This is a genomic window from Lacisediminimonas sp., assembly GCF_030645335.1.
In the GTDB taxonomy this organism is placed as follows: Bacteria; Pseudomonadota; Gammaproteobacteria; order Burkholderiales; family Burkholderiaceae_D; genus Lacisediminimonas.
Map to the genome: position 1 here is coordinate 1 of NZ_JAUSNH010000064.1, position 48,955 is coordinate 48,955.

Here is a 48,955-nt window from a genome sequence, read left to right on the forward strand (position 1 = left end):
TGGCAACTCGGCGACCCCGGCAGTACGATGATTGGATTGGCGCTCGGGCGCGCATGATTGCCAGCGGCAAGCGCCCCCATCAAGCCGGCCACAGCCACACACCAGGACAAGACAAGGAGACGACATGGCCACCACAGTAGCGTTGTTGAATGCATGGAAACAGTTGCTGACGCTGTGCAAGCTGAACGATCGCGAAAGCGTCGTGATACTGCTGGGCGACGAATCGCATCCCGATCACGTGGCGTCGGCAAAGCTGGCGCTCACCATGCTGGGCGCGCGCAGCATGACCCTGCAATTGGGCGAAACTTCGCTGGTGCGCATCGCCGGCGAAAGCACCGCCTACTATGCGCCCACCGGACTGACCGGCAACCTGCCTGCGCTGGAAGCGATGAAGCGCTGCGACCTGGTGATCGACCTGATGGGCATGTACCGCGGCTCGGAACAGGAAGAGATACTGGCCGCCGGCACCCGCATCATCCTGGTCAAGGAGCCGCCCGAAGTATTCCTGCGGCTGATGCCATCCGCCAGCGACCGCGAGCGGGTGCTGGCGGCCAGCGCCGTGCTGTCCAAAGCATCGACCATGCATGTGACTTCCGCTGCCGGCAGCGACCTGACGGTGCGCTTTGGCCAGTACAGCACGCTGGTGCAATACGGCTTTGCCGACGAGCCCGGACGCTGGGACCATTGCCCGAGCGCCTTCACCGCGCGCTGGCCGGATGAACGCTCGGCCAACGGCACCATCGTGCTGTCGCCCGGCGACACCATCCTGCCGTTCAAGTCGTATGTGCAGACACCGATCACGCTGAGCATCAAGGATGGCGCAATTTACGACATCGCCGGCGCACTGGACGCGCGCTACCTGCGCGACTACATGGCCACCTTTAACGATCCGGACGGCTATGCCGTGTCCCACCTTGGCTGGGGCCTGCACCGCAAGGCGAGCTGGACGGCGCTGGGCATGTATGACAAGCGCCAGACCAATGCGATGGATGCACGCTCGTTCTACGGCTCATTCATGTTCTCGACCGGCCCCAACGCCGAAGGCGGCGGCACCCGTCATACGCCCTGCCACCTCGACATACCGATGCTGGACTGCTCGGTCTGGGTCGACGGCGTGCAGATGGTCGACCAGGGCGACCTGGTGGCGGCGGACCAGCGCGGGTGAGCCTGGCCCGGCCATCGGTCCGGATTCCGGATGCGGCTGTGCGCCGCGCCCGCACTACGCTCTACTCGCTGCTGATCATTGCCTTCGTGCTGTTGCGGGTGTTCGGCCTGAAGGCAGCCGCACCGGCGCTGTCGGTGCTGACGATTGCCTCCATCCTGGTGTCGCTGCCGGCGCTGTCGCGCATTGCGCTGGGCTTGTCGCTGCTGTTCCTGGTCAGCGGCACTGCGATGTTGTGGTCGACCGGCATCACATTCACCGGCTACGTCGGCGCTTACGGCCAGATGGCGCACCTGGTTGCGCTGTTCTGCCTGGTGCCGATACTGGCCATTCCGGTCCGGCTGGGCGGCTATGGCGACGCCATTTCCACCGTATTGCGCGGCCGCGTGGGCAGCCTGTCGCGGCTGAACATGCTGATCACCAGCCTGGCCTATGTGTGCGGCTCGTTCATGACGATGGCGGCCATACCGATCATGATTTCCAGCTTGCGGCCAGTGGTGGAGCGCTACCCGCTGCGCGACCGCGTGCACTTCATTGCCACCAGCACGACTTGCGGCCACCTGATGTCCTTGCTGTGGTCGCCCGTGTCGGGCGTGCTGGCCGCCATCCTGACCGGCTTGCGGGTCAGCTGGTTCGACGTGGTGCCGGTGATGGTGCCACTGAGCATCGTGATCCTGGTCGTCAACTGGCTGCTGTTCCGCTTGCTTGAAAAAGGCAGTGGCGAGCCTTTGCCGCCAGTGGCGGACGCGCCCACGCCAATCCAGCTGGTGCAGGCCAGGAACCGCCTGTTGCAGCTCGGCCTGGTGATCGTGATGCTGGTGTTCGTGATGGTCGGGCTGGAGCAGCTGCTGCACCTGGGCCTGGTGACGGTGGTGGTGATTGCCTGTATCCCGTTCACCTTGGCCTGGAGCCTGCTGATTGGCCAGGCCCGTCCGTTCGTGCGCACGACGCTGCACGACATGAGCGTACGCATGCCGCGCATGGCGGAAATGTTTGCGATCTTCCTGTGTGGCGGATTTTTCGCCAGCGCACTGAACCTGTCGGGCTACGTGCATGAAGCCAATGTGGGCTTGCTGGCGCTGCGTGAAATGCTGGGCCCGCGTCCCTTCCTGATGGCGCTGCCGCTGGTGGCGCTGATGGGCTCGATGGTCGGCCTGCATCCGCTGGTGGCAATGGCGATCCTGGCTGAGGCGCTGAAACCGGAGGTGCTGGGCATTGCCCCGCACCACCTTGCCATCGCGCTCACCGGCGGTGCGCTGCTGACCTACATGCTCGGCCCCTTCGGCGGCACGCTGGGACTGGTCAGCACCTTCACCAATATGTCGACCTGGCGACTGTCGTGGTGGAACCTGCCCTATGGCATCAGCTATCTGCTGTTGCTGATGGGCGCGCTGTGGCTGATGTAATCATGCCCTGTAATGCGGCGGCAAACTTGCCGCGCAATGCACGCAGCGCCAGCGCCTGAACCGAGCGCAGCAAGTCGTCGCATCAGGCCGGATGCGACGACTGTATTCGCTTCTATAATGCTGCCACACCACCACCAATCCAGGAGCATCCATGCCACTTGCACGCTATAAAGCGCACCAGATGGGCAGTGCGACCATCGAACCAAAGGGCGCATTTGAAGCCGGCAGTTTTGAAAGCTTTACCCTGGTCTACACCGCCGGTTACTTTGGCATCGACGACACCGGTTCGATCAAGGTCGTACACCGCTTCGCCAGCGACATGGGCAAGCCACAGTTCACCGATCCGAAGGGATGGAACTACACCACCGTCGAGGCCAGCAATGGCGCGATCCTGCAAGTCGAGTACGACGGCAAGCGCAACATCCGGCCCTGGGACAAGACCCTGTTCGTGCGCGTGGTGCGTGGCTTCCTGCGCGAGGGCGACCAGCTGATCGTGCGCTTCGGCGACCGCCGCCAGGGCTCGCCGGGCATGCGGGTGCAGACATTTTCCGAGCCGACCTTTGAGTACAAGGTGCTGGTCGACGCTTTCGCCGCTTACGAATACACCGAGATCCTGGATTCGCCCACGATCGCCGTGGTGGCTGGCCCACCAGTGGCCTACAAGGCAGTACTGCCGACCTTGCGCCAGGTGGGCGAGCCGTTTCGTTTCGGCTTCAAGGGCGAGGACAAATGGGGCAATCCGAGCGAGCGCGTCAGTGGCCGCATCACGCTGCGCGCCAGCATTCCCGTACGCGGCCTGCCCCAAGCCATCGACCTGCAGCCCGGACAGCCGGCGCTGGTGCTCGAGAACCTGGTGGTCGACAAGCCCGGCGACCTCCGTATTGATGTGCTCCGCGATGGCGCAATCCTGGCCTCGTCCAACCCATGCCGGTTCACGCAGGACGCTGGCGTGCGCCACTATTGGGCTGATTTGCATGGCCAGTCGGAAGAAACGATAGGCACGAATTCTGCTCAGGACTTGATCGAGTTCGGGCGCAATGTCGCCTTTCTCGACGCCATGTCACACCAGGGCAACGACTTCCAGATCACGACCCCGTTCTGGCATGAACTGAACCGGCTGACCGCACAATATAACGAGGATGGACGCTTCATCATCTTCCCCGGCTATGAATGGTCGGGCAACACAGGACTAGGCGGTGACCGCAACGTGATGTACCTGAATGAAGGCCGGCCCATCCATCGCTCATCGCACGCGCTGGTCGAAGACCTGTCCGACGCCGACAGCGACGCCAACAGCGCCGACGACCTGTTCCAGGCGCTGCGCGATGAAGACGTGATCGTGTTCGCCCACGTCGGCGGACGCTACGCCGACATCGCCATTTCGCATGATGCCCGCATCGAACGCTCGGTCGAAGTGCATTCCGACTGGGGCACCTTTGAATGGTTGCTGGAGGACGCGCTGGACAAGGGCTACCGGGTCGGCATCCTGGCCAACAGCGACGGCCACAAGGGCCGGCATGGCGCCAGCTATCCCGGCGCATCCCTGTTTGGCGCCTATGGCGGGCTGAGTTGCCTGGTCGCGCCTGCGCTCACGCGCGCCGCACTGGCGGAAAGCCTGCGCAAGCGCCGGCATTACGCCACCACCGGCTGCCGCGCCGTGCTCGACCTGAAAGTGCAATTCACCGAAGACGCCACGATTTTTTCCGACGATCCCAAGCTCGGCCGTGCCGTCACCAGCCACAGCGCGCGCGAAGCCGAAATGGGCGACGTCGTGCAGTACGGCGGCAATGAAGCCTGGATCGAATTCGAGCTGCTGACAGAAGGCGCGATCGAATCGATCGAAATCCGCAACCGCATGGAGGTCGTCGAATGCCTGCGGCCTTACACCAAGTCTGATCTCGGCAGCCGCATCCGGATTGTCTGGGAGGGTTCGGAATATCGCGGCCGCGGCCGCCAGACGGTCTGGGACGGCAGCGCCACGCTGGACGGCAATGCCTTCATCGATCCCCGGCCGATCAACTTCCTGAACCTCGACAAGGAATTGCGGCAATCGGCGCCCGGCGTGCTGGACTGGGAATCGCTGACCACGGGCGGCTTTTCCGGCATCGACACCCGCCTGGCCGATCCGAAGCAGGGTACGCTGCACATCAATACGCCCTTGATCCAGGCCAGCCTGCAAGTGGCCGATATCGGGCTGCTGCCGACCCTGTTCGAAGCGGGCGGCATCAAGCGCCAGATGCAGGTTTACCGGCTACCGGACCAGAACCAGTGCCGCCACTACCGGGCCCGCATCAAGGTGCCGCTGCACCAGGGCAGCGACAACGCGGTGTACCTGCGCGCCACCACCGAAGACGGCTTTTTCATTTACTCCAGCCCGGTGTATGTTACGCGGGATGCAGGCAACAACTGAAGCGCTGCCGCCAGTGCGGCAGCGAAGGCAAGTGTGAATTTGTAGTCCCTGAACTTTGCAATGCGTGCGGTCCGGCCCCATCGGACCGTGCTTACGACACTATTCCTCACCTTGGGAGATTCACATGAAATCGCTGTTGAAGCTGGCCGTAGTCGCTTTCTCCGCACTCGTCACGGCAGGCGCTGCCGCGCAAGCCTTCCCCAACAAGCCGATCACGCTGGTGGTGCCCTTCGCCCCGGGCGGCGGACATGACGCTACCGCGCGCCTGCTGTCGATCCGCCTGTCCGAAAAAATGGGCCAGCAGGTGCTGGTGGTCAACAAGCCCGGCGCCAATGCAATGATCGGCGCGCAGTTCGTCGCGCAATCGGCGCCCGATGGTTATACGGTCCTGATCGGCTCGCCGGCGGAAACCGTCATCGCCCATCACATCTACAAGAACATGCAGTACGCGCCGCGCACCGACCTGGCGCCGGTGACGCTGGCGGCCACCACGCCGATCGCCTTCGTCGCCCATCCGTCGCTGGGCGTATCGACCCTGCCGGAACTGATCGCACTGGCAAAGCGCAGCCCCGGCAAGCTCAGCTACGGCTCGCCGGGCAATGGCAGCGTGCATCACCTGGTGGTCGAGATGCTGAAGATGCAGACCAAGATCGACTTGCTGCACGTGCCTTACAAGGGCGCCGGTCCGGCCACCAATGATGTGCTGGCCGGACAGATCCCGCTGGCCAGCGTCGGCATGGCGCCGGTCACGCCGCATATCGCTGCCGGCAAACTCAAGGCCTTGAACGCCTTCGATGAAAAGCGCCTGCCGTGGGATAAATCGCTGCCGATGGCAGCCGAAGTGTCGGGCCTGAAAGATGTCATCGGTGCGCAGTGGATGGGCATATTCGTGCGCGCCGGCACGCCGGCGGCAATCATCGAACGCCTCAACAGCGAATTCGCCGCTGTGCTGAAAACACCGGCCATGGCCGAGTCCTTGTTGAAGATTGGCGTACAGGCCGTCGGCAACAGCCCGCGCGAGTTCCTCGACTTTCTCGATGCGGAAGAAAAGAAATATTCCGCGGTCGTCCGGCTCACCGGCGTGACCGCAAACTAGGAGACACGGATGAACCAGCAGGACCCTTTTTCCTTCATTGCCTTGCCCGCCGGCCGTTCCATCGCCAAGCCGCGCAGCACCGGCATGACCATGATGATCGACGACGGCATGCCGCTGGCCAAGACGCGCGACGTGATCGAACTGGCCGGGGGCTATATCGACCTGGCCAAGATCAAGACCGGCACTGCGCGCCTGTATCCGCGCGCACTGTTGAAGGAAAAGCTCAGCCTGTACAAGGCCGCGCAGATCCGGCCTTTCATCGGCGGCCAGTTCCATGAATATGTATTCGCCATGCAGGGCGAGGCCGGGCTGGCGCCGTTCTATGCGGAAGCGCTGGAACTCGGCTTCGAGGCGATCGAGATTTCCGACAATGTGGTGCCCCTGACGGACGTGCAGCGACGCACCCAGATCCGCAATGCGGTGGCCGCCGGCCTGATCGTATTCGGCGAAGTCGGATCGAAGGAAACGCTCAGCAATCCCTCCTTGCTGATCGGCCAGGCCGAGCTGTGCCTGGAAGCCGGCGCGTCACTGGTGCTGGTGGAAGCGGCAGAACTGGTGGAGGGCGGCAAGCTGCGCCAGCATGTGATCGACCTGCTGGCCGGCGCGCTCGACATGTCGAAGGTAATGATCGAATTGCCGGGGCCGTGGATCGACGGCGTGCACCTGTGCGACATAGAACGGATGAAGCGCGAGCTGTTCGGTGCTCTGGGCGTCGGACTCAATATTGCCAACGTCGCGGCCGATACGCTGATCGATACCGAGGCAACCCGCCTGGGCCTGGGTACGGCCGGGCCACCCAAGAATAGCTAGAACACCAGGTCATCGGGTGCGGCAGCGCTGGCCTTGCCACGCCGGCAGTCCGGCTTAATTCCCCAACAGCAATGCAGCGCCCTTCTCGGCAATCATGATGGTCGGCGCATTGGTATTGGCCGAACTCACTTGCGGCATGGCTGACGCATCGATCACCCGCAAGGAGCGCATGCCGCGCACCCGCAATTGCGGATCGAGCGGCGCGTCGCCATCGCCCATGCGGCAGGTGCAGGACGGATGGAATACGGTGCCGCCCTTGGCGCGCGCGAATTGCTCGATTTCCTGGTCGCTGCCGGCAACCCCGCCAGGAAAGTACTCGTCTGCCACCAGGTCGCGGAACGCCGGCTGCGCATAAATCTCGCGCAATATCTTCAGTCCGGCGACCAGCACCTTGATGTCGTGCGGCGCGGTCAGGTAATTGGTGACGATGCGCGGCGGCTGCAACGGGTCCGACGAGCGCAAGCCAACCCGTCCGTTCGAGTCCGGCCGGCATTGCGCGGCCGAGGCAGAAAATCCGGAGAAGCGGTGCAAGGGATCGCCCGGCCGGTCGACCGACAGCGGCATCACGTTGAACAGCACATCGGCGCGCTGGTCGCGCGCGTGTTCGGTGCGCACCAATCCACCGACCTGGCCGGCGCCCACCGTAAGCGGCCCGCGCTGGCCGAACAGCCATTGCGCGCCCATCTGCGCCAGCTTGAACGGATTGCGGATGTCGTCGTTCAGGGACATGCGCTCCTTGAGCCGCACGATCACGCGCGCCTGGTAGTGGTCCTGCAAGTTGCCGCCGACCTCGGGCGCATGCAGGCGCACCGGCACGCCGGCCTGCTTCAATTCATTTTCCGGGCCGATGCCCGATAGCTGCAGTATTTGCGGCGTCTGCAAGGCGCCGGCGGCGACGATCACTTCACCATCGCAGGCCGCGCTTTTTACCTGGCTATCCTGCAGCCATTCGACACCGCTGGCGCGATCGCCGTCGAACAGCAGCCTTGTCACATGCGCACCGGTCACCACCGTCAGGTTCGCGCGCTGCAGGATCGGGAACAGGAAAGCGTCCGCCGCCGAACTGCGCCAATGTCCCTTGAGTGTTAACTGGTAGGGGCCCACGCCATCGTCCTTCGCACCATTGAAGTCGGGATTGCCGGCATAGCCCAGTTGCTGCGCCGCCTGTAGCCATTTGGCGCAATACGGATGGTCGTTGCGCAAATCCGACACGCCCAGCTCACCGTCCTTGCCGTGATAGTCACTGTCGGCACCGCTATAGCGCTCCGAGCGCTTGAAGTAGGGCAGCACGCTGTCGTAATCCCAGCCCTGCGCGCCCAGGCGCACCCAGTCGCCGTAGTCCTCGCGCTGGCCGCGGATGTAAATCAGGCCATTGATCGCGCTTGATCCGCCCAGGATGCGGCCGCGCGGCCAGACGATGCGCCGGTTCGCCGTTTCCGGCTGCGGCTCGGTCTCGAATTGCCAGGAAAAGCGGGGATCGACAATGCTGCGGAAATAACCCACCGGCAAGCGCAACCAGAAATGCCGGCTGCGCCCGCCCGCTTCAATCAGCAATACCCGCGTGCGAGAATCGGCGCTCAAGCGATTGGCCAGCAGGCAACCGGCAGAGCCGGCGCCAACGATGATGTAGTCGTATCCCGCTGATGTCATGGCCGGCCGCTGTTGTTGTTAGGTAAGTGGTTCTATGGTACTGTTGACTAGACCTTTGGTCAATTTCCCTCTCATGTTCAACGCCTCGCCCATTCCGCGCTATGTCCAGCTCTCGGACCTGTTCCGCCAGCGTGTTGCGCGCGGCACCTGGCCGATCGGCACCCGCATACCCACGCTGGAACAGATCGTCGCGGAATTCGGCGTATCGCGCATGACGGCGCGCCAGGCGGTCGACGTGCTTTCGCGCGAGGGGCTGCTCACGCCCGAGCGCGGACGCGGCACCTTTGTCAGCGGCGCACCGCCCGACACGCCGTGGCTGAAGATGGAAACCAGCCTGGCCAAACTGGCCGAGGTCTATCGCGACACGCTGCCGACCATCCTCAATATCGAGCCGGTCAGTTCGCCGCCGCCGCTGACGCCGGCCGACGGCACGCCGGCGGCTGCCTACATGCAAATGCGACGGGTGCACACCAAGGACGAGCGCGCCTACAACGTCATTTCGATTTTCCTTGCGCGCGACCTGTTCGACCTCGCGCCCGAACGTTTTCGCAATGAAACCGTGGTCTCGGTGCTGCAGGACCTGGCCGCCGTGCACGCCGTCAAAATCGCCCGCGCCTGGCAGACCCTGACCATCTCGACGGCTGACGTCGACGTCGCTGCCCATCTGAACATTCCGATCAATAGCCCTGTGGCCGATGTGCGGCGCGTATTTTGCGACGACAGCGGCCGGGTGATCTACCTGAGCCTGATCACTTACCGCGGCGATTTCATCCGGCTGGAAATGGATCTCAAGCCATGACACAAGAACACGACCACGCCGCACCCGCCAGCCCGGTGCCGGTTCCTGCCGCGCCGGCATTGCCCGACGCCGCCAGCACCATGTGCATTGCCAACGTGGAAGCCTTCGTGTTCCGCGCGCCCTGCGCCATGCCGGTACGCACTGCATTTGGCGTGATGCACGATCGCCCAGCCGTGCTGGTGCGCGTGCGCGATACGGACGGCGTCGAAGGCTGGGGCGAAGTGTGGTGCAACTTCCCGGGCGTGGGGGCGGAACACCGGGCGCGGCTGCTGGCCAGCGTGCTGGCGCCGATGCTGCAGGGTGCGCAGATTGCGCAGCCGGCGCAAGCCACGGCCGAGCTTGAACGACGCACGGCCATCCTCGCCATCCAGTGCGGCGAGCCCGGTCCGCTGGCGCAAGTGCTGGCCGGCGTCGACCAGGCGCTGTGGGACCTGGCGGCGCGGCGCGCCAGGCTGCCATTGTGGCGGCTGCTGGGCGGCAGCAGCCCGACCATTGGCGCCTATGCCAGCGGCCTGGGGCCGGCCGGCGCCACCCAGGCCGCGCTGGCGCACCAGGCCATGGGTTACCGCGCCTTCAAGCTCAAGGTCGGCTTCAATCCGCAAGACGACAGCGACAACCTGCGCGCCCTGCGCCTGGCGCTGGGCGACGATGCGCGGCTGATGGTCGACGCCAACCAGGGCTGGAGCCGCGAGCAGGCGCTGCAGGCTTGCCCGCGCCTGGCCGAGTCCGGCCTGGACTGGATAGAAGAGCCATTGCGCGCGGATGCGCCGCAGGCACACTGGCGCGAAGTGGCGACGTCCACCACGGTCGCGCTGGCGGCAGGCGAAAACATCATGGGAATCGACCACTTCGGGCAAGCGATTGCGTCGGGCCAGCTCGGTGTGCTGCAACCGGACGTCGCCAAGTGGGGCGGCATCAGCCACTGCCTGCCGGTGGCGCAGATGGCGTTGGCGGCCGGCTTGCGCTATTGCCCGCACTACCTGGGCGCCGGCGTCGGCCTGGCGATGTCGGCCCACCTGCTGGCTGCGGCTGGCGGCGACGGAATGCTGGAGGTCGACAGCAATCCCAATCCGCTGCGCGAGATGCTGTGGCCGACGCTGGCCGGACTGCGCGACGGCCGCATCAGCCTGGGCGAGGAAGCCGGGATCGGCGCGCCGCCGGAACTGGGCGCACTGGAAGAGTTCGCAGTACCGTTTGGCTACTGAATTGCACTGGCACGACCGGTGCATGGCGACGCAAGCCGCGATCAACAGGCAGGCAAAAGCTGGCCTGGGTAATTTGGAAAGCCCGGACAAAAAAGACGGTTACCACTAAAAGCTAAAAAGTCGGAGACAAGCAAGATGAGCACTGCAATCAAGCCGGACGCGCCAGCACCGGCGCGCCCTTCAGGCACACGGCAAGCCTTGCGCCGCATCACGACCATGGTGGTGCCGTGGGCGACGCTGATCGGCATCTGGTACCTGATCAAGTTTTCCGGCCTGGTCGAGTCGCAATTGTTGCCGACCCCGGCGGCGGTGCTGAGCCAGTTCTGGGTCTCGCTGACGACCGAGAGATTATGGGTCGACATGATGCTGTCGACGCGCCGGGTTGCGCTGGGCCTGCTGTTTGGCATGATGCTGGCGGTGCCGGTCGGTTTCCTGGTCGGCTGGTACCGGCCGGTACGGCGCTTCGTCGATCCGCTGATCAATTTCTTCCGCGCGCTGCCGCCGATTGCGTTGATCCCGCTGGTGATCGTGTATCTCGGAATCGGCGAAGTGGCACGGGTCTCGATCCTGTTCTATGCCTCATTCTTTGCGGCCGTGATCGTGATGTATGAAGGGATGGCGCAGATCAGCCCGGTCTACATCCGCGTGTCACGCACGCTGGGCGCGACCGACGCTGAAATATTCTTCAATGTGATGGTGCCGCTGACGGTGCCGCACATGCTAACGGCATTGCGCGTCGCGCTCGGCGTGTCGTGGGCCACGCTGGTCGCATCCGAACTGGTGGCCGCACAGAACGGGCTGGGTGCACGCATACAGACTGCATCCAACTTCTTCAACCTGGAAGTGATCTACATGGGCATCATCTGCATCGGAGCAATTGCGCTATTGATGGACATGCTGCTGCGCGCAGTGTCGCGCCGCATGCTGGCATGGCAGGACCGCCTGAACGAAGGAGCCGAAGCATGAGCGCCAACATCCAGCCCGACAACGGCGCCACGCCGCGCCTGGTGTTCGACAATGTGTCGATGAGCTTCAATACCCCCAAGGGACTGATGCGCGTGGTCGACCAGGTCAGCTTTGCCGTGAACCAGGGCGAATTCGTGGCCCTGGTCGGACCATCCGGTTGCGGCAAGACCACGCTGCTCAACATGGCGGCCGGCTTCCTGAAGCCAACCGAGGGTCAGGTGCTGCTGGACGGCAAACCGATCAGCGGCCCGGGACCGGACCGCGGCGTGATTTTCCAGGAATACGGCGTATTTCCCTGGCTGACGGTGGCGCAGAACGTCGCATTCGGCCTGCGGCTGCGCGCCAACCGGCGCTACAGCGCCGACCGTGATGAAATCGTCGCGCGCTACCTGCGCCTGATGGGACTGTCCGACTTTGCCGACGCCTATCCAAAGACCTTGTCCGGCGGCATGCGCCAACGCCTGGCCATCGCGCGCGCTTACGCGGTCAAGCCGGAATTCCTGTTCATGGACGAGCCGTTCGGCGCACTCGACGCCCAGACCCGCAGCGCAATGCAGGACTTGCTGCTGCAAGTGCTGCAGGACGAAGGCAAGACGGTCATGATGATCACGCACTCGGTGGAGGAAGCGATCTACCTCGCCAACCGGGTCGTGATCATTTCGGCGCGACCATCGCGCATTCGCCGCATCATCGACATCCCGCTGCCCTTTCCGCGCAATCAGAAAGTGCATGAAAGCCCCGAGTTCGGACATCTGCGTAGTGAGATCCATACGCTGGTGATGGAGGAGTACGCCGCACAGCAACGACAGAACGCGGCGGCGCGTGTGGAGGCCTGACGGCATCCGCTTTTGAATTTGGCAACAACAACAGCAACAACAACAGGAGACAAAGAATGAAACGTCGTGACTTGCTGAAGGCCGCCGGCATTGCTACTGCCGCGTCGGCACTGGGTTTCCCCGCAATCGCACGCTCGCAAGCGCCGCTGCGGGTGGGCTATGTCAACACGCTGGCCGTGAATGCGCAAATGTGGCTGGCGGAATCGCTCGGCTATTTCAAGCGCGAGAAGCTACCCAATGTGCAATACACCATGTTCAATACCGGACCGGAACTGTTCCAGGCGCTGGTCGGCGGCAGCCTTGACGTGCTGTCCACTGGCGCGGTGCTGTCGAATTTCCCGGCACGCGGCCAGGGCAAGGCTTTCCTGATCAACAGTGTCGAGTACGCCACGGCCCAGTTGTGGGTGCACCCGGACATGGGCATCAACAGTTTTGCCGACTTGAAGGGCAAGCAGATCGCCACCACCATGGGCACCACGGCGCATGTATTCCTGCATCGCGCGCTGGCGGCCAACAATATCAATTCGCTCAAGGATGTGCAGGTGGTAAACCAGCGCATGCCGGACGCGGTGACCGCCTTCATTTCGAAGGCAGTGCCAGCAGTTGCGCTTTGGGTGCCGTTCAACCTGCAAGTGCGCAGCCGCGCACCCGGCGCCAAGATGCTGGTGGATGCATCCAAGTATTATCCGCAGGCCGCCATCGTCGGCGGTTGGGCCGCACGCAATGACTTTTACGAGAAGCAGCGTCCGACACTGCATTCACTGGCGCGGGCATGGAGCTCGGCCAATGATTACCTGATCGCCAAACCGGACGAGGCGGTCGCCCTGATCCAGAAGGAGCGCTTCCAGGGCGTGCCGCTGGCAGACCTGCAGGAACAGTACAAGGCGTCCAAACTGTTTTCGACCAAGGACTGGATCAATATGTACAAGGACGGCACGGTGGCAAAGTGGCTCGACCAGGTGACCGACTTCAACGTCGAGATCGGTGCGATGAAAAATCCGCTGAAGGCGGCCACCTACTTTGACGCCACAGTATTGCCACAAGCAATGGGAGCGTAATGGCAGGCATGACGACGAACGGGGGCACGCAACCGGGCCACGCCATGCAAGGCGATGGCCGCAAGCATGTCGTGGTCGACCAGCGGGATAATGTCGCCACGCTGCTGGATGCTGCGCTCACAGTCGCATCGCTGGCCGGTGGTGCACCCTGCGCCACCGGCATTCCTTTCGGGCACAAGGTCGCATTGCGGGCGATTGCCCAGGGCGAGGCCGTGATCAAATACGGCGTCGCCATCGGCAGCGCCACCCGCGCCATCGCCGCCGGCGAGCATGTCCACATCCACAACTGCAGTTGAAGCGCATGCCACCATTTTCTTTTGCCGGATATCGCCGGGCCGACGGCCGCATCGGCATCCGTAACCACTTGCTGGTGCTGTCCACGCTGGCGCTGACCAACCGGCTGGCCGAACTGTCGGCTGCCGGCAGTGCCGACGTGCTGCTGGTCGCCACCGATTTCCAGCGCGGCTTGCGCGGACGCGATGCGCAGATGCAGGAGCGCGTGATCCGCGGCCTGCTGACGCATCCCAATACCGGCGGCGCGGTGATTTTCGTGCATGACACGCCGGCGCGCGAACGCTTCCTGGCATTGGCGGCGGCGCTGGGCCGGCCGGTGCAGGTGGTGGCCTTCATGGAAGGGCACGGCATGGCCGATTCGGTACGGCGCGGCGCCGACGCCATCGCCGCCGTGCGCCAGAACATGACGCGCCAGCCGGACACCAGCGGCGGCCTGGGCGACCTGACGCTGGCGCTGGAATGCGGCGGCTCGGACCCGACCAGTGCTGTGTGCGCCAACCCGACCATCGGCGCGCTGGTGGACAGCGTGGTTGCCGCGGGCGGCCGCGCAATCGTCAGCGAGACCGCCGAATTCATCGGCGCCGAGCCGGTGGTTCTGGCGCGTGCCGCCGCGCCCGCCATCGGCCAGCAAGTCCTGCAGGCAATCGCGCGCTGCGAACAAATGATGCAGGCCGACGGCGAAGACTATCGCGGCGTCAATCCGACCCCGGAAAACATCGCCGGCGGCCTGACCACCCTGATTGAAAAAAGCATGGGCGCGGTCGCCAAATGCGGTGCTTCGCCAATTGCCGGCTTCCTGGACTTTGCGGAAACGCCGCAAGGTCCGGGGCTGTACTTCATGGACACGCCGTTTTTCAGCCCGGTGTCGATCACCGGCATGGTCTGCGCCGGCGCGCAATTGACGCTATTTGCGATCGGCGTGTTCAACCCGTCCGGCAACCCGGTTGCCCCTACCGTAAAAATATGCGGCAATCCGCAAACGCTGCGCGACTGGCCCGACGTGGTCGATGTGGATGTGTCGATGCTGGTCGAAGGAAAAGGCCGCTTGCCCGAAGCGCATGCACGGCTGGCGCAACGGGTGCAGTCAATCTGCAACGGCGAACAAAGCTGGACCGAAAAGTGGCGCGAGGGCCAGGTGCTGGGAATACGCAGCTTGCCGGCGCTGTAGCCGGCCAGTCAGCAAGTCAGTACCCACACACGGCAGAGGCATCAGCCGGCTTGCGGTCCGTCATGCCAGACCTATGAGCGCGCGCCTCAGAAAGCCGACACCATCCCGTCGGAACGCGGATCGGCTGCACCTTCCAGCAAACCATCCGGATGCCGCACCAGCGCGCCGGCATGGCCGACCGTTTCGTCGTACTCCCCCAGCATTTCCACGTCATGGCCGCGCAGGCGCAATTCGTCGACCACCTCGGACGGGAAGCGTTGTTCCAGTTTCAGCGAGTCGGTGCTCTGGCCCCAGGTCCGTCCCAGCAACCAGCGCGGCGCGCTGACGGCCGTTTGCAGCGGCTGGCCAAACACCACATGACGGGTAAACACGGCCGCCTGCGTTTGCGGCTGGCCATCCCCGCCCATCGTGCCGTACACCATGACCCTGCCGTCCTTGAGCCTGGCAGCGGCGGGATTGAGGGTGTGGAAGGGCTTCTTGCCCGGCACCAGCGCCAGCAAGGCCTTCTCGTCCAGGCTGAACGAGGCGCCGCGATTCTGCCAGTTGATGCCGGTGCGCGGCAACACCACGCCGCTGCCGAACTCGTGATAAATGCTCTGGATGAACGACACTGCCATGCCGTCCTGGTCGATGGCGCCCATCCAGATGGTGTCACCCGGGCCGCGGCCCTTTCCCCACGGTGCAGCTTGCGCCGGGTCGATGCGGCGCGCCAGCGTATCCAGGTCTTGCGCTGCGAGCAGCGACTGCGCCAGTACCTGCATATGGGCAGGGTCGGTCAGGTGCTTGTCGCGCAGACCGAAAGCCAGCTTGGTGGCTTCGACCACCAGGTGGACATGATCGGCGCTGTCGGCCTCTACCGTTGACAGGCCGGCGCGGTCCAGCAGGCCCAGGATCGCCAGCGATATCACGCCCTGGGTCGGCGGCGTCATGTTGTACAGGTCGCCGGCGGAATGGTCCAGGTGCAGCGGCACTTTGCGGGCGGCGGCGTAGCGCTGCAAATCTTCCCGGCCCACCAGCGATCCGACGTCGGCCAGGTCCTGCGCAATGTCGGCGGCCAGCGCGCCGCGATAATAACTGTCGAGTCCGTCTGCGACCAGCCGCTCCAGCGTTTTTGCCATGCGCGGCTGCAGGAAGCGCTGGCCGGCCAGCGGCAATGCGCCGTTGATCAGGAACTGCTGCGCAAATCCGGGCTGATCCTTGAGTTCGGGCAGCTTGTTGCGGGTGGCGAGTTCCTGGCTGCGGGTGACCGGCACACCATTGCGCGCATAGCCGATGGCGTCGCGCAGCAAGCGCGATAGCGGCAGCTTGCCGCCGAACTCGGCGGCAAGCCCTTGCGCGCAATGCCAGCCGCCGATGGTGCCGGCTACCGTATTGGCGGCCAGGGGGCCGCGGATCGGGATCGCCGCGCAGCCACGCTCCTTGTAGGCGGCGATGCTGGCCGCCAACGCAGCCGGACCACAGGCGTCAATCGCTATCGGTTCGCCACCGGGCGGCACGATTATCCAGAAACTGTCGCCGCCAATGCCGTTCATGTGCGGATAGACCACCGCAATGCTGGCGGCAGCCGCAATCATGGCCTCGATGGCGTTGCCGCCTTCACGCATGACGGCGGTGGCGGATTGAGCGGCCAGGTGATGCGGGGCGACGGCCATTGCGCCGTATGAACGGGGAGTATTGATCATGCTGGGCAGTGTGCGGTGGGTCAGTCGGTTCGTGGATCAAATAACCATGAAAAAAACGTATATCACAGCTCGGCCCGGCTTGGCCAATCAAGCCGCATGCAAATCGCTCCCTTCCCCCTTGTCCAGTCGAGCCAGTATCCTCGATTGCTTCTCCAGCGCACCAGCCAGGGTCCGTTGCTTGACATGCCCGAACCCGCGAATATCCTCGGGAATACTGGCCAGGGCGACCATATCGGCCAGCTTGGCCGCCGACAAGGCCGGCAGCATCCGCTCGATCGTGCTGCGATAGTTGACCACCAGCGCGCGCTCGGTCCGGCGTTCTTCGGTGTAGCCAAAGACATCCAGCACGGTGCCGCGCAAGAAGCGCATGGCCGCCAGGGCGCGAAACGCCTTCATCATCCACGGTCCATATTCTTTCTTTTGCAGATGCCCGTTCGCATCGCGCTTGGCCAGGAGCGGCGGCGCAAGATGGAACCTGATCTTGTAGTCACCCTCGAACATGGCGGCGATTTTCGCTTCGAAGCCGGTATTGGCATGCAGGCGCGCCACTTCGTATTCATCCTTGTACGCCATCAGCTTGAACAGGTACTTCGCCACCGCCTCGCTCAGCCGCAGCGAGCGTCCCGGCTCGCCCAATGCCAGCTCAGCCTGGCGCACACGGTCAACCAGGCCGCGATACTGCCGGGCGTAAGCGGCATCCTGGTACGCAAGCAGAAAACGTTCGCGCGTCGCAATCACGTCCTCAAGACCAGGCGAGCGCCTGAATTCGATTACCTGCGCCGGCACATTCGCCTGGGCGATACGCTCCACCGCCGGCAAGTCATGCGCCGCAACCCGGCCCCAATGAAAGGATTGCTGGTTGAATTCGACCGACACATCGTTCAACACGATGGCCCTGGCAATCGCCGCCTCCGACAAGGGCAGCCAACCCTTCTGCCACGCATATCCCAACATGAACATGTTGGTGGCAATGCTGTCGCCCATCAGGGCCGTGGCCAGTCGCGTGGCGTCCAGGAAGTCAGCCTGCCCGCTGCCGCAGGCGCGCTCGATCTCGGCGCGGGCCGGCTGCGCCGGGAATTGCCAGTCGGGATTGCGCACGAAAGCCGCCGTCGGCGTGCCATGCGAATTGATTGCGGCCCGGGTGCGCTGCTCCCCCATGCGCGACACGGCGTCGCGGCTGGCGGCAACGATCAGGTCACAACCGATGACGAGGTCAGCCGCGCCGGTGCCCACACGGGTCGCATGCAGATCTTCGGGATGCTCGGCCAGCCGCACATGCGACAGCACCGGCCCGCCTTTTTGCGCCAGGCCGCTCATGTCGAGCACGCTGCAAGCGCGTCCTTCCACATGCGCTGCCATCGCAATGATCTGGCCGACCGTGATCACGCCGGTGCCGCCAATGCCCGTCACCAGGATGCCAAAACCGCGAGCTTGCCCCTGCAAGGATGGCAATTGCGGATGCGGCAAGGCGCCGTTGAAGTCGCCAGGCAGCGCACGCGCTGTCTCCGGCTTTTTCGGCTTGCGCAGGCTGCCGCCTTCCACCGTGACGAAGCTGGGGCAAAAACCATTGACGCAAGAAAAATCCTTGTTGCAGGAGGATTGGTTGATCTGGCGTTTGCGGCCAAATTCCGTCTCCAGCGGCTCCACGGACAGGCAGTTGGATTGCACGCTGCAGTCGCCGCAGCCTTCGCAGACCAGTTCATTGATTACGGCGCGCCTGGCGGGATCCGGATAGGCATCGCGCTTGCGCCGGCGGCGCTTTTCCGATGCGCAAGTCTGGTCATAAATCATGGCCGATGTGCCCGGGCACTCGCGCAGTTCGCGCTGGACCAGATCGAGCTCGCTGCGATGGCGCACGGTGACGCCCGGCGCCCAGTCGGTGCCGGCCGGATACTTGTCCGGCTCGTCGGTAACGACGACGATGGGCGCCACGCCCTCGGCCGCAAGCTGGCGCGAAATCATCGCCGGGTCGAGCGGCCCGTCGACATGCTGGCCGCCGGTCATGGCCACCGCGTCGTTGTACAAGACCTTGTAGGTAATGTTCACTTTGGCGGCGACGGCGGCGCGAATGGCCAGCAGGCCCGAATGGTAATAAGTGCCATCACCGAGGTTGGCGAACACATGCTTTTCGCTGGTGAAAGGCGCATTGCCGATCCAGCTCGCGCCTTCTGCGCCCATGTGGGTGAAGGTTGCCGTCTCGCGATCCATCCACAGCGCCATGTAATGGCAGCCAATGCCGGCCAGCGCGCGGCTGCCTTCGGGCACCTTGGTCGATGTATTGTGCGGACAACCCGAGCAGAAATGCGGGATGCGATCCTTTTCGGGGTCGGGCTTGCGGGCGACCTGCACCGCCTCTTTGGCCTCCAGCCAACTGCTGCGTTCACGGATGCGCCCGGCAGCAGGATGGCCGGCGAAATAGCGCTCGATGCGGCTGGCAATCGCCCGCGCAATCTGGGTCGGATTGAGTTCATAGGTGGCCGGCAGCAACCAGTGGCCATGTCCTTCGCGCCGGGTGTTGCTCCATTCGCCGGTGTCGTCGAACTTGCCGACCACGCGCGGGCGCACGTCGTCGCGCCAGTTGTAGAGTTCTTCCTTGAGCTGGTACTCCAGGATCTGGCGCTTCTCCTCGACCACCAGGATTTCTTCCAGTCCCTGGGCGAATTCGCGCACGCCTTGCGCTTCCAGCGGCCAGGTCATGCCGACCTTGTACAGGCGGATGCCGATATCGCGCGCGATCGCCTCGTCGATGCCGAGATCGGCCAGCGCCTGGCGCGTATCGAGCCAGGATTTGCCGGCAGTGATGATGCCGAAGCGCGCATGCGGGCTGTCCCAGATCACGCGATTGAGCTTGTTGGCGCGCGCATAGGCCAGCGCGGCATACCACTTGTGGTTGTTCATCCGCGCTTCCTGCTCCAGCGCGGCGTCTGGCCAGCGTATGTTCAGTCCGCCCGCCGGCAGCACAAAGTCATCCGGCATGGCGATCTGCACCCGATCGGGATCGACCTGCACGGTGGCGCCGGACTCCACCACGTCGGTGACGCATTTCATTGCCACCCACAGCCCGGTGTAACGGCTCATCGCCCAGCCATGCAGGCCGTAGTCCAGGTACTCCTGCACGGATGACGGATACAGCACCGGAATGCCGCAGGCCTTCAGGATATGTTCGCTCTGGTGCGCCGCTGTCGACGACTTGGCGGCATGGTCATCGCCGCAGGCAAGCAGTACGCCGCCATGCGGCGCGGTGCCGGCCATATTGGCGTGCTTGAATACATCGCCGCAACGGTCAACGCCGGGGCCCTTGCCATACCACAGCGAAAACACGCCGTCGTATTGCGCGCCGGGAAACAGATTGACTTGCTGGGTGCCCCAGATGCTGGTGGCGGCGAGATCCTCGTTGACGCCCGGCTGGAAGCGGACGTGATGCGCCGCCAGGTGGCGCTGCGCCTTTTGCGCAGTCATGTCGACGCTGCCCAGGGGCGAGCCGCGGTAGCCGCTGATGAAGCCGGCGGTATTGAGGCCGGCAGCCTGGTCGCGCTGGCGCTGCAACATCGGCAGCCGGATCAGCGCCTGGGTGCCGGTAATGAAAACCCGGCCGCGCTCCAGGGTGTACTTGTCGTCGAGCGAAATGTCGCGGCTGGCGGCGTCAAGCGCCGCTGGTGCAGGTGCGTTCATGCTGTCTCCGTCCAAAAATTTTGTCTTTGGTGCGATTTCATCATCGCCTTTGTCGCAGCCGTCGGACGTCCTTGTGAGACAGTCGATGACTGTTGTTTGTTACGTTAGCATATCCCGCCGCCGCCGTTGCCGCTGGGTTGCCGCCGACGGCCAAATCTAATCGTCATCCGGCCGCGCGGCTTGCCAGGCCGGCGTGATTGCCGCCACCCGGGCCTGCCGGATCGCCTCCGGAATGCGCTGTGCCTGGTCGGGATAACGACTGGCGGTCTCGCTGGCAATTTGGCCGGCGGGTACCGCACGCGCCGCCTGCAATGCCTGCAATAAATACGCTGCCTGTGGAAATGGTCGTTGCCCGAAACCGCTGCGGCCGCGATAGTCGCACTCGCACGCGCGCAACATCTGTTCGAAGCGCTGCGGCTTGCGAAAGGCATCGCAACGCTCGAACAGGCGCAGCATGGTGTCCGGGCGCAATTCCAGCGCGCGCCCGATATTGCCGTGTTCGCGCGCCGTCATCAGCGCCAGGTCGCGGGCGTCGTTGGGCACCTTCAAGCGCTGGCAAACCTGCTCCACCAGGCGCACGCTGTGCGCTTCATGCCCGTGGTGGCGCGGCCATTCGGCGGGCGGCGTAACACCCTTGCCGAGATCATGGGTCAGCGCGGCGAAGCGCACTTCCATCGGCTCGCCCCGCTGCGCGGCCAGGTCGAGCACCATCATCACGTGCACGCCGGTATCGATTTCAGGATGATGCACTGCCGATTGCGGCACGCCCCACAGGCAGTCCAGCTCCGGCAGGATGCGCGCCAGCGCGCCGCACTCGCGCAGCACGTCGAACATGCGCGAGGGCTTTTGCTCCATCAGGCCACGCGCCAGTTCCTGCCAGACGCGCTCCGGCACCAGGGCGTCGACTTCGCCGGCGGCCACCATCTGCCGCATCAGCGCATTGGTTTGCGCGGCAACGCTGAAGTCGGCAAAGCGCGCTGCAAAGCGCGCGACCCGCAAGATACGCACCGGATCTTCGACGAACGCCGGTGATACATGACGGAATACGCGCGCGGCAAGGTCGGCACGGCCATTGAAAGGATCGACGATGCTGCCGTCCTCATTGCGCGCCATTGCATTGATGGTCAGGTCGCGCCGCGCGAGATCCTGCTCCAGCGTGACGTCGGGCGCGGCCTGGAACAGGAAGCCGGCATAGCCCGGCGCGGTCTTGCGCTCGGTACGGGCCAGTGCATATTCTTCATTGGTCTGCGGGTGCAGGAATACCGGGAAATCACGGCCCACCGGACGAAAGCCGGCTTCCATCATTTCCTGCGGCGTGGCGCCGACCACGACATGGTCATGGTCCTTCACCGGCAGCCCGAGCAAGGCATCGCGCACTGCGCCGCCGACGACATACGTCTTCATGCCCGGCTCATTGGGCGTTGTCGTATTTCGGGATGGCTTCGGTTTCAGCGTGCGCCTGCGCCACCCATAGCGCAACGGCCGGATGCTCCGCTACCCGTTCCACATACGCCTGCAATGCTGGCGCCAGCGCGACGTCATAGGTCAGGAAACGCATCACCACCGGCGCATAAAACGCGTCCGCGATGGAAAAGTCCCCAAACAGGAAACCGCGATGGCCGAAACCGGACAGACATTGCTCCCATATCTCGCAAATGCGCCCGATGTCGGCCTGTGCATCGGGCGTGCGCCCCTTTCCGGGCCGCGAAGCGCGGATGTTCATGCTCATGTCGTGCCGCAGTCCCGAAAAACTGGCATGCATCTCGGCGCAGATCGAACGCGCAGTGGCGCGCGCGCGCAAGTCGCGCGGCCACATGCCGTGCCGCGGAAATTGCTCGGCAAGGTATTCGCAGATCGCCAGCGAATCCCAGATGGCATGTCCGTCGGCAATCAGCACCGGCACCCGGCCGGACGGCGAGTAAAGGGCGATCTGCTGGTAGGTATCGGGCCGGTCCAGGCAAATGCGGATTTCTTCAAATGGAATATCGAAAGCCGTCAGCGCGACCCAGGGCCGCATCGACCATGACGAGTAATTCTTGTTGGCAATGACGAGCTGCAAATGGCCCGGCCCCGTACTCGCGGCCACAGCCAGTGCAGCGGTCATCGATTCCAGTTCAGTGTCCTGCATGTCTTTTGTCGCCAGGTGTGGTCAGCGTGCGCAGGCCAATCGAGATCGACGAAGGTCAACGATTCTCTGCCGTGCGCTTGCCGGGTTCATGGACGGGCGTCTGCCAGCGTAGGCTCGATGTATCCCTTGGGCGCAACCGATCCGAGGCGCTCGCGCAGCGACTGCGGCCTGCCCTCGAACAGCGCAGCATAATAAGTCGCGTTGGACAATACGTTCTTGACGTAGTTGCGGGTCTCGGTAAAGGGAATGGTCTCGGCAAACACGGCGCCTTCCACCGTGCGCGACAGCGTCGAACGCCATGCGCGCGGGCGGCCCGGCCCGGCATTGTAGGCAGCGGTGGCCATTGCCTGCGAACCCTCAAGATCGGTCAGCACCATGTTCAGGTAACTGGTGCCGAGCACGATATTGGTCCCGATATCGTTGACCCGCGAATGGTGGAAGTCCTGCATGCCGATCTTGCGTGCAACGAACTTTGCGGTGGCCGGCATCAATTGCATCAGCCCCGATGCGCCCACATGCGAACGCGCCGACAGGATGAAACGGGATTCCTGCCGAATCAGGCCGTAGACCCAGGCCTTGTCCAGGTTCAGCGATTGCGTCGCCTTGTGCATCTGCTCGCTGAACGGCGAAGGAAAGCGCTGGGTGAAATCAAACTCCGTACGAGTCCGATCCGAGGTGTTGACCATGCGGTCCAGCAAGTTGCTGCGGCGGGCAAATTCGGCGGCAGCCAGGACCTGGCGGTCGTTCATCTTGCGCAATTGCCAGTTCCATTCGCGATAGCCCTCGAAGCGCAGGTTCATCTCCAGCAACTTGATGGCGCGCTTGAAACCGGGATTGGCGGCCATGGCATTGATTTCATCCTCGCTGGCCAGCGTGGCCTGCGGCGGCACGCTGATGCGCAGGCCCAGCTCTTCGGTCGCCAGTTGGCCATAGAAATTCATCTGGCTGGAAATCGACTTGAATGCCGCTTGCGCTTCTGCGGAGCGGCCATCCACTTTCAGCGCGCGGCCTTTCCAGTACACCCAGGCATTGTCGTTTTGCAGGGACGACGGCATGGCGTCGATCGCATCGCGCATCAGCTTCCAGTCGCCGGCGCGCAATGCGGAGCGGGCTTTCCATTGGTGGCCATCCAGCGACAGTGGCGCCTTCCCGGCACGACGCCAGTACTCGGCCGCATTCGGCGCTGCTTTCAATGAAGCCTGTAGGGCGATTTGCGCCCAGCCCTGCGCTTGCTCGGCAGCACTGAGCCTGGGCGCGGTGCGCTCCAATGCCTGCACCGCCTGCTCGAGTCCGCCAGCGGCGAGCCGGCCCAGCGCCACCAGGAACAGCTCACGCGAGCCGCGATCAGGCCCGACCCGGCCGATCACCAGCCCCGGCCGTTCCAGCGCCTGGACCACGGCAGATTCCGGCATCCCGGGGTGCGCACCCAGCCGGCGCGCCAGGTTGGAATAATTGGCTTCGCCGGCCAGCCGGACCTGGGCCCAGATGTCGTCGGCCTTGAACTGGCCGTTCTGCGCCAGCGCGGCAACCAGCGCCGGACAGGCTTCGCCATAAGTCTTGGGCGTGGTCAGCAACTGGCGCGCTGCGGCGGCGACGTCCTCGCCTTTTTGCGCCTGCGACATCAGCGCATAGCACTTGAGCTGGGTGTCGTCGTCGAGGATGAACTGCGGATATTGTTCATCGAAAGTCGCCCAGTCGCGGTTGGCGCCCAGCAGCAGCAGCCAGTCGTTGCGCAGGCGGTCGCCAATCGCGGTGCCGGCATGGCGCGCCAGGTAATCGCGGATTTCCCCTTGCGATGCGCCGGCCAGCCGCGTTTTCAGTTGGTAATACTCGACATACGAGGGGATCGGATACTGCGCCAGACGGGACGCCAGGTCGGCGGCGCGGACGGCGTCGCCACGGCGGGCTGCGTCGCGCAGGGACAGGAAGTTCTCGTCATCACCGCCGGACTGGGCCAAGGCGACGGAAGACATGGCCAGCGCACCGAGCGCGGCCGCCATCAACTGGTAAAAAATCGTCCTGGCTCGCATGGTAATAGGCCCTTCCCTGAAGCAACACATTGTTCGTCTAGAATAGCACGCACGCTGATGACTTCCACCAGCAAAAGCCGGCATCCGCCGCATGGTTGAGTGTGCTTTTGAATCATGTCAAATAAAACAGACCTGCGGGTCAGCTTGCTGATGCAGCGCCGCGCAATGTCGCCGGATTCCCGGGCCGGCATGGACCGTGCAATGTGCGACGCCGTCCTGGCCTGGTGCAAGTCTCATTCGCCCACCGTGCTGGGGGTGTACATGCCGATGCGGGGCGAGCCCGACCTGGCCGCGGCCTATGCGCAACTGATCCGGGACGGGATGCAACTGGCGCTGCCGGTAGTGGTGCAGCGGGACGCGCCACTGGTATTTGCCGCCTGGACCCCGGGCCAGCCAACGACGCGCGACCTGGCCGGTGCGCAGGTACCGGCGCCGCCGCAGCAGTTGGTCGAGCCGGACACGCTGCTGATCCCATGCCTTGGATACAGCAGGGCGCGCTATCGGCTTGGTTATGGCGCGGGATATTACGACCGGACGCTGGCCGAACGGCCACAGGTTCACTCAATCGGCATTGCCTGGGCAGGCAGCGAAGTCGAATTCGCGCCGGACAGCTACGATTTGCCGATGCAGGCCGTCATTACTGAAGCCGGACTGCGCTAAACGCAAGCGGCGCGCCAAACGCCGATCTGCGTCCTGGCCCTGCTACTGCTCTGCCAGCCGCAAGCGCTTCCACAGCTCGGTGGTCGCACCGGCCTGGTTCAGGGAATAGAAATGCAGGCCCGGCGCGCCGCCGGCCAGCAATCGTTCGCACAGCCCGGTCACGACATCCATGCCAAAAGCGCGGATCGACGCAACATCGTCGCCATAACTGGCCAGCCGCTGCCGTATCCAGCGCGGTATCTCGGCGCCGCACATGTCCGAGAAGCGGCTCAACTGTGAATAATTGGTGATCGGCATGATGCCCGCGGCAATCGGCACATCGACACCGGCGCGGCGCACATCGTCGACGAAACGGAAATAGGCATCGGCATTGTAGAAATACTGGGTGATGCCGGCATTGGCCCCGGCGCTCACTTTGCGCACGAAATTCTGCAGGTCGTCCTGCGGTGATTTCGCTTGCGGATGCACTTCCGGATAGGCTGCGGCTTCGATATGGAACCAGTCGCCGGTCTCGGCGCGGATGAAGGCGATCAGCTCGCTGGCGTAACGGAATTCGCCAGAGGCCGCCTCGCCGTAGCCGCTGGGCAAATCGCCGCGCAGCGCCACCAGGCGTCGGATGTTGTTGGCCTTGTATTCCGCAAGGATTTCGCGCAGGTCATTGCGCGAGCGGCCAATGCAGGAGATATGCGGCGCGGCTACATGGCCCTCGCTGCAAATTTCCAGCACGGTGTCGCGGGTGCCCGACTGGGTCGAGCCACCGGCGCCGAAGGTGACCGAAAAATAGGCCGGCTTCAATGCGGCCAGCTGGGCGCGCGCGGCGCGCAGCTTGTCGGTCCCTTCCGGCGTCTTGGGCGGGAAAAATTCAATGCTGAAGCTTTTGGAAGGGGTCATTGCGTCACTCTTTCAACAGTAGCGCCGACAGCGCCCAGGAAATGGCGCTGTACAGCAAGGCGCCGCCGATTGCGGCCCAGAAACCGGCTACATAAAATCCGGTGATCATCGACGCCACCGCCCAGAACATCAGGCCGTTGATGACAAAGATGAACAGTCCCAAAGTGATGACCGTGACCGGCAGTGTCAGCAATACCAGCACCGGCCGGATCAGGGTATTGACCAGACCCAACACCAGCGCAGCGATCAGCGCCGTGGGGAAGTCGCTGATTTCAACCGATTTCATCAGCCAGGACACAGCGAACAAGGCGGCCGTATTGATCAGCCAGGCGAGCAAGAGACGCATGGGACTTCCTTTGTCAGGTTGCGCGCGCCCGTCACGGGCGCCCGTACTGCGAATGTTCTGGAACGTGCTGCAAAAGCGGTCCGGCGACAGTCTTGCGCCTGGCCAGGCACCAGCCTGGCCAGGGCAAAACCAGCGCAGCAGCCGATCAATAACGGTAGTGGTCGGGCTTGTACGGACCCATTTTTGCCACGCCGATATAACCGGCCTGCTCGTCGGTCAGCTCGGTCAATTTCGCATTGAGCGTGCGCAGTTGCAAGCGTGCGACCTTTTCATCCAGATGCTTGGGCAGGGTGTAGACGCCGACCGGATAGGCGCTGATGTTGGTGAACAACTCGATCTGCGCAATGGTCTGGTTGGCGAACGACGAACTCATCACGTACGACGGATGCCCGGTGCCGCAACCGAGGTTGACCAGCCGGCCTTCGGCCAGCAAGATGATGCGCTTGCCGTCCGGGAAGATCACATGGTCGACCTGGGGCTTGATGTTTTCCCATGTGTATTGCTTCAGCGATGCAACGTCGATCTCATTGTCGAAGTGACCGATGTTGCACACGATGGCCTGGTCCTTCATGCGCGCCATGTGGGCATGCGTGATGACGTGGTAATTGCCGGTGGCGCTGACGAAAATGTCGGCATGTTCGGCCGCGTAATCCATGGTCACGACGCGGTAGCCTTCCATTGCCGCCTGCAAGGCGCAGATCGGGTCGATTTCGGTGACCCATACCTGTGCCGACAGCGCGCGCAGCGCCTGCGCCGAACCCTTGCCGACGTCGCCATAACCGGCGACCACGGCGACCTTGCCGGCGATCATCACGTCGGTGGCGCGCTTGATGCCGTCCACCAGCGATTCACGGCAGCCGTACAGGTTGTCGAACTTGGATTTGGTGACCGAATCATTGACGTTGATGGCCGGGAAAGCCAGCTTGCCTTCCTTGTGCATCTGGTACAGGCGGTGCACGCCGGTGGTGGTTTCTTCGGTCACGCCGAGTATCTGCGCCAGGCGCACGGAGTACCAGGTCGGATCGATCGCCAGTTGCTTCTTGATGGCATTGAACAGGCAGACCGATTCTTCGGAATCCGGATTGTCCAGTACCGAGATATCCTTTTCGGCACGGCTGCCCAGGTGCAGCAGCAGCGTGGCGTCGCCGCCGTCGTCGAGGATCATGTTGGAGTACTCGCCGTTGGGCCACGAGAAGATGCGGTGCGTGAAATCCCAGTATTCGTCGAGGTTTTCGCCCTTGAATGCAAACACCGGCGTGCCCTTGTCGGCAATCGCGGCGGCAGCATGGTCCTGGGTCGAATAAATATTGCATGAAGCCCAGCGTACGAGCGCACCCAGCGCTTCCAGCGTCTGGATCAGTACGGCGGTCTGGATCGTCATGTGCAGCGAACCGGTAATGCGTGCGCCCTTGAGCGGCTGGCTGGCGGCGAACTCGTCGCGGATCGCCATCAGGCCTGGCATTTCGGTTTCGGCAATGCGGATTTCCTTGTGGCCCCACGCAGCAAGGCTGAGGTCGGCGACCAGGAAGTCGGGTGCGGAAGAATTGGATTTGGAACTGGCTGTTGGTGCTAAGGCGCTCATCACGCGCTCCTTTCGTTAGAAAAAAGTGACGTGAGCGCCGTTGCGAAATGACATGCCAAGCCTGGCAGGCAGAAAGCCTGTCGCAACGCTCCTTGGCAAGCGCGTATTCTAAACGAAAGCGGACCGGCGCGTCATCCCCCCGCGTCGTGCCGCTGTGGTGGATGCGCGGCGGCCTTGATTTTTCTCATGCCGGCCACCGTAGCGGCATACAGCAGGCCGCCCAGGGCGCCCCAGGCATGCGATTGCGTCACCACGACGCCGCCGATCATGGCCGCTGCAGGATGGAGCATGCCGACGGATTCGGCCAGCAGCTTGCCAGCCAGCACCAGCAGGGCCAGCGCCCAGGCCAGGCGTGCGCCGCCGCTCGTCAGCACATGCTCCGCACCGGCCACCTGCCCGCCAGTCCCGCAGGCGCGCCACAGCAGCAACAGCGCCGCGCCGGCCCAAACGCCATGCAGCACGCCGGACAGCCCGGCATAGCGCTGCAATGCCGGCAGCGCCAGCCACAGTCCGGCCGACACGCTGGCAGCACTGGCCCAGAGCAAGCCCTGGGCATGCCGCATCGGCAAGCGCGACCACAGTAATTCGCACAGCAGCACCAGGCCGGCCAGGTTCATCAGCAGGTGCCATCGGTTCAGGTGCACCAGGTGCGCGCTCAATAGCCGCCACCATTGCCCTTGCTGCAAGTGCTGGCGGTCATACGCCAGCAGCGCCAGGGAATCGGGCAGCAGGGCCAGCCCGACCGCCAGCAGGCACAACAGCCAGCACAGGCGCCAGTTGGCTGCCGCGGTTTGGTCCACGCGTTTGCCCGCCGCCTGGTAATTTGCCACGGGGCCTAGGCTGGCGGCGCGCATTGCCGCCGCAAGGCCAGTGTACGGCACAGGCGCAGGCCCCCCGCCAGCAGCGCCAGCGCCAGCAGTGCCGTGGCGTCCATTGCGCCGCCGCCCGTGCCGCCGGTGACGCTCAGCGCAACCGTATCCGGCCGGCTGGTGGCGTCATTGTCGCTGGCATAGAAAGTGATTGAATAGGTGCCGGGTGAACTGTCGTCCCATTCGAAATTGCCATCGGGCGACAGGGTCGCGCCAGGCGGCAGGTCCAGTGCATGGAATACCGGCTGGTCACCGTCCTTGTCCAGCGCGAACAGCCGGAACGCCAGGCGTGAACCGGCGGTACCCTGTTGCAAGCCGAGCGCAGAAATCACCGGCGGCGAATTCACGCGCACGGTCACGATTTCACTGGCGGTCTTGCCGGCGCTGTCGAGCGCGGTCAGGATGAATCCGTATGATCCTGTCTGCGGCGCATTGAAGCCCGCATTCACGCTGGCGGCATTGTCGATCGTGACCGTGGCCGGATTGCCCGGCAATGCGGCCCAGATGGTGGAGACGATGCTGCGTCCCGCCGGCGCCGTCACGCTGGCCACCAGCGGCACATAGGTGTGCGGCGGCACCACCAGCAAATTGCTGCTGACGGCGATATTGGGCGCGATGATCGACAAGGCCGCTGCCGCATCCAGCAAGCCAGCGCCGCAGCTGCCCGCATAGCCGGCCTGCGCACAAGTGCTGGCAGCCGGGAACGGGCGCGCCGACGCCCGCAGGTAGGACACCAGTTGCGAGCGGGTCAGGGCCGGATCGACCGACAACATCAGCGCGATCACACCGGTCACGTGCGGCGCGGCCATGCTGGTGCCGGTCATCAGCGCATAACTGTCGCCGGCCGGGCTCGGCTGCGGCGAACCCGTGCCGCGATTGGACAATGAAAATATCCCCGCGCCATTTTCGGAATAGGTGCTCAGGCAGGCGCTGGCGCGGCGGCCGCAGCCGCCGCCGGGCGCGCTGATCGTGACCTGGCTGCCGATATTGGCGTAGTCGGCCAGGTCGCCATCCACGGCGTGCGCGGTGACCGCAATGGCGCCGCTGCAGTTGGCCGGCTGGCCCACGCCTGCGCCATTGTTGCCGGCCGCCACCACCACCAGCTTGCCGGCATTGACGACATCGGTCACGGCACTCTGGAATACGGCGGAGCAGTTGCCGCTGCTGCCCAGGCTCATGTTGAGCACCCGTGCCGGGTTCGGATTGGGTCCGACTCCCGGAATGGAATAAACGCCTGCTGCCCAGCGCATGCCGTCGACGATGTCGGAAGTGGGCCCGCCGCACCTGCCCAGCACCCGCACCGGCAGCAAGCGCGCGGTGGGCGCGACGCCAACGCCGCCACGGCCATTGTTCATGGTGGCGGCAATGATGCCGGCCACATGCGCGCCGTGCCAGCTGGAGCGGTAGGCAGGCCCGCCATCGCCGCATTCGCCGGCCGCGCTGGCCGTGCCGGGGTCGCCGGCGTCGCTGTCGCGGCCGTCGCCGTCGCCGTTGCCAACGGTCACGCCGTTCATGTACGAACTCGCACCCAGGAAGTCATAACCCGGCAGTGCGCCCGCGAGGTCGGCATGCTGCAGATAGCCGGTATCGAGCACCGCGACCGTGACCAGCGGATTGCCGGTCGTGACACCCCAGGCCTCGGGCAAATTTGCGCCGCCCCGGTTCAGGCCGGCAGGCGCCATCAGGTTCCATTGCATCGAGCCGTAGGACGGGTCGTCCGGCGTCAGCGTTGCGGGCCGCATGATGCGGTCCGGTTCCGCCAGCGCGATGCTGTCTTCCTGCATCAGGCGCGCGGCGATGGCGCGCGCTTCGGGCAAGGTCATGGCGTGCGGCAGGCGTATCACGTGACTGCCGCCGGACATGCGGCGCGCCACCCGCAGTCGCACCCGCGCTGCATGCTCCAGCGCGCCGGCATCGGACGCCTTGAGTGCGGCGTCGAGCTTGCCGCCGCGACGGCGGCTTGGCTTGATGATCAATGAATACACCAGCTCCTGGCCGGCGGCGGCATTGGCTGGCGCGGCAGCGGCAGGGGCTGCGGCAACAGCATGGGCAGGCGCCGGGGCGATGCTGAGGCCAGCCTGTACCGGCACGGCCGCGCACAGGCCGGCGGCAAGCGCCAGCAGGGCTTGTCGTACTTTCATTATTTTGGATGCTTTCTTGCTGGGGAAGGGAGTCGGGGGCTGTGCTGCTGGCCGCGACTTGTGCATTGGCTAACTGGCGCGCATGGGAGCGTCCGGCTCCGCGTATTGAACTGGTGGCAAGCCACGAATTGCCGCCAGCGCAGCGGCGGTGGCCGCGCTGTCGGCGGCATCTTGCAAGCGGATCACGCAGGCGTCGCCGGACATCGGCCGGATCAAGCGCAAGCGCACGCCGGCCTGGGCTGACAAGCGGGCAATGCCGGCGTCGTCACAGGCCAGCGTGCCGGACCTGAATTTGACGATCAGTTGCGGCCCTGCCGCCGGCTCGCGCGCACCGTCGCCCGCACTGCTGCATCCGGCGCCAAGCGCGAGGACAGTAATCAGGGACAACAAAATGAGGGGGCGGGTGCGCATGTTCCACTGGCAAGCTTGTTCCAGCGAAACTCTAGCAGTTCCGGTTTTTGCGGTGGGGAATAGTTGCAGTGGACGCGCTATTTACAACACGATTGTCGCTATGACAGCAGACGAAATGACAAGCCCCGGCGCGCGCCCTAGCGACGCAATTGCACGGCCTCGTCGGTGGCCAGCGCAGGCAGCGGACGGGCCGCGAGATTGATTGCTATCCAGCGTTGCATGTCATCCCAGATGCGCCGCGATTCGTGCGCGCTTGGCATCGCGCGCGCATTGGGCAATTCGATCGTGACGACCGGAATTTTCTTGTGGAGTCCGCCGTAGTTGCCCAGCGAGCCCGGGTACACACCGACGCGGTCGATGCGCAAGTTGCCAAAGCGCTCCGGCGGCGGCGCCGGTCCGTCGAAATCCAGCACGCCGAATGGCGCATGCACCGACACCACCAGGTCGGGGCGGAAGCGCTCGATTTCCTGGTGCAGCCAGCGGGTCTCGGGCTCGGACAAGGCGGCGCGGCCGGGAAAGCGGCGCGGGTCGCGGCGGGTCTTTTGCACCCACCATGCCGGCGCTTCCTTGTGCCAGCCCGGTGTCGCAAAATTCCGGTTCAGGTCGACGCCGCTGGCATTTACCCGCGTGGGCTTGCGGGCCAGCAAGCCATCCGGATTCAATACCGGCACGATGTGCCAGTTGAATTCCTGGCGCGGCGCGGCGGCCTGCATCTGCATCCACTCGAACACGACGGCCGACGAGGTCAGTTCATCGCCGTGGATGCCGCCGACCAGCAAGATGCGCAGCGGATTGCGCGCGCCCTTGTCGGCCGCGATGCGGCGGCTCAGGATGGGAACCCGCCTGACCGACCATGCGCCGGTTGGCGCCAGGCCGCTACGGACGCATTGCTTGCGATCGATGCGCGGCAGGCGTGGGCTGACCCGCTCGCACCAGCGCGACAGATCATGGCGCGGCGATGAAGATGACGCGGAAGAGGCAGGACGTGGAACAGCCGCGTTGGGCGCGGCCAAAGAAAAAGGGGCGGCAACGGCGTGCGCCCCTTGTTGCAGCAACAGCAAGACGCCCAGCAGGCCTGCCGCCAGGCCGTGCCACCGGTTGAGCACGCCGGGCGTCAAGCCGGCCCCGCCTGTCAGAGGCCTGCGCTGGCAGCCAGCGCGGCAGCCTTGTCGGTACGCTCCCAGTAAAACTCCGGCTCTTCGCGACCGAAATGCCCGTAGGCGGCCGACTTGGTGTAGATCGGACGCAACAGGTCGAGCATCTGGACGATGCCCTTCGGACGCAGGTCGAAATGTTCGCGCACCAGTTCCTCGATGCGCTCGTCGCTGATCTTGCCGGTGCCGAAGGTGGTCACCATGACCGAGGTCGGCCGCGCAATCCCGATGGCGTAGGAAATCTGGATCTGGCAACGCTCAGCCAGGCCGGCGGCAACGATATTCTTGGCCACGTAGCGGCCGGCATAGGCTGCCGAACGATCGACCTTGGAGGGATCCTTGCCGGAGAATGCGCCACCGCCGTGGGGAGCGGCACCGCCGTAGGTATCGACAATGATCTTGCGGCCGGTCAGGCCGCAATCGCCCTGCGGTCCGCCGATGACGAAACGCCCGGTCGGATTGACCAGGTAGCGGGTGCCATTAAGCCATTCCCGCGGCACGACCGGCTTGATGATCTCTTCGATCACGGCTTCTTCAATCGCCTTGTGCTCCATCTCGGGCGCATGCTGGGTCGACAGCACGATGGTGTCGATCCCGACCGGACGGCCGTCGACATACTTCAGCGTGACCTGGGATTTTGCGTCCGGACGCAGCCAAGGCAGGCGGCCATCCTTGCGCAGTTGCGACTGGCGCTCGACAATCCGGTGCGCATAGTGAATGGCGGCGGGCATCAGTTCGGCAGTCTCGCTGCAGGCATAGCCGAACATCAGGCCCTGGTCGCCCGCGCCTTGATCGAGGTCGATGCCACGGCCTTCGTCGACGCCCTGGGCGATATCGGGTGACTGCTTGTCATAGGCGACCAGCACCGCGCAGGATTTGTAGTCGATGCCGAAGTCGGCGTTGTCATAGCCAATGCGCTTGAGCGTGTCGCGCGCAACGCCGATGTAATCGACCACCGCATGCGTGGTGATCTCGCCGGCCAGGACCACCAGGCCGGTATTGCACAGGGTTTCAGCGGCGACCCGCGCCTTGGGGTCCTGGGCCAGGATGGCGTCCAGGATGGCGTCGGAGATCTGGTCGGCGACTTTGTCGGGGTGGCCTTCGGAGACCGACTCGGAGGTAAAGAGGTATTCGCGTGCCATGCAAGTTCTCACTATAAAAGTTGTTGCGGTTAGGACTGTCGCAGCCAACTTGCCTGGTGAGCTTGCGACGCTTTAGCGAAATTTATATACCGCCTCGCAAGTTGTCTGTTAACTCGGCGGGTACACCATTCGTGCTATTTTACGCCTCTTGCGAAAAACAGCAAAACGGTCTTCTTCAATGCTGCTCCTCCTGTTTCGCGCCTTGTCGAAACTACCCCTGCCGGTCCTGCACGCCACGGGCGCCCTGTTAGGCCGCGCGGCCTATGCGCTGTCGCCAGGCTACCGCCGGCGGCTCAATGAAAATATCGCCCGCGCCGGGCATGCCAGCCACCGGGCAGCCGCCATCCGCGAGGCCGGCAAAAGCGTCATGGAGCTGCCCTTCCTGTGGTGCGCGCCGCCGGAACAGGTGCTGGCCAAGGTCACGATGGAAAACTGGGAAGTGGCCCGTGCGTCGATTGATTCCGGGCGCGGCGCGCTGTTCCTGACCCCGCACCTGGGCTGCTTTGAAATCATCCCGCAGGCCGTATCGACCTATGTACCCGTCATCGTGATGTACCGGCCGCCGCGCAAGAAAGCATTGCGCCCGCTGGTCGAACAGGCACGGGCAAGGGCGCGGCTGGCGCTGGCGCCGGCTTCGATGTCCGGCGTGCGCATGCTGCTGCGCTCGCTCAGGGCGGGCGGTCCGGTCGGCCTGTTGCCGGACCAGGTGCCGCAACAGGGCGAGGGCGTGTGGGCGCCCTTCTTCGGCAAGGATGCCTACACGATGACGCTGCCGGGACGGCTGCAGCAAATGACCGGCTGCGATGTCATCATTACATGGGCAGAGCGCCTGCCGCATGGGCGCGGGTACCTGGTCCGATTCTTTCGTCATGAGGGACCGTTCGGCGCCACGCCGGCAGAGCAGGCCGCCACCATCAATGCCGCGATGGAAGGACTGATCGCCCAGTGCCCGGCGCAGTACTTCTGGAGTTACAACCGCTACAAGTCACCGGCCGGCGCCAGTGTTCCGGGCAGCGACGGCGACGACAAAGCGCCGCCAGGGGACGCCGCATGAGATTGCTGCTGGCCCTGATGTGGCTGCTGCACTGGCTGCCCTTGCCGGTGCTCGGGCGCATCGGCAAGCTGGTCGGCACGCTGCTGTTCCAACTGGCGCGCGCGCGCCGCCACATCACGCTGGTCAACCTGTCGCTTTGCATGCCGCAGCTCAGCGCGGCGCAACGCAAGCAGATCGCCCGCGAACATTTCCAGAACTATGCCCGCAGCGTGCTGGAGCGCGCCATCCTGTGGTGGGCGCCAGAATCGCGGCTGCGCCAGCTGATCCATGTCGATCCCGCCTTTCCGCTGGCAGCGATACAGTCCGGCCCGACGATACTGCTGTGCCCGCATTTCGTTTGCCTGGATGTGGCCGGTGTCGCCGTCATGCTGGAAAGCCCGCTGTGCTCGATCTACACCCGCCAGCGCAGCAAGGTGTTCGATCGCGCGCTGCGCCGCGGCCGCATGCGTTTCCGTCCGATCACTCTGGTGTCGCGCGCAGAGGGCGTCAAGCCGATCATCCGCGCCATGCGCGAGGGGCTGCCGTTCTTCATGCTGCCCGACATGGATTTCGGCCGGCGCGAATCCGCCTTCGTGCCTTTTTTCGGCATACCGGCGGCGACATTGACTGCACCGGCGCGCATCGCCGGCGCCACCGGCGCGAAAGTGATCCCGGTGGTCGCCACGTTCCTGCCCGATTACAGCGGCTGGCGGGTGCGCTTTTACCCGCCGTGGGAAAACTATCCGGGCCCGGACGTGATTGCCGCCACGGCCCGGATGAACGCCTTCATCGAGGAGCGCGCACTGGAGTCGCCGTCCGAATATTTTTGGGCGCACAAGCGCTTCAAGACACGGCCCGAGGGCGATCCGGACATTTATTACCCAAACGGCAAGCGCTAAAATCCCGTCGCCGCGCACCGGGCAGGCCGCGCCCCAATATAATGAAGCCATGAAACTGAAGTTCACCAAGATGCACGGCGCCGGCAATGATTTCATCGTCATCGACGCCATCAGCCAGCAAGTCGCGCTCGACGCTGCGCAATGGCGGCGGCTGGCCGAGCGCCGCTTCGGCATTGGCGCCGACCAGATACTGGTGGTCGAACGGGCGCAGCGGCCGGATGTCGATTTCCGTTATCGCATCTACAACGCCGACGGCGGCGAAGTGGAACAGTGCGGCAATGGCGCGCGCGCCTTCGTCAAGTTCGTCACCGACAAGGGCCTGACCGACAAGCGCTCGATCCTGGTCGAGACCATGGCCGGCACGATTGCCCTGACGCTGGAGGCCGGCGGCGGCATCACCGTCAACATGGGCGCGCCGGTGCTGGAGCCGGCGCTGGTGCCCTTCGACGCCAGCGGCCTGCAAGCGGCGGCGCAAGGCAGCGACCGCCTGTGGCCGCTGGAAATCGGTGCGCGCACGATTGCGTTTTCGGTGGTGTCGATGGGCAACCCGCACGCGGTGCAAGTGGTGCCCGATGTCGATGCCGCCGCGGTCGCAACAGAAGGCCCCCTGATCGAACATCACGCGCGCTTTCCCAATCGCGTCAATGCCGGCTTCATGCAGGTAGTCGATGCCCACACCATCCGCTTGCGCGTCTTCGAGCGCGGCGCGGGCGAGACGCTTTCCTGCGGCACCGGCGCTTGCGCCGCCGTGGTGGCGGGCGTGCGGCGCGGCCTGCTGCAGTCGCCGGTACGGGTCCAGACCCGTGGCGGCGTCCTGTCCATCGCCTGGGCCGGCGGCGCATCGCCGGTGATGATGACCGGGCCTGCGGTCTCCGTGTTCGACGGGGAAATCGACATTGGGCCGGCGCCGCAGGTCGGTTAAAATCCGTCACGTATTTCATGGCGTCAACAAAAAGCCGCGCTGCGGCTTCGCGCCATCCAGAACCGGGAAATCTCATGACAGTTGAACTCGACGCCGCCGCCGTTGCCGCCTACCTCGCCAGCCATCCGCAATTTTTTGATGAGCATGCGCCACTGCTGGCCGGGCTGCGCCTGTCGAGTCCGCTCGGCGGCCGCACGCTGTCGCTGCAGGACCGGCAGATGGACGTGCTGCGGGAAAAGGTCAAGGCGCTGGAAATGCGCCTGGCCGACCTGTATCGGGTCGGCGAAAGCAACGATGCGCTCAACGAGCATTTCCAGGACTGGACCTGCGCACTGCTGACGGCGCGCAACGATGTCGACCTGCCGCATATCCTGGTGGACGGTATCAGGACCATTTTCAAGGTGCCGCATGCCACGCTGCGCCTGTGGGACGTGGCGCAGCCGTATGCCCATACCTGGTACGCAGAAGACGTATCGGCCGACACCCGGCTGTTCGCCAACAGCCTGCATATGCCGTTCTGCGGCCCCAACAACGACCTGGAAGCAGCGCGCCTGCTGGAAGACGCCGGCCAGGTCGATTCCGTGGCGCTGCTGCCGCTGCGCACCAGCGCCGACAGCCCGGCCTTCGGCCTGTTGGTGCTCGGCTCGCCAGACAGCGCGCGTTTCACGGCCGACATGGCAACCGACTTCCTGTCCCGCATCGGGCGCACCGCGGCGGCTGCGCTGTCGCCACTGCTGGCCTGAGTTCGATCCAGCCGCGTCGTCCAGGCATGACGTTCAACAGCGACATCAACAATTACCTGGAAGCACTGCGCACCCAGCGCAAGCTATCGCCGCATACGCTATCGAGCTACGGCGGCGACCTGCTCACGCTGGCCGGCTTCGCCGCCGCTTCCGGCACCAGTCCGGGACCGGAGCAGGTCACCCATTTCCAGATCCGCAAGCTGGCCTCGCAACTGCATGCGCAGGGCCTGTCGCCGCGCTCGATTGCCCGCAAGCTGTCGGCATGGCGCGGCTTTTTCGGCTGGCTGGCAGAGCAGGGACGTGCACTGGAGCGCAATCCGGTCGATGGCGTCAAGGCGCCGCGCCGCGCAAAATCGCTGCCCAAGGCCCTGTCGCCGGACGACGCCATCCGGCTGGTGGGGCAGTCCACGCCCGGTCGCGATCCGACAGACGCCCAGCAAGTCTGCAACCGCGCCATGTTCGAGCTGCTGTATTCCAGCGGCCTGCGCGTGTCCGAACTGGCCGGACTGGACCTGCGCTATGCCCAGCAAGGCGGCTACCGCTCGCTCGGCTGGCTGGATGACCAGCTCGCCGAGGTCACCGTGACCGGCAAGGGCAACAAGATGCGCACGGTGCCGGTCGGCACACACGCCAGCCAGGCGCTGCGGGCCTGGATCCTGGCGCGGCCGGCGCCGGCAGCGACTGCCGACCCGGAACACCAGTGCGCGCTGTTCCTGAACAGCCGCGGCCGGCGCATCCGGCCGCAACTGGTGCAAAAGCGGATCAAGGCCCATGGACTGGCGCTTGGCATACCGGCCAATGTCCATCCGCACGTGATGCGCCACTCGTTCGCCTCGCATGTGCTGCAGTCGTCGGGCGACTTGCGCGCAGTCCAGGAAATGCTTGGACACGCCTCGATCGCGTCAACCCAGGTATATACTTCGCTCGACTTCCAGCGGCTGGCCACGGTGTACGACGCCGCCCATCCGCGCGCAAAAAAACGCAGCGGACCGGCCTGACACGGCGGCAAAGCAAGACGCTGCCTTGCGCACCGCTTTGCACACGACCTTGCACACCACATTCCACATCCGAACCCCATGGCCCTGATACCTGCAACCATCCTCACCGGCTTTCTCGGCGCCGGCAAGACCACGCTGCTCAACCGCATACTGCACGAGCCGCACGGCCTGCGCATTGCGGTCATCGAAAACGAGTTTGGCGAAGAAAACATCGACAATGAAATCCTGGTGCAGGAAAGCAACGAGCATATTGTCGAGATGAACAATGGCTGCATCTGCTGCACGGTGCGCGGCGACCTGATCCTGGCGCTGTCCGAACTGGCCCGCAAGCGCAACGCCGGCGAACTGCATTTCGACCGCGTGATCATCGAAACCACCGGGCTGGCCAACCCTGGCCCGGTGGCGCAGACCTTTTTTGTCGATGAAGAAGTCGGCACCCATTACCTGCTCGACGCCATCGTCACCGTGGTCGACGCGCGCCACGGCATGCAGCAACTCGACGACCATGAAGAAGCGCGCCGCCAGGCCGGATTCGCGGACCGCTTGCTGCTGTCGAAGACCGACCTGGTCACTCCCGAAGACGTAGCGCAACTGCGGCAGCGGCTACAGCGCATCAATCCGCGTGCGCCGATCATCACCGCCGATTTCGGCCAGGTGCCGCTCAATGAAGTGCTGGACCTGCGCGGCTTCAACCTCAACGACAAGCTGGAAATCGACCCCGCCTTCATGCAGGAAGCCGGCCACGACCATGAACACCAGCATGCCCACGAGCACGAGCATGATCACGAGCACGACGGCGCCACCTGCACCGACCCCTCGCATCATCATGCCCATCACCTGGACGATATTGCCGCCTTCGTCTTCAAGAGCAAGCGGCCGTTCGATAGCGCCCGGCTGGACGAATTCCTGGGCGGGCTCATTCAAGTTTACGGGCCGCGGATGTTGCGCTATAAAGGCGTTTTGCTGATGGACGGGGCCGACCGCAAGGTGATTTTCCAGGGCGTGCACCAGATCATGGGAACCGATATCGGCGGCCTGTGGACCGACGCTGACGAGCGTGGCAGCAAAATGGTGTTCATCGGCAAGAACCTGCCGCGCGAGACGTTTATTACTGGTCTTGAACAATGTCTGGTATAAACTAGCCTCGTTTTTCAGGGACAGTCGCTGCGACGCGCCGTTTCGCCGCGCAGCTTATGACGCATGCCGGGCAGTTCATCGGAGGTCGAATGAACGCAACCGTAACACGAGCTGTAAAGAAGCCGGCCGCAAAAAAAGCGGCAAGCAAGGCAAAAACCGCGTCAGTACCCGCCGTCAAGGCGACCAGCGCGAAGCCGCGCGGCAGCACCGCCCTGGCCGCGTCGAAGGCAGTCGCGCCCGCCGCCCCTGTTGCCAGCAAGCCGGCAGCCAAAAAAACGGCCGCCAAGCCCGTGGTCGCGGCGCCGCCCAAGCCCGGCAAGCCAGGCAAGAATCCGCAGTCTAGTCTGAGCAGTAACAAAGCCCCTGCCATATCGGCAGATACAATCCAGAAACCCGTAGTCTCGAGATCAAGCGAAGTGGCAACGAAAACATCCAAATCGACATCAGCACCGGCGAACGGAGCACTGCTCACGGAAGCGCAACTTCTCCAAATGGGCGAGAAGGAATACATGAATCCGGCCCAGCTCGCCTTTTTCAAGGCGCGCCTGCAACAAATCGAGCGTGATTTGCTGAAGAATGCCGGCGAAACCACCGAGCACCTGCGGGAAACCGTGCTGGTGCCCGACCCCGCCGACCGCGCAACCATCGAAGAAGAGCATGCGCTTGAACTGCGCACCCGTGATCGCGAACGCAAATTGCTGAAGAAAGTGCAGCAATCGATTGCATCGATCGACAGCGGCGACTACGGCTGGTGCGAGGAAACCGGCGAGCCGATCGGCATTCCCCGGCTGCTGGCGCGTCCGACCGCGACACTGTCGCTGGAAGCGCAGCAACGGCGCGAACTCAAGCAAAAGCTGTACGGCGACTGATTCCCGCGGACAGTCCGGTAGCCAGCGCTTCCTGCACGCATTGGCCGTCAGTATTTTTGTAAAAAGTCTCCGCCGCCCGCTTTCGCCCTCCACACCATGCACCGATTCAGCCGACTGAACAGGCAATGCATACTCACCAGTGTCCTGACACTGGCGCTGCTGTTCGTCCAGTCGCTTGGACTGTTGCACGCGGTGGCGCATGCCGGCAACGCGCCTGCCAGCCACGGCCTGCAGATTGTGCAACTGGCGCCGGCGGATTCCTCCCCGGCCGACACCAGCCTGTTCGACGGCAAGCATTCCTGCGCGTCCTTCGAGGCCGCAACGCTGGGGGCTGCCGTGCATGTCAAGGCGTTCATCGCCTTGCTGCCCATCAATGCCAGCCTCCCGGCCGGCAGGCCGCTGCCGGTCTCGCGTGACGCCGTCACGCGGTACCACTTCGAGTCGCGCGCTCCACCTTCCCGCTTGTCCTGAATCGATTCTCCCTGTTCGGCACTGCCTTGCAGGGGTTTGTCGTCGCGTGCCGCATTTCCGGCGCGCGGCCTTGATCAGAACAATCCGGAACTCCATGAACACGACTAAAAAAGTTACGCTGGCCATCCTGCTTGGCCACGCCTGCACACACCATGCATTCGCCCAGAGCGACGGCCGCAGCGTCCAAACGCTGCCGGAAGTCCAGGTCACCGCGCAGCCGGGCGACAGCGGTCCGCAAACCGAGACCTGGTCGCCAGACCGCATCCTGACGGGCGACGAGCTGCGCAACCGGATGGGCAGCTCGTTAGGCGAAACGCTGGGCAACGAAGCCGGCGTCGCCACCTCCGGTTTTGGCGCTGCGGCCGCGCGCCCGATCATCCGCGGACTCGACGGATCGCGGGTCAAGATCCTGCAGAACGGCATGTCCGTGATGGATGTGTCGACGCTCTCGCAAGACCATGCAGTGGGTGTTTCCACCAGTAATTCGCGCCAGGTGGAGATCGTGCGCGGCCCGCGCACGCTGCTCTACGGCTCGGGCGTCATCGGGGGCACGGTCAACGTGATCAATGACCGCATCCCGACTGAGCTGCCGGCCCGTCCCGGCGGCGAAGCCGAACTGCGGCTGGGGTCGGTGGACAGCAGCAGCAATGGCTCGGTCTCGGTGGACGGCGCGGCCGGCAAGATCGGCTTGCATGTCGACGCCAGCGCGCTGAACGCCGGCGACTACCGGATTCCGGGCTACCGCATCCGCAACGATCCGGCATCGGCCCAGGACCGGCTGCCACAGACTTACAGCCGCCAGCAATCGCTCGGCGCCGGCGGCGCCTATATCGGCGACTGGGGCCATGCCGGCCTCTCCGTCACCAGCCTGGCCAACCATTATGGCGTGCCGACCCCGGAAGGCGCCAATATCGAGCTGGAGCAGCAGCGCATCGACTTCGACACGCTGTGGCGCAATCCGTCGCCGGCATTCGAAAGCTTCCAGCTGCGGCTGGGCTATACCGACTACCGTCACACCGAGTTCGACGTTGCTAGGGTGCCGGAGACCAATTTCAGCAATCGCGCCTGGGAGTCGCGCCTGGACTGGCAGCACCGGCCAATCGCCGGATGGCGCGGCCGTTTTGGCTTGCAGACTGAAGACGGCAGCTTTGCTGCGCGCAGTGCCAGTACCGGCGCACCCGGCACCATCGAGCCGACCCGCTCCAGCATGCTGGCGGCCTTCATTGCCGAGGAAAGGGACTTCGGCGCGCTCAAACTCAGCGCCGGTGCGCGACTGGAGTCGGTCGAGCGCCGTCCCGCAACACTGGCGCCACGCAGCTTCCAGCTCGGCTCTTTGTCGGGAGGCGCATTGTGGACAGTGGCTCCCGGCTACGGCGTCGGCGCGACGCTGACCCGCACCCAACGCGCGCCCGGCATCGAAGAACTGTATTCGAACGGTCCGCACCACGCCACCGAAACCTTCGACCGCGGGCAGGCCAACCTGCAAGCGGAAACCTCCCGCGCGCTGGAGCTGTCGCTGCAAAAGAGCAGCGGACTGGTCCGCTGGAAGGCAAACCTGTTCCACACCCGGATCGACAATTTCATCTATGGCGCGCTGACCGGACGACAGCTCGACCCGGATGGCTTGCCCGGCGGCGACCTGAATGAACGCATCTCCAGCCAGGCGCCTGCCACGCTGCACGGCGCCGAACTGGAAGCCAGCTACAACGCCAACGGACCGGGGCTGTCGCTGCGCGGATTTGCCGACACTTCGCGCGGACGTTTCACCAATGCCGGCAACCTGCCCCTGCAGCCAGCCTCCCGCGTCGGCCTTGAAGCCGCTTACCGGCAGGGACCCTGGCAAGGCGGCGTGTCGATCCTGCGCGCGCTGGCCCAGCAACGGCTGGCCTCGTTCGAAACCAGCGCCACCCCCGGCCATACCCGGCTCGACGCCAGCCTGGCCTATACCCACCGCATCGGCCAACAGCCCTGGACGGCATTCCTGTTGGGCCGCAACCTGCTTGACGAAGACATCCGGCTGGCCACCTCCTTGCTCAAGGATGCGGCTCCGCAAGCTGGCCGCAGCATCATCATCGGTTTGCGTACGCGTTTTTGATTTGCTAATGGTTATTCGTGCGAAAAACGTCATGAAATAGCGACACTGGCCCCAATTAAACGGGGCTGGGCTTTAGCTTTGTTGGCCGCGCGGCGCAGAAGCTATAATCTGTCGCTTGGAATCCGGTTTTTTTACTGACAGGTATAGCGTGGCCTTATTCGGTCTTTTTGGAAAGAAGGACAACAAACCCGCCCCGGCGGAAAAAAAAGCACCGGCAGACACGTCTGCGGCCGGCGCCAGGGCGCCGGTGACGCCTGTTGCCAAACCGGATCCTGCTGCACCGGTACGGGCGCAACGGCGCGACCCCGCCGTCGCCAATGCCACCGCAAAAAAGATCGACGCCATCGAGTCCGAAATGTCGTCCGAGTTTTCGGCGACGCGTCTGCAAGCCGGCCATACCCGTCCGGGCCCTTCCGCCGAGGCGCAGCTTGCCAGCAAGGCTGCGCAAGCCAGTAATCTCCACACCCGCCCCGGCCCGCAACACTCATTCGAGTCAACCTTGCCCAGCATCGGCATGAGCACCGAATTCCTGCTCGGCCCGCAAGGCAAGAACACCGACATCGTGATCATCGGCACCGAGGCTGCGCAGGTCATTGAAGAAGCAGCGATCCTGTACGCCAGCAATCAGGGAGCCATGACCGAACAGGTACTGCGCGCGGCGATTGACGGCAACATGATGGGCGAGCAGGTTTCCAAAGCGTGGCTGATGTTGTTCGACCTCTATCAGTTCACTGGCCGCCAGCGCGACTTCGACGCCTTGTCCATCGATTATGCGAGCCTGTTTGAAACCTCCCCGCCGTCATGGCGCAGCAACGACGAGCAGGCAGCGCCAGCGCCGGACAAACAAGGGGTGGCCGGCGCCGGCGCCGTACCGTCGGTTGCCTTCGTGGGCAAACTCGACGGCAACATCATCCGCTTGCTGGAGCGGGTGCAAAAGCTGGCTGAAACCAGCCCCACCTTGCGGCTTGAATTCGCCCGCGTGCTCGAAGTCGATCCGATCGGCTGCGGTCTGCTGCTGCGCATCCTGAAAAGACTGCAGGCAACCGAGCGCGACCTGGTGCTGGTGGGCGCGCGCGAACTGGCTGAAAAAATCCGCAAGATACTGCAAGTCGGCCGCCGCGATGAGACCGAAGCGCCCTGGTTGCTGCTGCTGGAAATCCTTCGCCTGCTCAACGCCGAGCGCGAGTTCGAGGAGGCCAGCATCGATTACTGCGTGACATTCGAAGTCTCGCCACCCGCTTTCCAGGCGCCAAGGAACAAGGTGACCACCGCCGAAGCCGGCGCGGAAAACCCGGCCGCGCTGACTTATGTATTGCCCGCCATCATAGAAGGCAAGACCGAACAATTGATCAGCGGCGTGGCTGCGTTTGCCAATTCCCACGATCCGGCCCTGGTCGATTGCGCCCGGTTGCAGCGCATCGACTTCAATGCGGCCGGCGAGTTGCTGTCGAGCCTGGCGCCGATCGTGGCCGAAGGCCGGGTGATTGAATTCATCGAAGTCAACCACCTGGTGGCGGCGCTGTTCGATGTGATCGGCTTGAAGGACATCGCACGGATCGTCGTGCGTAAAGGATAAGGCCCGGGCGGCTCGGCCGTCCACGCTTGCAATCCCTCGCTGCATCCCCATATTTTTTTCCTGCGTCGACCAAACGCGTTGCGCGATATTGGCTGACGTGCAACAAACCTGGTCGCTATGCTGGATCAGCCAGCCGAACTCCAAAAGGGATGCAATGGAACAATTTCACGGCACCACGATATTGTCTGTGCGCCGCGGCAACCTGGTTGCCCTGGGCGGCGACGGCCAGGTTACGCTGGGCAATACCGTGATGAAAGGAACCGCACGCAAGGTGCGCAAGCTGTACCAGGGCAAGGTACTGGCCGGATTTGCCGGTGGCACGGCCGACGCTTTCACATTGATCGAACGCTTCGAAGGCAAGCTTGAAAAGCACCAGGGCAACCTGATGCGCGCCTCGGTAGAGCTGGCCAAGGATTGGCGTACCGACCGCATGTTGCGCCGCCTGGAGGCCATGCTGCTGGTGGCAGACCGGGATTCCACGCTGGTCATCACCGGCAATGGCGACGTGCTGGAGCCGGAAGACGGCATCGGCGCAATTGGCTCGGGCGGCACCTACGCCCAGTCCGCCGCCAAGGCGCTGCAGGAGAACACCGAATTGTCGCCGCTGGAGATCGTCAAGAAATCACTGACCATCGCCGGCCAGTTGTGCATTTACACCAACCAGTCGCATACGATCGAAACGCTGGAATAGGCAAAACCATGAACATGACTCCGCAAGAGATCGTCGCCGAACTCGACAAGCATGTCGTCGGCCAGTCGCGCGCCAAGCGCGCCGTGGCCATTGCGCTGCGCAACCGCTGGCGCCGGCAGCAGGTCGGTGAGCCGCTGCGCCATGAAATCACGCCCAAGAACATCCTGATGATCGGCCCCACCGGCGTGGGCAAGACAGAAATCGCGCGCCGCCTGGCCAAACTGGCGGATGCGCCTTTCATCAAGATCGAAGCCACCAAATTCACGGAAGTCGGTTATGTCGGCCGCGATGTCGACACCATCGTGCGCGACCTGCTCGACATCGGCATCAAGCAGACCCGCGAGCAGGAAGTGCAGAAGGTTCGCGAGCGGGCCCGGGACGCCGCCGAAGAGCGCATCCTCGATATCCTGGTGCCGCCGGCGCGCGATTTCGGCTTTGGCAGCACGGGCGCCGCGCCGGAAAAGGACGAGTCGCCGACCCGGCAAACATTCCGCAAGCGCCTGCGCGAAGGTGCACTCGATGACAAGGAAGTCGAGATCGACGTCGCCGAAGCCGCGCCGCAAATGGAAATCATGGCCCCGCCCGGCATGGAAGAAATGACCGAGCAGATCAAGTCGATGTTTTCCGGCATGGGCGCCCCGCGCAAGAAGCCGCGCAAGATGGCCATCCGCGAGGCGCTGAAGGTGCTGGTCGACGAAGAAGCTGCGCGCATGGTCAACGAAGATGAGTTGAAGCGCACCGCGATCCATAATGTCGAGCAGAACGGCATCGTCTTCCTGGACGAAATCGACAAGATCACCAACCGTTCCGAAGTCGGCGGCGCTGACGTGTCGCGCGCCGGCGTGCAGCGCGACTTGCTGCCCCTGGTGGAAGGCACGACCGTCAACACCAAGTACGGCATGGTGCGCACCGACCATATCCTGTTCATCGCGTCGGGCGCATTCCATTTGTCGCGGCCGTCGGACCTGATACCGGAATTGCAGGGGCGCTTCCCGATCCGGGTCGAGCTCGACACGCTGTCGATTGCCGACTTCGAACGCATCCTGACCAGCACCGACGCCTGCCTGACGACCCAGTACGAAGCATTGCTCGCCACTGAAAACGTCAAGCTGTCCTACCAGCCGGACGGCATCCGGCGGCTGGCGGAAATTGCCTGCTCGGTCAATGAAAAAACCGAAAACATCGGCGCCCGCCGCCTGTACACGGTCATGGAAAAGCTGCTGGAAGAAATCTCCTACGAAGCCAGCAGCCATTCAGGCAGCGAGATTTCGATCGACGCTGCTTATGTCGACAGCAAGCTGGGCGAACTGGCGGTCAACGACGACTTGTCGCGTTACGTGCTGTAAGCAAGCGGGGGACGCAATGTCAGGCAAATCGCGCTCGCGGCACAAGAAGGAACACATCGCCAGCGGCCGCGCGCTGGCGATGCCGCCGCGCAATCCGTTTGCCCTGGCCGCACGCCAGAAAAAAGCCGGCGCGCACCGCAAAAGCACCTCGGCGCTGCGCCAGCAGCAAGCGCGCAAGCTGGCAAAGCTGGTGCGCGAAGGCGACTGACCGGCGCACGCCAGAAGCAGGCGCTTACTGCGAAGGAATCGCTTGCGGCATGCCGGGCTGGACCGGCGTCGGTGCGGCAATGCCGGTCCCGGCAGCGGCGCCGGATGGCGGCGCCGGTGGCGTGGGCTGCTGGGCAGAGGTCGCTGTCGGCCCGGATTGGCCTGGCGCACCCGTGACGACGGTCGGCTGCTGCGCCGGCGCCACTCCCGCCTGGCCACTGGCTGCCGACCCTGTTGCAGCCGCGGGCGGCGCGGTCGGCATGGTGCGTGGCGGCGGCATGGAACTACTCATCGCCGGCAGCGCAGCACCGCCGGCGTTGCTCTTGAGCTCCGCCGGCAACTCGACCCGGCGCAAGGCGCCGTTTTCCGACAGTACGATATATCCTGGATGCACTTCCTTGACCGACACGCCAGGCGCGATGTCCTTGCTGGCACGGTAGGCTTGCGCCGGCTTGCCGTTTGCCGACAGGATCACGACACTGTCCTTGAGCGAACTGGCCAGCACCAGGCCCTTTAGCTGGTAATTGCCGGCGTTTGCCAGCGCGCCGCCGCGCCCGCCAAACAGCGCAGCGGCGGCATCGATGCCGGGCGCGCTGGCCTGCGTCGCCGGCGGTGCGGCAACCGCGCGCAAGGGTGGCTTGAACAATTGCATGCCCCAGTAGGCCAGCGAGGCGCACACGGCCACGAACAGCACGAAACTCGTCAGGTAAGGCCAGCGCTTCATTGCTATTGTCGCCATCAGCGTACCAGTTGGTTGATTTCAATAATCGGCATCAGCACCGCGAGCACGATCAGCAGCACCACCACACCCATGACCAGGATCAGGATCGGCTCCAGCAAGCCGGCAATCGTCATTGCCCGCCGCTCCAGGTCTGTTTCCTGCGCGGCGGCAGCGCGTTCCAGCATTGCCGGCAGTTCGCCGGTGACTTCGCCGGCACGGATCATGTGGATCAGCATCGGTGGAAAATGCTTGTGCGCCGACAGTGCGCGCGCCAGCCCGACGCCTTCGCGCACGCTGTTGGTGGCGTCTTCAACCTGTTGCCGCATGGCGACATTGTTGAGGGTATCGCGGCTGGTCTGCAGCGCACGCAGTATCGGCACGCCGGAGCCGGTGGTGATCGCCAGCGTGCTGGCGAAGCGCGCCGTATTCAGGCTGCGCTCGAACTTGCCGACCATGGGTGCCGTCAGCAGCCAGCGATGCCAGCGCATCTTGATGGCCGGATCGCGCAGCGCCCAGCGCCACGCAAACACCAGCGCGACCACCAGCAGGAATACCAGCCAGCCATAATCGCGCACGAAGTCGGAAATCGCCAGCATCACCACCGTCAGGAACGGCAGTTGCTGTTTGGTATTGGCAAACACCGATACGATCTGCGGCACCACATAGGCCAGCAGGAAAACCACGATAGCAAACGCGACAATCGTCACGATGGCCGGATAGGTAAAGGCCAGCCGCACCTTGGCGACCAGCGCATTGCGGCGCTCGATATAGTCCGCCAGCCGCGTCAGCACGTGCGCCAGCTGGCCGATCTGCTCGCCGGACGCCACCAGCGCGCGGTAAATATCGGCGAAGTCGCGCGGATGCTGCGCCAGCGCATCCGACAAGGACGAGCCACCCATCACTTCCGACCTGATCGATGCCACCAGGTCGCGCACGTAGGCACGCTCGGCCTGTTCCAGCAAGGCTGAAAATGCCTGCTCCAGCGGCAGGCTGGCTTCCAGCAGGCTGGCGAGCTGGCGCGTGAACAGCGATAACTCATTGGTCGACAACTTGTCGCCGAAACCGCGCGCGCGCACATTGCCGGCGTCATCCACCTGGCCGGTGATGGCGTCCACCACCAGCGGCACCAGGCCGCGCCCGCGCAGGTCGGTGCGCGCGGCGCGGGCGCTGTCGGCATTGACGACGCCTTTTTTGGTGGCGCCGCCGGCGTCGATTGCTTCGTAGCGAAATGCTGGCAAATGGTCCTCGCTGGTTGCCTTGTTACCCGTTACCGGATGGTCTTGCTGCGGTATTGCGGTGCTGCCCTGGTCTGCTGCTGCGCGGCTATTCCTTGGTCACCCGCAACAGCTCGGCTTCGGTGGTGGTGCCGTCCGCCAGCCAGCGCTCACCATCCTCGCGCATCGTGCGCATGCCATCGCGCTGGGCAATCGCGCGGATATCGGCTTCGGATGCGCGATCATGTATCCGGGCGCGGATCTCGTCGGTAGTGAGCAGCAATTCGTAGACGCCAACGCGGCCCTGGTAGCCGGTCTGGCCGCATTTGTCACAGCCCACCGCGACCCACATGCGACCGTCGTGGCGGCGGCATGCCGGGCACAGCTTGCGCACCAGCCGCTGCGCCACCACGCCCAGCAGCGATGACGACAACAGGAAGGGCTCGATGCCCATGTCGAGCAGGC

Annotated in this window: 43 protein-coding genes, 1 pseudogene and 1 riboswitch; of the genes and pseudogenes, 26 read left to right on the top strand and 18 right to left on the bottom strand. The window is 64.3% G+C overall.

All coding sequences use genetic code 11. The annotated features are described in order from the left end of the window. Nucleotides 1–124 precede the first annotated feature (124 nt). The 5 genes from Q7T64_RS04760 to Q7T64_RS04780 all read left to right on the top strand — a co-directional run bounded on the left by Q7T64_RS04760 (nt 125) and on the right by Q7T64_RS04780 (nt 6,884). Complete coding sequence (locus Q7T64_RS04760; protein ID WP_304792020.1) at nt 125–1,165, top strand: 2,5-dihydroxypyridine 5,6-dioxygenase; 1,041 nt, start codon at nt 125–127, stop codon at nt 1,163–1,165. Next, nucleotides 1,162–2,568 (top strand): hypothetical protein, encoded by a 1,407-nt coding sequence (locus tag Q7T64_RS04765; RefSeq protein WP_304792023.1) that lies wholly within the window; start codon nt 1,162–1,164, stop codon nt 2,566–2,568. Before Q7T64_RS04760 ends, Q7T64_RS04765 begins: the two co-directional genes overlap by 4 nt. A 151-nt stretch (nt 2,569–2,719) precedes the next feature. Beyond that, nucleotides 2,720–4,978 carry a DUF3604 domain-containing protein gene (locus Q7T64_RS04770; RefSeq protein WP_304792026.1) on the top strand — a complete coding sequence of 753 codons (2,259 nt, stop codon included), beginning with the start codon at nt 2,720–2,722 and terminating at the stop codon, nt 4,976–4,978. A 124-nt stretch (nt 4,979–5,102) separates the two neighbouring features. After that, a complete protein-coding gene (locus tag Q7T64_RS04775; RefSeq protein WP_304792029.1) occupies nt 5,103–6,074 on the top strand; it encodes a tripartite tricarboxylate transporter substrate binding protein in 972 nt (323 codons plus the stop codon). A 9-nt stretch (nt 6,075–6,083) separates the two neighbouring features. Beyond that, nucleotides 6,084–6,884, top strand: coding sequence for a phosphosulfolactate synthase (locus Q7T64_RS04780; protein ID WP_304792032.1), 801 nt, complete (start codon nt 6,084–6,086; stop codon nt 6,882–6,884). A gap of 54 nt (nt 6,885–6,938) precedes the next feature. Here the strand turns inward: Q7T64_RS04780 and Q7T64_RS04785 are convergent, their stop codons facing one another. Then, entirely contained in the window at nt 6,939–8,534 is a 1,596-nt protein-coding gene (locus tag Q7T64_RS04785; RefSeq protein WP_304792035.1) for a GMC family oxidoreductase, read from the bottom strand. 73 nt (nt 8,535–8,607) lie between these two features. Here Q7T64_RS04785 and Q7T64_RS04790 point away from each other — a divergent pair, with 73 nt between their 5' ends. From Q7T64_RS04790 to Q7T64_RS04820, 7 genes are all read left to right on the top strand, one after another. After that, nucleotides 8,608–9,333 carry a GntR family transcriptional regulator gene (locus Q7T64_RS04790; protein ID WP_304792038.1) on the top strand — a complete coding sequence of 242 codons (726 nt, stop codon included), beginning with the start codon at nt 8,608–8,610 and terminating at the stop codon, nt 9,331–9,333. After that, nucleotides 9,330–10,538, top strand: coding sequence for a mandelate racemase/muconate lactonizing enzyme family protein (locus Q7T64_RS04795; protein WP_304792041.1), 1,209 nt, complete (start codon nt 9,330–9,332; stop codon nt 10,536–10,538). The genes Q7T64_RS04790 and Q7T64_RS04795 overlap by 4 nt, the downstream gene beginning before the upstream one ends. Before the next feature lie 135 nt (nt 10,539–10,673). Next, on the top strand, nt 10,674–11,504 hold the full coding sequence (locus tag Q7T64_RS04800; RefSeq protein WP_304792044.1) for an ABC transporter permease: 831 nt from the start codon (nt 10,674–10,676) through the stop codon (nt 11,502–11,504). After that, nucleotides 11,501–12,340 (top strand): ABC transporter ATP-binding protein, encoded by an 840-nt coding sequence (locus Q7T64_RS04805; RefSeq protein WP_304792047.1) that lies wholly within the window; start codon nt 11,501–11,503, stop codon nt 12,338–12,340. Before Q7T64_RS04800 ends, Q7T64_RS04805 begins: the two co-directional genes overlap by 4 nt. Nucleotides 12,341–12,396: 56 nt before the next feature. After that, entirely contained in the window at nt 12,397–13,398 is a 1,002-nt protein-coding gene (locus Q7T64_RS04810) for an ABC transporter substrate-binding protein (RefSeq protein WP_304792050.1), read from the top strand. An 8-nt stretch (nt 13,399–13,406) separates the two neighbouring features. After that, complete coding sequence (locus tag Q7T64_RS04815) at nt 13,407–13,694, top strand: UxaA family hydrolase (RefSeq protein ID WP_304792053.1); 288 nt, start codon at nt 13,407–13,409, stop codon at nt 13,692–13,694. A 5-nt stretch (nt 13,695–13,699) separates the two neighbouring features. Next, nucleotides 13,700–14,860: a UxaA family hydrolase gene (locus Q7T64_RS04820; protein ID WP_304792056.1), complete on the top strand. Its 1,161-nt coding sequence runs from the start codon at nt 13,700–13,702 to the stop codon at nt 14,858–14,860. An 86-nt stretch (nt 14,861–14,946) separates the two neighbouring features. On the opposite strand, the gene Q7T64_RS04825 is transcribed toward Q7T64_RS04820, so the two are convergent. The 5 genes from Q7T64_RS04825 to Q7T64_RS04845 form a co-directional block, all read right to left on the bottom strand. Then, a complete protein-coding gene (locus tag Q7T64_RS04825; protein ID WP_304792059.1) occupies nt 14,947–16,542 on the bottom strand; it encodes a gamma-glutamyltransferase family protein in 1,596 nt (531 codons plus the stop codon). A gap of 87 nt (nt 16,543–16,629) precedes the next feature. Beyond that, nucleotides 16,630–20,214 (bottom strand): indolepyruvate ferredoxin oxidoreductase family protein, encoded by a 3,585-nt coding sequence (locus tag Q7T64_RS04830; RefSeq protein ID WP_304792062.1) that lies wholly within the window; start codon nt 20,212–20,214, stop codon nt 16,630–16,632. 156 nt (nt 20,215–20,370) lie between these two features. Continuing rightward, on the bottom strand, nt 20,371–21,618 hold the full coding sequence (locus Q7T64_RS04835; RefSeq protein WP_304792065.1) for a multifunctional CCA addition/repair protein: 1,248 nt from the start codon (nt 21,616–21,618) through the stop codon (nt 20,371–20,373). Between the two features lie 7 nt (nt 21,619–21,625). After that, complete coding sequence (locus Q7T64_RS04840) at nt 21,626–22,342, bottom strand: glutathione S-transferase family protein (protein ID WP_304792069.1); 717 nt, start codon at nt 22,340–22,342, stop codon at nt 21,626–21,628. Between the two features lie 86 nt (nt 22,343–22,428). Next, nucleotides 22,429–24,372 (bottom strand): lytic transglycosylase domain-containing protein, encoded by a 1,944-nt coding sequence (locus Q7T64_RS04845; RefSeq protein WP_304792072.1) that lies wholly within the window; start codon nt 24,370–24,372, stop codon nt 22,429–22,431. Between the two features lie 114 nt (nt 24,373–24,486). Here Q7T64_RS04845 and Q7T64_RS04850 point away from each other — a divergent pair, with 114 nt between their 5' ends. Continuing rightward, the gene (locus Q7T64_RS04850; RefSeq protein ID WP_304792076.1) at nt 24,487–25,032 is read left to right on the top strand and encodes a 5-formyltetrahydrofolate cyclo-ligase; all 546 of its coding nucleotides are present in this window, start codon (nt 24,487–24,489) and stop codon (nt 25,030–25,032) included. Nucleotides 25,033–25,074: 42 nt separating this feature from the next. On the opposite strand, the gene metF is transcribed toward Q7T64_RS04850, so the two are convergent. The 8 genes from metF to metK all read right to left on the bottom strand — a co-directional run bounded on the left by metF (nt 25,075) and on the right by metK (nt 33,568). Then, nucleotides 25,075–25,923 (bottom strand): methylenetetrahydrofolate reductase [NAD(P)H], encoded by an 849-nt coding sequence (gene metF / locus Q7T64_RS04855; RefSeq protein WP_304792079.1) that lies wholly within the window; start codon nt 25,921–25,923, stop codon nt 25,075–25,077. Between the two features lie 4 nt (nt 25,924–25,927). After that, nucleotides 25,928–26,269 carry a phage holin family protein gene (locus Q7T64_RS04860; RefSeq protein ID WP_304792082.1) on the bottom strand — a complete coding sequence of 114 codons (342 nt, stop codon included), beginning with the start codon at nt 26,267–26,269 and terminating at the stop codon, nt 25,928–25,930. Nucleotides 26,270–26,414: 145 nt separating this feature from the next. Then, the gene (gene ahcY / locus Q7T64_RS04865) at nt 26,415–27,851 is read right to left on the bottom strand and encodes an adenosylhomocysteinase (RefSeq protein WP_304792086.1); all 1,437 of its coding nucleotides are present in this window, start codon (nt 27,849–27,851) and stop codon (nt 26,415–26,417) included. Nucleotides 27,852–27,876: 25 nt separating this feature from the next. Then, nucleotides 27,877–27,951: riboswitch (S-adenosyl-L-homocysteine riboswitch) on the bottom strand. Between the two features lie 31 nt (nt 27,952–27,982). After that, the gene (rrtA, locus tag Q7T64_RS04870; protein ID WP_304792090.1) at nt 27,983–28,651 is read right to left on the bottom strand and encodes a rhombosortase; all 669 of its coding nucleotides are present in this window, start codon (nt 28,649–28,651) and stop codon (nt 27,983–27,985) included. A 35-nt stretch (nt 28,652–28,686) separates the two neighbouring features. Continuing rightward, entirely contained in the window at nt 28,687–30,861 is a 2,175-nt protein-coding gene (locus tag Q7T64_RS04875) for a S8 family peptidase (RefSeq protein WP_304792094.1), read from the bottom strand. Nucleotides 30,862–30,930: 69 nt separating this feature from the next. Next, nucleotides 30,931–31,248 carry a hypothetical protein gene (locus Q7T64_RS04880; RefSeq protein WP_304792097.1) on the bottom strand — a complete coding sequence of 106 codons (318 nt, stop codon included), beginning with the start codon at nt 31,246–31,248 and terminating at the stop codon, nt 30,931–30,933. A 161-nt stretch (nt 31,249–31,409) separates the two neighbouring features. Further along, nucleotides 31,410–32,390 carry a M14 family zinc carboxypeptidase gene (locus Q7T64_RS04885; RefSeq protein ID WP_304792100.1) on the bottom strand — a complete coding sequence of 327 codons (981 nt, stop codon included), beginning with the start codon at nt 32,388–32,390 and terminating at the stop codon, nt 31,410–31,412. Between the two features lie 14 nt (nt 32,391–32,404). Next, nucleotides 32,405–33,568: a methionine adenosyltransferase gene (gene metK / locus Q7T64_RS04890; RefSeq protein ID WP_304792103.1), complete on the bottom strand. Its 1,164-nt coding sequence runs from the start codon at nt 33,566–33,568 to the stop codon at nt 32,405–32,407. A 178-nt stretch (nt 33,569–33,746) separates the two neighbouring features. Here metK and Q7T64_RS04895 point away from each other — a divergent pair, with 178 nt between their 5' ends. The 6 genes from Q7T64_RS04895 to Q7T64_RS04920 all read left to right on the top strand — a co-directional run bounded on the left by Q7T64_RS04895 (nt 33,747) and on the right by Q7T64_RS04920 (nt 39,300). After that, nucleotides 33,747–34,622, top strand: a complete 876-nt coding sequence (locus tag Q7T64_RS04895; protein WP_304792106.1) for a lysophospholipid acyltransferase family protein — start codon at nt 33,747–33,749, stop codon at nt 34,620–34,622. Continuing rightward, the gene (locus Q7T64_RS04900) at nt 34,619–35,500 is read left to right on the top strand and encodes a lipid A biosynthesis acyltransferase (RefSeq protein WP_304792109.1); all 882 of its coding nucleotides are present in this window, start codon (nt 34,619–34,621) and stop codon (nt 35,498–35,500) included. Before Q7T64_RS04895 ends, Q7T64_RS04900 begins: the two co-directional genes overlap by 4 nt. 49 nt (nt 35,501–35,549) lie before the next feature. Continuing rightward, a complete protein-coding gene (gene dapF / locus Q7T64_RS04905; protein WP_304792113.1) occupies nt 35,550–36,422 on the top strand; it encodes a diaminopimelate epimerase in 873 nt (290 codons plus the stop codon). Between the two features lie 74 nt (nt 36,423–36,496). After that, nucleotides 36,497–37,165: a DUF484 family protein gene (locus Q7T64_RS04910; protein ID WP_304792117.1), complete on the top strand. Its 669-nt coding sequence runs from the start codon at nt 36,497–36,499 to the stop codon at nt 37,163–37,165. A gap of 26 nt (nt 37,166–37,191) precedes the next feature. Further along, nucleotides 37,192–38,163, top strand: a complete 972-nt coding sequence (gene xerC / locus Q7T64_RS04915; RefSeq protein ID WP_304792120.1) for a tyrosine recombinase XerC — start codon at nt 37,192–37,194, stop codon at nt 38,161–38,163. A gap of 78 nt (nt 38,164–38,241) precedes the next feature. Beyond that, nucleotides 38,242–39,300: a GTP-binding protein gene (locus Q7T64_RS04920; protein WP_304792123.1), complete on the top strand. Its 1,059-nt coding sequence runs from the start codon at nt 38,242–38,244 to the stop codon at nt 39,298–39,300. Between the two features lies 1 nt (nt 39,301). Here Q7T64_RS04920 and Q7T64_RS04925 read toward each other — a convergent pair whose 3' ends face one another. Beyond that, entirely contained in the window at nt 39,302–39,772 is a 471-nt protein-coding gene (locus tag Q7T64_RS04925) for a hypothetical protein (RefSeq protein ID WP_304792126.1), read from the bottom strand. Here Q7T64_RS04925 and dksA point away from each other — a divergent pair. The 7 genes from dksA to Q7T64_RS04960 all read left to right on the top strand — a co-directional run bounded on the left by dksA (nt 39,717) and on the right by Q7T64_RS04960 (nt 46,556). Then, the gene (gene dksA, locus Q7T64_RS04930; protein ID WP_370653253.1) at nt 39,717–40,169 is read left to right on the top strand and encodes an RNA polymerase-binding protein DksA; all 453 of its coding nucleotides are present in this window, start codon (nt 39,717–39,719) and stop codon (nt 40,167–40,169) included. The two genes, Q7T64_RS04925 and dksA, sit on opposite strands and share 56 nt — an antisense overlap. A 96-nt stretch (nt 40,170–40,265) precedes the next feature. Then, on the top strand, nt 40,266–40,640 hold the full coding sequence (locus tag Q7T64_RS04935; RefSeq protein ID WP_304792132.1) for a hypothetical protein: 375 nt from the start codon (nt 40,266–40,268) through the stop codon (nt 40,638–40,640). A gap of 94 nt (nt 40,641–40,734) precedes the next feature. Further along, a complete protein-coding gene (locus tag Q7T64_RS04940) occupies nt 40,735–42,735 on the top strand; it encodes a TonB-dependent receptor (RefSeq protein ID WP_304792136.1) in 2,001 nt (666 codons plus the stop codon). A 148-nt stretch (nt 42,736–42,883) separates the two neighbouring features. Next, nucleotides 42,884–44,311, top strand: a complete 1,428-nt coding sequence (locus tag Q7T64_RS04945) for a hypothetical protein (RefSeq protein ID WP_304792139.1) — start codon at nt 42,884–42,886, stop codon at nt 44,309–44,311. 154 nt (nt 44,312–44,465) lie between these two features. Continuing rightward, nucleotides 44,466–45,002: an ATP-dependent protease subunit HslV gene (hslV, locus tag Q7T64_RS04950; RefSeq protein ID WP_304792142.1), complete on the top strand. Its 537-nt coding sequence runs from the start codon at nt 44,466–44,468 to the stop codon at nt 45,000–45,002. Between the two features lie 8 nt (nt 45,003–45,010). Beyond that, on the top strand, nt 45,011–46,348 hold the full coding sequence (gene hslU, locus Q7T64_RS04955) for an ATP-dependent protease ATPase subunit HslU (RefSeq protein WP_304792145.1): 1,338 nt from the start codon (nt 45,011–45,013) through the stop codon (nt 46,346–46,348). A gap of 16 nt (nt 46,349–46,364) precedes the next feature. Next, nucleotides 46,365–46,556 (top strand): hypothetical protein, encoded by a 192-nt coding sequence (locus Q7T64_RS04960; protein ID WP_304792148.1) that lies wholly within the window; start codon nt 46,365–46,367, stop codon nt 46,554–46,556. A 24-nt stretch (nt 46,557–46,580) separates the two neighbouring features. Here the strand turns inward: Q7T64_RS04960 and Q7T64_RS04965 are convergent, their stop codons facing one another. The 3 genes and pseudogenes from Q7T64_RS04965 to Q7T64_RS04975 form a co-directional block, all read right to left on the bottom strand. After that, nucleotides 46,581–47,294, bottom strand: coding sequence for a type II secretion system protein N (locus Q7T64_RS04965; protein WP_304792151.1), 714 nt, complete (start codon nt 47,292–47,294; stop codon nt 46,581–46,583). Continuing rightward, nucleotides 47,294–48,514, bottom strand: a complete 1,221-nt coding sequence (gspF, locus tag Q7T64_RS04970; RefSeq protein WP_304792155.1) for a type II secretion system inner membrane protein GspF — start codon at nt 48,512–48,514, stop codon at nt 47,294–47,296. Before gspF ends, Q7T64_RS04965 begins: the two co-directional genes overlap by 1 nt. Nucleotides 48,515–48,599: 85 nt before the next feature. Beyond that, a pseudogene (locus tag Q7T64_RS04975) lies at nt 48,600–48,955 on the bottom strand (type II secretion system protein GspE); the annotation flags it as partial.

Coding starts and splice junctions, on each gene's coding strand:
- Q7T64_RS04935 (WP_304792132.1), top strand. CDS start 40,266: ATGCACCGATTCAGCCGACTGAACAGGCAATGCATACTCACCAGTGTC.
- xerC (WP_304792120.1), top strand. CDS start 37,192: ATGACGTTCAACAGCGACATCAACAATTACCTGGAAGCACTGCGCACC.
- Q7T64_RS04820 (WP_304792056.1), top strand. CDS start 13,700: ATGCCACCATTTTCTTTTGCCGGATATCGCCGGGCCGACGGCCGCATC.
- Q7T64_RS04760 (WP_304792020.1), top strand. CDS start 125: ATGGCCACCACAGTAGCGTTGTTGAATGCATGGAAACAGTTGCTGACG.
- Q7T64_RS04910 (WP_304792117.1), top strand. CDS start 36,497: ATGACAGTTGAACTCGACGCCGCCGCCGTTGCCGCCTACCTCGCCAGC.
- Q7T64_RS04780 (WP_304792032.1), top strand. CDS start 6,084: ATGAACCAGCAGGACCCTTTTTCCTTCATTGCCTTGCCCGCCGGCCGT.
- Q7T64_RS04965 (WP_304792151.1), bottom strand. CDS start 47,294: ATGGCGACAATAGCAATGAAGCGCTGGCCTTACCTGACGAGTTTCGTG.
- hslV (WP_304792142.1), top strand. CDS start 44,466: ATGGAACAATTTCACGGCACCACGATATTGTCTGTGCGCCGCGGCAAC.
- Q7T64_RS04815 (WP_304792053.1), top strand. CDS start 13,407: ATGACGACGAACGGGGGCACGCAACCGGGCCACGCCATGCAAGGCGAT.
- Q7T64_RS04825 (WP_304792059.1), bottom strand. CDS start 16,542: ATGATCAATACTCCCCGTTCATACGGCGCAATGGCCGTCGCCCCGCAT.
- Q7T64_RS04805 (WP_304792047.1), top strand. CDS start 11,501: ATGAGCGCCAACATCCAGCCCGACAACGGCGCCACGCCGCGCCTGGTG.
- ahcY (WP_304792086.1), bottom strand. CDS start 27,851: ATGAGCGCCTTAGCACCAACAGCCAGTTCCAAATCCAATTCTTCCGCA.
- Q7T64_RS04810 (WP_304792050.1), top strand. CDS start 12,397: ATGAAACGTCGTGACTTGCTGAAGGCCGCCGGCATTGCTACTGCCGCG.
- Q7T64_RS04920 (WP_304792123.1), top strand. CDS start 38,242: ATGGCCCTGATACCTGCAACCATCCTCACCGGCTTTCTCGGCGCCGGC.
- Q7T64_RS04900 (WP_304792109.1), top strand. CDS start 34,619: ATGAGATTGCTGCTGGCCCTGATGTGGCTGCTGCACTGGCTGCCCTTG.
- Q7T64_RS04895 (WP_304792106.1), top strand. CDS start 33,747: ATGCTGCTCCTCCTGTTTCGCGCCTTGTCGAAACTACCCCTGCCGGTC.
- Q7T64_RS04790 (WP_304792038.1), top strand. CDS start 8,608: ATGTTCAACGCCTCGCCCATTCCGCGCTATGTCCAGCTCTCGGACCTG.
- Q7T64_RS04830 (WP_304792062.1), bottom strand. CDS start 20,214: ATGAACGCACCTGCACCAGCGGCGCTTGACGCCGCCAGCCGCGACATT.
- Q7T64_RS04800 (WP_304792044.1), top strand. CDS start 10,674: ATGAGCACTGCAATCAAGCCGGACGCGCCAGCACCGGCGCGCCCTTCA.
- Q7T64_RS04835 (WP_304792065.1), bottom strand. CDS start 21,618: ATGAAGACGTATGTCGTCGGCGGCGCAGTGCGCGATGCCTTGCTCGGG.
- Q7T64_RS04940 (WP_304792136.1), top strand. CDS start 40,735: ATGAACACGACTAAAAAAGTTACGCTGGCCATCCTGCTTGGCCACGCC.
- Q7T64_RS04875 (WP_304792094.1), bottom strand. CDS start 30,861: ATGAAAGTACGACAAGCCCTGCTGGCGCTTGCCGCCGGCCTGTGCGCG.
- Q7T64_RS04840 (WP_304792069.1), bottom strand. CDS start 22,342: ATGCAGGACACTGAACTGGAATCGATGACCGCTGCACTGGCTGTGGCC.
- Q7T64_RS04785 (WP_304792035.1), bottom strand. CDS start 8,534: ATGACATCAGCGGGATACGACTACATCATCGTTGGCGCCGGCTCTGCC.
- Q7T64_RS04770 (WP_304792026.1), top strand. CDS start 2,720: ATGCCACTTGCACGCTATAAAGCGCACCAGATGGGCAGTGCGACCATC.
- dapF (WP_304792113.1), top strand. CDS start 35,550: ATGAAACTGAAGTTCACCAAGATGCACGGCGCCGGCAATGATTTCATC.
- Q7T64_RS04845 (WP_304792072.1), bottom strand. CDS start 24,372: ATGCGAGCCAGGACGATTTTTTACCAGTTGATGGCGGCCGCGCTCGGT.
- Q7T64_RS04860 (WP_304792082.1), bottom strand. CDS start 26,269: ATGCGTCTCTTGCTCGCCTGGCTGATCAATACGGCCGCCTTGTTCGCT.
- metF (WP_304792079.1), bottom strand. CDS start 25,923: ATGACCCCTTCCAAAAGCTTCAGCATTGAATTTTTCCCGCCCAAGACG.
- Q7T64_RS04850 (WP_304792076.1), top strand. CDS start 24,487: ATGTCAAATAAAACAGACCTGCGGGTCAGCTTGCTGATGCAGCGCCGC.
- Q7T64_RS04795 (WP_304792041.1), top strand. CDS start 9,330: ATGACACAAGAACACGACCACGCCGCACCCGCCAGCCCGGTGCCGGTT.
- hslU (WP_304792145.1), top strand. CDS start 45,011: ATGAACATGACTCCGCAAGAGATCGTCGCCGAACTCGACAAGCATGTC.
- Q7T64_RS04775 (WP_304792029.1), top strand. CDS start 5,103: ATGAAATCGCTGTTGAAGCTGGCCGTAGTCGCTTTCTCCGCACTCGTC.
- Q7T64_RS04960 (WP_304792148.1), top strand. CDS start 46,365: ATGTCAGGCAAATCGCGCTCGCGGCACAAGAAGGAACACATCGCCAGC.
- metK (WP_304792103.1), bottom strand. CDS start 33,568: ATGGCACGCGAATACCTCTTTACCTCCGAGTCGGTCTCCGAAGGCCAC.